The organism is Acetonema longum DSM 6540 (genome assembly GCF_000219125.1).
Lineage (GTDB): Bacteria > Bacillota > Negativicutes > Sporomusales > Acetonemataceae > Acetonema > Acetonema longum.
The window spans coordinates 57,672-115,342 of record NZ_AFGF01000234.1 but is presented as its reverse complement, the minus strand read 5'-3'; the positions used below and the strand labels follow the sequence as shown (position 1 = coordinate 115,342).

Below are 57,671 nucleotides of genomic sequence, written 5' to 3'. Positions count from 1 at the left end.
ACCTTGCGGCCCCGTTCCAGGGCAATATTCACCGGCTTGGTAAGAGGTTCGTCATAGCCCAGCACCAGATCCTTGGCTTCCACCACAAACCGGCCCGGTGTCCTGGCTTCCCGGAACTGGAATACCGGTTTGGGCTTTTCCCGCGGTTTTTCCAGCATCTCCATCTTATCCAGCCGTTTCTGCCGGCTGTTGGCCATGCCCCGGGTGGCCACCCGGGCCTTGTTGCGGGCAATAAAGTCTTCCATTTTCTCGACTTCCTGCTGTTGGCGCTCATAGGCCCGCTGCTCCTGACTCTTTTTCACGGCGTACATTTGCTGGAACTGTTCGTAGTCGCCGGTATAACGGGTCAGTACGGTGTTTTCCACATGGTAGATAACATTGACCACCGCATTGAGGAAAGGAATATCATGAGAAACCAGAATGAAGCTGTTTTCATAGTCCCTAAGATATCGTGTGAGCCATTCGATATGCTCCACATCCAGATAGTTGGTAGGCTCGTCCAGGATTAATATCGTGGGATTCTGCAGCAGCAGCTTGGTCAGCAACACTTTGGTCCTCTGGCCGCCGCTCAGGTCGGTTACATCCCGGTCCAGGCCGACTTCCCCCAGGCCCAGGCCGTTGGCTATTTCTTCAATCTTGGCATCAATCATATAAAAGCCGCCATGCTCCAGCATTTCCTGGATCTCGCCCACGTCCTGCATTTGTCGGTCCAGTTCCTCCGGTGAGACGTCTCCCATTTTGTCATAAATAGACAGCATTTCGGCCTCCAGGTCATACATCTGCTGAAAAGCTTCCCGCAGAACATCCCGGATGGTTTTGCCCTTGGCCAGGACGGCATGCTGGTCCAGATAGCCCACCGTAACCCGGTTTGACCATTCCACCTTGCCTGCGTCCGGCATAAGCTGTCCGGTGACAATGTTAAGAAAGGTGGATTTTCCTTCCCCGTTAGCTCCCACCAGTCCCACATGCTCTCCCTTTAACAACCGGAAAGAGGCATTCTCTAAAATCTGACGGCCGCCAAAGCCGTGAGTGACATTTTCTACAGTTAATACGCTCATCGTTGCTCCCGCTCCTGCGTGATATTTTTACAAATGCCCCTTTATTGTAGCTTAAAAGGTATAGTTCTGTAAAGAATACTGCCCCAAAGTCATCTTCAGCCTCGAAACAGGGATCGTTCAAAAGGGTTCAGATGCTAGGTAAAAGCAACGCCTGCGTTGCCATACTGAAGAATTTAGGTGACTTTTCGGCTTATGAGAAGACATCTGCTACTACCTCTCTTCCGAAAAGTCACAATTCTGATAGTGTGACGAGGACGCGCGCGCAGACAGTACGTTCGCAAGGGTACGGCAAGCGCGCGCCCGCAGGAGCAAACGACGCAGATGGGCCCTTCTCAACGATCCCCCCGAGGGCGAGTCCGGTGGGTTGGTACCGCCTTCCACGGATCTTCCGGCCAATAGTGTTTTGGGTAGCGCCCCATCAGATCTTTTTTGACGGCAAAATACGTCTCCCGCCAAAAGCTAGCCAAGTCTCGGGTCACCTGGACCGGCCGCTGGGCCGGCGATAACAGGTGCAGGGTCAGAGGGACTTTGCCCCCGCCCAGATGGGGCGTTTCGGCCAAGCCGAACAGTTCCTGCAGCTTTACAGCCATCACCGGGCAGGCCGGATCGGAGTAATCCACCGCAATCTTCTGGCCGCTGGGGACTTCCATCCGGGCCGGAGCAGCCTCCTCCAGCTCACGGCGTTGTTCCCAGGTCAGAAGATTTTCCAAAATAGCCGTCAGATTCAGGCGCTGCAGGTCAGAGGCTTTGCTCATGCCGTATACATAAGGGCCCAGCCAGTCGGCCAGCGCCGACTCCAGGGCGGCGTCGGAAACGTCTGGCCAGGAAGGGTCCTGGTAATGCATGAACTGCAGCCGCTGCCGGTACTGGCAAGCTGTCTTGGTCCAGGGCAAAATCGCCAGCCCTTCCTGGGAGATTCCCTGCAGCAAGGCTGTCTGAACCGCCGCCGGTTCCGGACGGTCCGGCAGGATATCCTTCAGGACCAAAGCTCCCAGTCTCACTTCCTGGCGCGCCCGCACCGCCTGAACTGTCCGGTCCCAAACAATCGACGTGACCTCCCGGATGACCCCGGCGAAATAACGGTGCAAATCCACCAACTCCACGGGCGCCGCCAGCAAGATCCGGCTTTCCGGCCCCTGATCGTCCAGTTCGGCTGCTACTAGCCAGGCCGCCTGGGAAAGAGGCTGAATCGAGGCAAAATAAGCGCCTCGTCCATTGCTTAAGAGAAAACGGTCATTCTCCCGCTTCTGGCCAATCCGATCAGGATAAGCCATGGCCAATACCGCCCCGCAGGCGCTGATATCCGCCTGTTCCGCCGCCGGAATGGCAAATTTTCTGCGCCAATAGCGGATTTCAGCCAGCACCCGCCGCTGGCCGGCCTCCATCTCGCCGGAATCCCTTCCTGCCCCTTCCTTTCCCTTAAAACGGCGGACTGCTTCCAGCCGCAGCCGCAGGTCGGCATCCGGCTGGCCGGTCCTGCCGAATACATCCCGGCCATTCAGGAGAGCCGCCAATTCACAGGCCAGACTCCCCAGCCCGTGAGGGATGGCAGTCAGAATCATATGCGCCAGCCGGGGATGCAGGCCGTGTTCGGCTATGCTCTGTCCGTGGGAAGTGATGGCTCCCTGGGCATCTAAAACTCCCAGCCGCCTCAATAACTGCCGGGCCTGGCTGAAGGCTCCGGCCGGCGGTGTATCCAGCCAGCGCAGAATTTCAGGCTCCGCTGCGCCCCAGGCCGCCAATTCCAAAGCCAGAGGCGCCAGATCGGCCTCCAGTATTTCCGGCTTGGCGCTGGACTCCAGGCGGGCATCCGCCTCCTTCGTCCACAGCCGGTAGCACACCCCCGGTCCCAATCGGCCGGCCCGGCCCCGCCGTTGGTCCGCCGCAGCCCGGGAAACTCCTATGGTCTCCAGCCGGGTCATGCCGGTCCGGGGTGAAAACCGGGGCACCCGCATCAGTCCGCTGTCGACCACCACCTGCACTCCTTCTACCGTCAAGCTGGTCTCGGCAATGGCCGTGGCCAGCACAACCTTTCTCTCACCGGCCGGACAGGGCAGTAAGGCCAGGTCCTGAGCCGCCGATGGGAGATTGCCGTACAGGGGCGCAAGCCGGACATCAGGGCCAAGCCCTATCTCCCGAAGCCGGGCCTGCACTCGTCTGATTTCCGCCTCTCCGGGCAAAAACACCAGCACATCGCCGCTGTGCCGGCTCAGCGCCTCAATCACTGTATGGGCCACTGCCGGTTCAATGCGTCCTTCTATCTTATCTTTGCAATAAATCGTCTCTGTCGGAAAACTCCGGCCCTGGCTCGCCAGAACGGCTGCGCCGCCCATGAGAGCCGCCACCGGTTGGGCGTCCAGGGTAGCCGACATCACCAACAGTCTGAGATCCGGCCTTAATACTTCCTGAGCCTGCAGACAAAGGGCCAGTCCCAGATCGGCCTGCAGGCTGCGCTCATGAAACTCATCAAAAATAACGATGCCTGTATCGGTCAGAGCCGGATCAGCCTGCAGCAGCCGGGTCAAAACCCCCTCGGTCACCACTTCAATCCGGGTACGGGAACTCACCCGGGTCTCTAATCTGACCCGGTAGCCCACAGTCTCGCCTACCGGCTCCCCCAGGCAAGCCGCCATGTACCGGGCCGCTGCCCGGGCCGCCAGACGCCGGGGCTCCAGCATCAGGATACGGCGTCCCGCCAGCCAGGGTGTCTCCAAGAGAGCCAAAGGAACACGGGTAGTCTTGCCGGCTCCGGGCGGTGCAGTCAATACAAGATTGGAGGCGGACGCCAGCGCTGTTTTTATAGACGGCAGTGTGGATTCGATTGGCAGGTTCACGGTCAAGTCACCTCATCGTCTTTTAAGCGGCCGGTCCGGAACTGCCGCCGGCAGCCAGCGGAGCTTGTCCGCCTGTATGATATTATACCGCAAGGGGAAAATTCCTGACTATAGAAAAAGTTTCGGCATTTTTAGCGGCAAAAAAATAAACCGCAGTACCTGCCTCCTGGCATTTACCGTGGCCTATGCATGCAGACTCAGAAAGTATCACTTTTCGGATTCCTACTATTTCAAAGCTCCCTCTGGTTATCCGAAAAGTGACTTACTTTCCTCTTAACCCCAAGATGCAAGCATCTTTTTATGTAACGGTAAAGAGCCCGCAATGATCTACGCTACAGCCTATACCGATCATTACATACCTATACGCAATCTTTCGACTACCCACAAGCATTACACAACCGGCACAAACCTTTGCTCGACTGCCGCGGATACCTGCCGAACCTGCTGCAATCTCCCGACTGCAACAGACCCTTCCTAAACGGTTTTCCGGAATAAACCTCTCCGGAACCCACGACAGTCTTAGCTCGACCGCCAGCCATCCCTTTCGACCACACGACAACAGTTGGGCTGCCGTACAGCCTTACAAGACAGATAACGATCTGCCCGCCGACTCACGCCGAACCCTTTCAGACCCGACGCCAATCTTTGGCCGAATGACACCGAGCCTTTCAACCCGATATCACTCTTGGCTCAACCATTACGAACCCCTTACACTATTTAGTATGGTAATTTAATAGCCGGCTATGCGCTGGTTCTTCTGGCAAAATCCGTGAACTCTGCCGGCAAAATAAACAAACGGCCTCTCCCGTATCGTGGAAAAGACCGCCTGTCAAGTGCTCTGCTGTTCAGAGCCCTTACGTAAAGAGCCCGCAATGATCTACGCTACAGCCCATGCCGATCATTACATACCTATACGCAAACTTTCGCCTACGCACAAGCATTACACAACCGACATGAACCTTTGCTCGACTGCCCAAGACCCCTAACGAACCTGCTGCAATCTCCCGACTGCAACAGACCCGTAATCATAAGCTTCCGGAAACTTCCGGCGCCCCTGACAGTCTTAGCTCGACCGCCACTCATCCCTTTTGACCACACGACAACAGTTGGGCTGCCGTACAGCCTTACAAGACAAATAACGATCTGCCCGCCGACTGACGCCGAACCCTTTCAGACCCAACGCCAATCTTTGGCCGAATGATACCGAGCCTCACGACCCGATACCACTCTTGGCTCAACCATTACAGACCCTTTACATAGTTAGTATTGCAATATTTTGCCGATCTATGCATAAAAAAGTCAATAGTTCTTATTCCCCGGGTTTCCGCCGAAAAAAGGCATGCACCGCCTCCGCCGCCGGCTGGGTCATGCCGGGGGCGGAGGCCAAATCTTCCACTGTGGCGGCTTTGATCTTAGCCAGGCTGCCGAAATGATCCCATAGGGCTTTGCGTCGCTTGGGACCGATGCCTTCCACATGGTCCAGCACCGAGACCATGTTCCGTTTGGACCGCAGCTTACGGTGATAGGTGATGGCGAAACGGTGGGCCTCGTCACGGATCCGCTGCACCAAATACAACGCCTGGGAGTGACGCGGCAGAATCAGAGGATCGCTGATGCCCTCCCGGAAAATATACTCAAATTCCTTGGCCAGCCCCACTACCGGCATGGTCAACCCTTGGCCCCGGATGATTTCCAGCGCCGAAGACAACTGGCCCTTGCCGCCGTCGATAATGACCAGCCCTGGCAGGACACCCTCCGTGTCCCGGAAACGGCGGCTCAGAACCTCCCGCATGGAACGGAAATCATCCGGCTTTCCTTCCACGGTTCGCAGTTTGTAGCGCCGGTATTCGTTCTTGCTGGGCAGACCCCCCTCAAATACCACCATGGAAGCCACAGTTTCAGCCCCCTGGATGTGGGAGATATCGTAGCACTCAATCCGCTCCGGCGCCGGTATGGACAGATACTCAGCCAGTTCGGTCACAGCCCCCTGAGTATGGGCGACTTCACTGGCCAGTCTGGCGGCCTGCTCCTCCAGCACAATAGCGGCATTGCCGGCCGCCATGTTCACGATGTCCTTCTTGGTGCCCCGTTTGGGAATCTCCAGGGCAACCCGGCCGCCTTTGAGCCCGGTCAGCCACTCCGCCAGGAGTTCCTGTTCCGCCAGTTCCAGGGGCAGCAGCACTTCCCGGGGGATGAAGCCTGCCTGGTTGTAATATTGCTGGATAAAGGCCGTCAGCAGAGCATCGTCCTCTTCGTGCTCGCTATTAGCCAGGAAAAAGTATTCCCGCCCGATGAGCTTGCCGCTGCGAATGGAAAAAACCTGGACGCAGCTGCCGAAGGCTGAGCGGGCCAGGCCGATGGCATCCTGATCGCCGGCGCCGGTGATCACATTTTGTTTCTCGGTTACCTGTTCAATGGCCATAAGTTGATCCCGCAGCTTAGCCGCCCGCTCAAATTCAAGGTTCCCGGAGGCAGTCTGCATCTGACGCCGCAGCTCTTTGACCACAGTGTCGCTGCGTCCCTCCAGCAAGAGACACACTGACTGAATCATTTCCCGGTAGGTTTTGCTGTCCACCTTGCCAGTACAGGGGGCCAGGCAGCGCCTGATATGAAACTGCAGACAAGGCCGGTTGGCATCCAGTTTCTTACAGCTGCGCAGGGGAAACAGTTTTTTGATCAGCCCCAGGGTTTCATGGACAGCGCCCACATTGGTATAGGGGCCAAAATAGCGGGAGCCGTCCTTAGCCACTTTGCGGGTGATGTACAGGCGGGGATAGTCCTCCCCCAGGGTGACTTTGATATAGGGGTAGGTTTTATCATCCCGCAGGCTGATATTGTACTTGGGCCGGTGCTGCTTGATCAGGTTGCATTCCAGGATCAGGGCTTCCAGCTCGGAGGCGGTAATGATATATTCCAGGTCAGCGATGCGGCTGACCATGGACAAAACTTTCGGGGAATGATTGCGGCTGGATTGAAAGTAGGAGCGGACCCGGTTTTTTAGGTTGACGGCCTTGCCTACATAGATGATTTTCCCCTGGCTGTTTTTCATCAGGTATACGCCTGGCTTGTCAGGCAGGTGAACCAGCTTTTCCGCCACAGGGACCGCGGTTTCGATCATGAAGGCACCCCTCCGGCGGCCTTGGTTTCAGTCGAGGCTGATTTGGTTTTGCGGTTTTTGGTCTTGCCGGTGGCTTGCGGCAGCAGAGGCCGCAAAAACTGCCCGGTATAGGAGTCCTCGCAGGCTGCGATTGCTTCCGGTGTGCCTTTGGCGATCACCGTGCCGCCCCGGTTGCCCCCTTCCGGCCCTAGGTCGATCACATAGTCAGCGGTTTTTATGACATCCAGGTTATGCTCGATGACCAGCACGGTATCGCCGGCGTCTACCAGCCGCTGCAAGACTTCCAGCAGGCGGTGGACATCGGCCATGTGCAGGCCGGTGGTGGGCTCATCCAGGATGTAGAGGGTTTTGCCGGTGGCCCGCCGGGCCAGTTCGGTAGCCAGCTTGACCCGCTGGGCCTCGCCCCCTGACAGAGTGGTGGCCGGCTGGCCCAGTTTCATGTAGCCCAGGCCCACATCCTGCAAAACCTGCAGTTTGCGGCTGAGTTTGGAGAAGTTGGCGAAGAATTCTACCGCCTCGTCCACCACCATATCCAGCACCTGGGCAACGCTTTTGCCTTTGTATTTCACTTCCAGTGTTTCCCGGTTATAGCGGGCCCCTTTGCAGACCTCGCAAGGCACGTATACGTCCGGCAGGAAATGCATTTCGATCTTGATGATGCCGTCGCCGCGGCAGGCTTCGCAGCGCCCGCCCTTGACGTTGAAGCTAAACCGGCCCGGCTTGTAACCGCGCATCTTGGCTTCCGGCGTCTGGCTGAACACTTCCCTGATCAGGTCAAACAGGCCGGTATAAGTGGCCGGATTGGAGCGGGGAGTGCGGCCGATAGGGGACTGGTCAATATCGATGATTTTATCGATGTGCTCCATGCCCCGGATCTGGTCGTGATCGCCGGGCCGTGCCTTGCTGCCGTTCAAACGGTGGGCGAGTCCCTTGTACAGGATCTCGTTGACCAGGGTGCTTTTGCCTGAACCGGATACGCCGGTGACGGCGGTAAACACGCCCAAAGGGAATTTCACATTCAGACCCTTCAGGTTATTCTCCCGGGCGCCCAGTACTTCCAGCCACTTGCCGTTGGGCTTGCGCCGGACCTGGGGCAGCGGTATCCGCAGTTTGCCGGACAGGTATTGGCCGGTGATGGATTCCGGCGTTGCCATGATATCCTCCAGGGTACCCTGAGCGATCAGGCGGCCGCCGCCAGCTCCGGCCACAGGACCGATATCGATAATATGATCGGCCATCCGCATGGTGTCTTCATCATGTTCTACCACCAGCAGGGTGTTGCCTACATCCCGCAGCTTTTTGAGAGTATCCAGCAGACGGTTGTTATCCCGCTGATGCAGGCCGATACTGGGCTCGTCCAGGATGTACAGCACTCCCACCAGGCCGGAGCCGATTTGGGTGGCCAGCCGGATCCGCTGAGCCTCTCCCCCTGACAGGGTACCGGCAGCCCGGTCCAATGTCAGGTAATCCAGTCCTACATTGATGAGAAAGCCCAGGCGGGCCCGGATTTCTTTTAAAATCTGATAGGCAATGGTCTGCTCCCGCTGGGTCAGTTCCAGGGAAGTGAAGAAGGCCTGACACTCGCTGACGGTGAGACAGGTAACCTGATAAATATTTTTGCCCCCCACCAGCACCGACAGGACTTCCGGCTTGAGCCGGGCTCCCCGGCAGGTGGGGCAGGGTTTGGAACTCATGTATTCTTCGATTTCATCCCGGCTCCAGTCGGAGCTGCTTTCCCGGTGGCGCCGGTTTAACAGGGGGATAACCCCTTCAAAGGTGCTGTGATAGGTTTTTTCCTCGCCGTACATGTTTTCATAGGTAAAGGTATACTTCCGGGTTTCATCCCCCCAGAGGATCAGATGCCGCATGTCCTCCGGCAGGCCGTTCCAGGCGTCATTCAGAGAATGACCGTGTTGAGCCACGAAAGCGTCCAGCTGGCACATAAACCAGGAATTCAAATTTTTCCCCAGAGGTTCAATCGCCCCGTCAATCAGGGCTTTGTTGCCGTCAGGGATCACCAGGGCCAGGTCCAGCTCCAGGTTATTGCCCAGGCCGGTGCAGTCCGGACAGGCGCCGTAGGGATTATTAAAGGAAAACATGCGGGGGGTGATCTCCGGCAGGCTGATGCCGCAATCCACGCAGGCAAAGTTCTGGCTGAACATCAGCTCTTTCGATTCTTCCCCTTCTTTGCCGCCGCCGGTTACGACACTGACAATCCCCTTACTCAAATTAAGAGCGGTTTCCAGTGAATCAGCCAGACGACGATTGATGCCTTCCCGGATCACAATCCGGTCCACCACTACTTCAATGGTGTGCTTTTTATTCTTTTCCAGCTGGATTTCTTCGCTCAGTTCACGGATGACGCCATCCACCCTTACCCGAACATAGCCGTCCTTGCGGGCTTCTTCCAGCAGCTTCACATGCTCGCCCTTCTTGCCCCGCACCAAAGGCGCCAGAATGGTCAGGCGGGCGCCTTCCCCCAAAGTAATGAGCTGGTCCACTATCTGCTCTACAGTCTGCTGGCTGATAGGCTTGCCGCACTGGGGGCAGTGGGGCCGGCCAGCCCGGGCAAACAACAGCCGCAGGTAGTCATAGATCTCAGTGACCGTACCCACGGTGGAACGGGGGTTGCGGCTGGTGGTTTTCTGGTCGATAGAAATGGCCGGGGACAGGCCCTCGATATAGTCTACATCCGGCTTGTCCATCTGGCCGAGAAACTGGCGGGCATAAGCTGACAGAGACTCCACATAGCGCCGCTGCCCTTCGGCATAGATGGTATCAAAGGCCAATGAGGATTTGCCGGAGCCGCTCAGGCCGGTAATGACCACCAATTGGTCCCGTGGTATCTCTATGTCAATATTTTTCAGGTTATGTTGTCTGGCGCCTTTAACGATAATCTTATCTTTCACGCTGCAATCCTCACTATCATTAAAAAATTATTATTTAATGAATCTTATTTATTATACCATAGAATATCTGATTCCTCCATGAATATCGAACAATTGTACGGGGTAATTTGCAGCCTTTTTTGCGCAGTGCAGTCAACCAGCCAATACCGGCGGCCTTGTCAATGAAAGTAAATATCAGAATATCAGACCGTTGGCCGCCGGGGACGAATAAACGGCAAACTGCCGGGACAAAAACAGCGCCTGCCAAACACTCTCTGGTCAGGCAGGCGTTCTTCCCACGGAGGAGACAGTTGCATTATAAACAAACTAGACCAGACCCAAAAAGTAAATTCTGCGCATGGATTAGTTGTAGCGGCCGTATTTGTCCACAGCATCAAAAAAAGCTTTCACGTTTTCGTGTCTGGCGTTCATAGGCAGGTTGCAGCCTGAGGAGTATATTAACCCTTCACCGTTTTTGAATGTACTGATTAATTTTTTGGCGTAGTCATCCAGCTCACCGGGCGAGGCAACAGTAAACAGCGCCGCCGGCACATCCCCCTTGATGGCGCAGTGGCCCTTCAAAATTTCATAGGCTTTAAATATGTCGGTAGCGCCGTCCAGTTCGAGGACAAACTTGGCCTTTGGCAGTTGAAGGAAAAATTCCAGGTTTTTTGTCCAGTCGGCGTCGCAGTGCAGGATCGGTACGATGTTTTTCTCCCCCAGCTTTTCGACCATGACTTTCATGTATGGGCCGACAAACCGGTCAAAGTGTCTTGCGGAGATAAACTGGCCGGCCCCGCGGACTGCGCCGACAAATACCCGGTTGCTGCCGGTCAGCCTGGCGGCCGCTTCGCAGCCTGCAATAACCGCGTCGTTTACAATCCACAGCAGTTCTTCCAGTTGATCCCCTATTTGGAACATATCCTTGTAGAACTTATCCATCGAACGCATCATGGAAAAACCGTCAAAGGGAATGACACCCATGATGGCGCCCCAAGTCAGGCTCTGACCACGCCGAAGGGTATGGTCGATCTCATCCTGCCGCAGCCTGGCCATTTCTTTCTGGGCAGCCGCTATTTCCTCCCGGCTGACTTGGTGGACCCGCTCCAGAAAGGTCAGCCGGTATTCCATGAACCCTTTCTCTTTGACCAGGGCATAATCCTCACGCAACATGGCTTCAAACTCCACAATTTGATACTGGGCGTTGTCGCCCAGCTCCCTGCCCGGCATTTTCAGCCGTCCGGGCCCGCATTTTTGACCGACCGGCGCATAGCGGCCGTGCAGCATATACGCGTTGCTGTCCCAAACAGGGAAGGCCTGCCAAACCTTCTCCGTAGCCGCCATCGCCTTTTCCCAGTCCCACATATACTCTTTATTGGTAATACCGGCAAACTGTCCGGCGTATTGTTCGATAATCGGCGCGCAAACAACCCGGTCTACCGGCTGAAGATTGACGGCAGCAACAAGCCTCGCTTCTGCTGTCATGGTGTCTTTCGTTACTTCTCCCATATTATTGCCTCCTGTTATATGTAATAGATTTATTATTTACACGTCCACTTCCAATGCTGTATTTACCTATTCCGGTACATTGCTGAGCTTGCTCCTAAAAATGAAGCCTTTTTTCCGCGAGCAGCAGGAAATCTCAATATTTTGCCTAAATATTCTGCATATATTGTGTAATTTGTAGATTAGCAGTCAGACCTATGTATACACAGGTACGTCTTTGTATATACCGGAGCGAAAAGAGGTGAAACAATTGACCGGAATATCAGGAAAAAAACCTCCTTTCCCAATGAATAAAGAAGCTTTGTCCCAAATTTTTGACAAGTTCCCGGATCCGATTTTTGTCACCGACAGGCAGGGAAACGTCCTGCTGTCCAACTCCACTGCGGCAATGACTATCGGCATGTCATTAGACCAATTCTTAAAGTCCAATATAAACGATATGATCCAAAAAAGTTATTATAATAAATCCTATGCCATGGAAGCAGTAGAAAAAAAATGCGTTGTCAGCGGCCTGCTCACAACCAAATTGAATTTCACAATGATGTCGGTCAGCACCCCAGTGCTTGACGAAAACGGCGATGTCAGCCTGGTTTTGACGACAGGCAGACCAAAAGATTTATTGAAAACCTGTTCCAGCCAGGAAGAAAAGGAGATAATAAACCGGCGTAAGCGGGAAATAGACTACCTGCGCAACTATGTGCTGGAAAGTACAACGGTTGTCGCAGAAAGCCCGGCAATGCGCCAATTGCTGCTTTTAGCGCACCGGGTTGCCCAGGCTGACAGTACTGTTCTGTTATATGGAGAATCAGGGGTAGGCAAAGAGGTTTTGGCCAAATATATCCACCGCCATAGTAAAAGAGCGCAAGACGCATTCATCGCGGTGAATTGCGCATCCTTTCCGGAAAGTCTGGTGGAATCCGAGTTATTTGGCTACGAAAAAGGCGCGTTTACCGGAGCTGATATCAACGGTAAAGTCGGTCTGTTCGAGGCTGCCCACCAGGGCACCTTGTTCCTGGACGAAATTGCGGAACTTCCGCTGGCGCCGCAATCGAAACTGCTCCGGGTTCTGGAAACCAATGGAATCCGCAGGGTGGGAAGCAATGCTGACAGAAAGATCGATTTCAGATTAATTGCCGCGACCAACAGAGACTTGCTCCAGATGACCGAGCAGGGCTTGTTCCGCAAAGATCTTTACTACCGCTTGCATGTTATTCCCATTCGCATTCCGCCGCTAAAGGAAAGACCGGAAGATATTGAAGCGCTGGCGATGAAATTTCTGGCCGATTTCAATAAACAGTATGATTCCAATATTAAACTGAACCCGGATACACTGGATGCCTTTAAAAAGCATAATTGGCCGGGAAATGTGAGAGAACTCCGCAATTTGATCGAAAGAACGGTGATTTGCAGTTTGCCAGACTACCCCGCGGAGCTCCTTGCTTTAGCGGCGCCTATCGCATCCAGGCGTCCTGGCCAGAATGATTGTTTGAACTTAATGGGATGGAGCGGCACTCTAAAAGAAGTCGTAGGTAAGTTTGAGGAACAATACATTAATCAGGTCCTGGAGGAATGCAACGGACGGATCGGAGAAACGGCCAAAAGGCTGGGCATCTACCGCACAGTGCTTTACCGGAAACGCAAGGCGTTTGAACAAAGAAACAGTGAATGACTCGTTTCAGCTATGCTGAAACATGGAGAAACTCGCCCCGACAATGCAGACGGAGCTTTTTCAACGGTCTTCTAGGCGTTAAGCGAGGTGTCCTTACCGGCGCTCGCTTTCGGCATGGTCGTGAAAATCAGCAGGATAATGCCAACCAGACAAATAGCGGCATTCAGCTGAAAGGCAGGAGTATAACTTTGGAACATATCGAACAGTATGCCGCCGACCATGCCGGAGGCCGAGACAACAACGGCTGAAACCGCTTGCAATGTCCCGTTGATTTTTGGGAAAGCCGCCGGGCCAAAGAAATGGCCGAGCATGGTGTTTTGCGCCACAAACGACCAGCCAAAGCCGGCGCCGTAGCAAATGGCCGCGATATAGGCCGCGATCAACATGTTTGGGCTGACCTGAACGGCAAGATAGGATCCCATGAAGTAGCAGCAAATCCCCAGCATCATGACATAGCGGGCTGCCATTTTGTCCATTAGCCAGCCTGCGGCCAGCCGTCCGGCAATACCGCCCATGGTAAACAGGCCCATGGCAAAGGCTGCATCGGCAGGAATAATACCGGCCCCTCTCAGATGCATAATCCAATGGGCGGTAAAGAAGAAAAACGGCCATTGACTGGCGGCCGCCGCCAGCACAGCCAGCCAGTATGTATAGTTTTTATATACTTCCGCCGGCGTCCAGGCATAGTCGGTAACTAAAGCATTAACCCGGGAAACCGCTTTGGCCGCTGCATCCGGTTCTTTTCCGTCGGGGATTTGTCCTAAGTCCAGCGGATGCTCTTTTACGAACAGGAATGCAAACACTCCGCTGATAACAGCGATACCGGCAACAACCATCCAAGCCAGACGCCAATTGCCGCCAGTGGATGAAATCAGCGCATTCATTGCCGGTGCGCCGATAAATCCGGCGAAGCCTGAAGCCGTCATGGCTGCAGCCATCGCTCTGCCCCGAAACTGGACAAACCAGCGCGTAATCGCTGTTGACAGAGCGACAATCGTGCTCATGCCGATACCGGACCCAACCAGGATGCCGAAGCCGACTAGATAGTGCCAGGGTTGAGATGCCACCTGCGAGAGCCATAAGGTAGCGATAACCAAGACCGCCGATCCCAGCATGAAGGTCTTTCTAACCCCCCACCAGGTGATTGTCATACCAACCAGAATGGCCGACAGACCGACACAAAGATTCAGCAGCGAAAAGCCTAATCCGAAAGTCGCCCGGTCCATGGGGATTTCTTTCAGCATGAAGGAGTTAATCACCGTGCCGCCATAGAGCGGGAATCCCATATTCAATAAATATAATGTCCATAAGACCCCTACCAGCTTCCAGCCGTAGAACTTTTGTCCATTACCCATTGAATCAGCCTCCTAACTCCATTTTCACAGGGGAATTTCTTTACATATGTTGCAAGATACGTGCCAACATTCTGCAATTGCGTTAATGCTACACTCATTCTCGGCGTTTATAGCCCATTACTCACAATCGATTTTTAATCTAAGGTACTGATAAGATGACATCCTAATCCCCTAATAAAAAGTGATTGTACCGTTTCCGGTACAATCACTGAGAAAGAGTTCTGAATAATGATCCGAGTTATTGTTGATAACTCCCCTAATTAATTTCGAATATGCTTTCCTTTCAGATCCATCTCCAGGCCTAAAAGAGGGTGTACCTGCTATGGTACACCCTCTCCCCTATTTTGAGTGTTTTTCGTTAGCGTTCTTTGCCACTGCTCCGTTTGGCTTTATCTCCCCCGCTTTTCTTGCGAGTTGCCGGGGATTTTTTATCGCCTGCCGTCAGCTTGAATTTCTCCCGCAGTTCGATGATCATATCCCGCAGTTCGGCGGCCCGCTCAAAGGCCAGTTCTTTGGATGCCCGGCGCATTTCCTGTTCCAGGCTGGCCACTAGGTCCGAGGCGTCGGCATGGGTCATGCCGTCCAGGCGGTCGGTGCGGTAAAGGGCGGGAGATTCGGCGACACGGGTGGTTTCGATCAGTTCTTTGACCCGTTTGTGGATGGTCTGTGGGGTGATGCCGTGCTGTTTGTTGTATTCCTGCTGGATAGCGCGGCGGCGGTCGGTTTCGTCAATGGCCCGGCGCATGGAATCGGTGATGGTATCAGCGTACATGATGACTCTGCCTGAGGCATTGCGAGCCGCCCGGCCGATGGTCTGGATCAGGGAGGTTTCAGAACGCAGAAAGCCTTCCTTATCGGCGTCCAGGATGGCCACCAGGGAGACTTCCGGCAGATCCAGGCCTTCCCGCAGCAGGTTGATTCCGACCAGCACGTCGAACACTCCTGCCCGCAGGTCCCGAAGGATCTCCACCCGCTCAATAGTCACGATCTCAGAGTGCAGGTAACGGACCTTGATGCCCATTTCCTTGAAATATTCGGTCAGGTCTTCGGCCATTTTCTTAGTGAGGGTGGTAACCAGGACCCTCTCCTGATTGGCTGCTCTGAGTTTAATTTCGCCTAACAGGTCATCCATCTGGCCTTTGATAGGCCGGACTTCAATTTCCGGGTCCACCAGGCCGGTGGGGCGGATGACCTGTTCAGCCACCTGGGTGCTGGCCTTCATTTCGTATGCCGACGGCGTGGCCGAGACATAGACGATCTGATTGATCCGCTCCACAAACTCGTCAAAGGTCAGAGGCCGGTTGTCAAAAGCCGACGGCAGGCGAAAACCGTGTTCCACCAGGCTCTCCTTGCGGGAACGGTCGCCAGCGTACATTCCCCGAAGCTGAGGCAGGGTCACATGGGATTCGTCAACCACGATCAAAAAATCATCGGGAAAATAGTCTACCAGTGTATACGGCGACTCGCCGGGCTTGCGTCCGGTCAAGTGGCGGGAGTAGTTCTCGATGCCGCTGCAGTAACCCATTTCATTCATCATTTCCAGGTCGTAGCGGGTGCGCTGCTCCAAGCGCTGGGCTTCTAACAGTTTGTTATTGGCCCGCAGCCAGGCCAGGCGCTCGGTGAGTTCGACTTCGACATCGGCCATGGCCCGCTCCAGGTTTTCCCGGGAGGTGACATAGTGGGAGGCCGGATAAATGGCGGCGTGCTTACGTTCGCACAGTATCTCGCCGGTTAGGGTGTCGATCTCCATGATGCGCTCGATTTCATCGCCGAACATTTCCACCCGGACCGCCCGTTCTCCGTAGCCGGCCGGGAAGATCTCGACGACTTCACCCTTCACCCGGAATTTACCCCGGGTAAAGTTCACATCATTGCGTTCATATTGAATATCCACCAGCTTGCGCAGGATCTCGTCCCGGTCCTTGATCTGGCCCTGACGCAGGGACAAGACCAGATTATAGTAGTCTTCCGGCGAGCCCAGGCCGTAGATGCAGGACACGCTGGCCACGATGATGGTGTCCCGCCGTTCAAACAGGGAACTGGTGGCCGAATGGCGCAGTTTGTCGATTTCATCGTTGATAGAGGCGTCTTTTTCAATATAGGTATCGGTATGGGCAATATAGGCCTCAGGCTGGTAGTAGTCGTAATAACTGACAAAGTATTCCACGGCGTTGTTGGGAAAAAACTCTTTGAACTCGCTGGCTAATTGAGCCGCCAGGGTTTTATTGTGGGCGATTACCAGAGTTGGCTTCTGCACCGCCTCAATAACTTTGGCGATAGTAAAGGTCTTGCCGGTGCCGGTGGCGCCCAGAAGCGCCTGAGCCCATTCCCCCGCCCTGATCCCGGCTGCCAGTTTTTCCACCGCCCGGGGCTGATCGCCGGTAGCTTCAAACGGAGCCTCCACCTTAAATGGAACACCGCCTTCATGGTACAGTGTCTGGAGTTTTGGAACCATTGCCACGTATATCACCTCATTGTCTTCCTGTCCGGAATTCTATAGTACCCGGTGAATCCTCCTGTCCTCTGGCGACATTCCTCTTTGACAAGAGGGCATAAGGGGAGGAAGTGCTTCTTACCGGCGAAACAGGCGCTTCAGCCAGTGAAACAACCCAAAAGATCCCTGGACCACTTCTATATAGTTTTCCTCATGGCCAAAGGGGGCCAGGATAATTCCCAGGCGGCGCTCGCCGGCGAACCTGGCCCGCTGCCGCAGCAGCGCTTCGCCCCGGCGCCATTCCAGGGTAAAATCAAGGGTGGACCAGGCAATGGCGTTTTCCAGATCATAAGGACCCTGCAGCGGAATTTCGCCAAACCGCAGCAAAATATCCCCCGGCTGCAGTCCCATGCGCCGGGCAACGCTGCCTTCCACCGTATCCAGTACCGTCAGTCCGCCTCCCTGTTGGACAAAACGCGGCCTTCCCTGAAGTTCCTGTCGGTTGTCCAGGCGAATGAGGGCCTCGTGGCCCAGAGGGGACAACAGGGCCGCCACTAGTTGCAACCAGGAGTAGCGGACAGACAAAAGGGAAACCGCCAATAAAGTCGCGCTGTAGAAAAACAGATGCAGCGCCGACCGTCGCCGCCTGATCCCCGGCATGCTGGACACCGCCATATCACTGTAGCCCAGAGCCGCTACCACCGGTGCCAGCTTGTGGAACCATGCCGTGTCGGGAGGCAGCTGTTCTCCTACCGGCAGCAGCGGCCACCAGTCAGGGGTAGCAATGACGCCGGTCATGGCCATGATATCCGGGACCGGAACCGCATAGGCATAGGCCAGGATGATGGGTAACGGCCAAAAATTCTGCAGGGTAAAGGCGCCGACGATACGACCTTCATGGCGCAGGATAACCGGTACGGCGCTGTAGCGAGTGCTGATGGCGATCAGGATGCTTTCGGTAATATGCAAAATAGCCACTAAAGCCAATACCTGCGGTACATTGACCTCCGGCCAGCCAAACAACACGTTGGAAAGGGCCACCAATCCACCGGCATAGGCAAAACAAAGAAACCGTATGTGAATCAGCATCAGACCAATGGCCAGGGGCCAAATATAGTTAAACCCCAGCTGATTAATGGTAACCCCGACAAAAATCAGGATCAAACTGCCGATCAGGCCACCCACCGTGCCATAAGCCGCCGCCAGCAGCGTCTGCCGCCACCAGGGCCTTCCGATCACTCCGAACATATACAGCTGATTTTGCTGCATGCGGTAATACTGGGAAGCCACAAGCATTACCATCAGCCAGAACATCGGCTGCAGCCATAACACAACCACTCCCAGCAAAATCGACAGGAAAATATCGTAAAACGGAAACATTGCGTCACCTCGTGCGTTTATCCTTTCGCAAGCGAATTGTATATCATCTATATTATCCTACCATAGACAGAGAAAAAATCCTAGAAGACCGTTGAAAAAGGCCCTGTTTCGAGACTATAGATGAGTTTTTGCAACAATGCCGGATATAATGCAAAAGCGGCGGTATGCCGCCGCTTCCACATCATTATGACACAAGATATTTTATCATTTTCCGCTGAGTTTACTTTTTAAGACCTCCACTGCCTTCTCCATCTGAGGATCTTTAACGTCCGGCGCGGGCTCCTGCCATTCGAGCGCAATGTCCGGTTCAATGCCGGTGCCGTGAATGGAGCGGCCGTTGGGGGTATAGTATTTGGCAATGGTCAGCTTGACAGCCGTACTGGAATCCAGGCGCATGATGGTCTGGACCGATCCTTTGCCATAGGTCTTTGTGCCGATCAGAGTGCCGGCTCCTGTGTCCTGGACCGCTCCGGCCACAATTTCCGAGGCGCTGGCGCTGCCGCCGTTGACCAAGACGGCCAGAGGATATTTCACTGTCTCCAGGTCAGAGGAATGAGTTTCTTTTTGTCCGTCACGGGTAATAACCGACACTACCGGTCCTTTGGGCACTATCAGACCGGAAACTTTGACGCTTTGGTCCAAAAGCCCCCCCGGATTGTCCCTGAGGTCCAGAATCATGGCTTTCATGCCTTTCTTCTCCAGGTCCCGATATTGAGAAATAAAGTCCGGTGAGGTGTTTTCATTGAACATGGAGATGCGGATATAGCCGATATCGTCCGGCAGCATTTTGGAAGCCACTGTTTTGATCTGGATATTGGAACGGGTCAGAACATAATCTTTCACTTCCTGCGCCGGCAGGCGGCGAATGCTCAGGACTACGTTTGTGCCTTCCGGGCCGCGGATCTTGCTGACCGCCTCATCCAGCTGCAGGTCTTTGGTATCTTTGCCGTCGATCTGGATGATCTGATCGCCGCTTTTAATGCCGGCTTTATCGCCGGGAGTTCCCTCAATGGGAGAGACCACCGTTAAAATTTTGTCTTTGACGCCGACGACAATGCCTACGCCGCCAAAAGAGCCTTCAGTCTCAACCATAAACTCTTTGAACATCTTGGCGTCCAGATAGATGGAATGGGGGTCTTCCAGGGACTGGACCATGCCTTTAATGGCCCCGCTGACCAACTTCTCCACCGGCACTTCTTCAATATAACGAGCCTGGATGACATTGACCGCCCGGATCAATCGCAGCATATTGGCTGCATCCAGCGACCCCGACTGGAACAGGAATAAGAAAGCGCCGGACGTTAGAAGAAAAGTAATCAGCACTAACGCGACAGCGCCCAAAAAAAGTTTACGCCGGTTAGACAAGATATATACACCACCTATTATGTATTCGGCATATCTGCCGACTCATATAAAGCAAATCATACAATTTATAGTATGCACTAATTTTTGCCGCTATGCAAGCAGAATGCAAAAAGGGCCGTCAAGGTGGATTTTGCGGAATATCGCTTGTCAGCGCGGCCATAACCTTCCCGTGGCCTGCACTGCCTGACCGCTGCTTATAACCAGAGCCTGCCGCTGAAGTCCCGTGCCGGGATTTCAGCGGCAGGCTCTTCCGACTGTTGCCGCTAATGCCGTGAATCTGAGCTGCGTATCTTTTCCAGAATTTCTCTCGCATCTTCCGATCTTAAATAACGATACGTTACAGCCGGAACCAGAGATCGTATGACCTCCCAGTCATCCTGCCGGATTCTGTCCCGCACTTTGGAGGCGCTGACAATCTCGCCCTGTATTTGGGTCCGCTCGAGCACCCTTACTTCAATGCCATGAGCGGGCAGGATGTCCAGCATGGCCGTATTGTAGGCGTTTGTGACGGGGCAATATGGTTCCCGGCCGATGTAGCGGGCCCGAATCCCCAGATTAGGCGCAATTTTTCCGGCAAACAGATTGATATCCAGCCGGGTTTGAGCCACCACTTTATCTTCCTCATGGGTAAAATAGGTGGGAAAGGTAGCGGCGGAAATGATGTATTTGCCGCCGGGCACAACCGCCACATTCGCCAGGTGGGCTACCCCTTCCCGTACCAGCCTGAAGCGTACGTCAAACGGGAACAGTGACCGGTCTTCGCTGACCACGAATACAATCACCGCGGCGTTTTCTCCGGCTGCTTTCTCGATCAGCGCCAAGTGGCCCAGGGTAAAAGGATTGCAGTTTACGACCACCGCAGCGCGAGGCCCTTGGATATGGGCTATGTGGGCCGCCTTTTGGGCAATTTCGGCGCAATAGGCGCCGACAGACCCCAGTCCTGTTTCCAGCAAAGCTGCATAGGGTTCAGCCCGGCAGATTTCCACAAAGCCCAGATTGCCGAATAAATGCGCTTTAGCCGGCTTTGTGAAAATAAAATAATGCATCCGGCCCCGCCGGGCTTGCTCCTGCATCAGTTCCGAGACGATAGTCGCAGTGAATCCCGCGCCCTGAACGGATTCGTCGACGGCAATATTGCGCAGGATTTCCCCCTTGAAAGAACCGGTGCCTGCCAGGTTTCCGTGCAGCCGCAGATTGATTGTATATTCAACGTCCTCATCATAAGACAGCCCAAACCGGGCCAGGAACGTGCGCACTGCGGCAACCTGCCCGGCATTCTTCAGGTCCACTCTCTCAATTTCACAGCTGCCGAACATAGTTTCACCCTTTTCCCGTTGCTGTCTGCGAACAACTATAAAACCGGCCGCCGGATGACATCAATCACCGTTCCGTCCCGGTATTCCACGACGCCGACAATTTCATCGCTCAGCTTGATCGGCGCCGGTGCGCCGCCCATTTCATAACCGATCTTCTTGAGATCGTGAATGGACATCAGCGGCAGTCCCGCATGCTTTAAATTTTCCAGCAGATCGGCCCGTTTGGGATTGACGGCCACGCCCCGTTCGGTTACGATCACATCCACCGAGTCTCCCGGCGTTACAATGGTCTGCACATTGTCAATCACCATGGGCAAACGACCGCGCAGCAGAGGCGCAACCACGATGGTGCAGTTGGCGCCGGCCGAAGCATCCGAGTGTCCGCCGGAAGCGCCCATGATCACCCCGTTGGAGTCGGTAATGACATTGACATTGAAATTCACGTCCACTTCCGTTGCGGCCAGAATGACAAAATCCAGCTGATTGGCGATACTGCCGCGGTTATGGGGATTGGCGTAAAAGCTGCAGCTCATCTCATGGTGGCTGGGGTTGTCCCGCAGCGACTCGATGGCCCGGATATCAAAGTCCTGAACATCAAACATGTTTTTGACCAGGCCCTCTTCCAGCAGCTCCACAAAGGGCGCCAGGATGCCGCCGATGGCAAAATCAGCCTTAATATTCTGCTTAATCATTTTTTCCCGCAGAAACCGCCCTGCCGCGGCCGAAGCGGCGCCGGCCCCCAGCTGCATGCCGAAGCCCGACTTGAAGTAGCCGGAGTATTCCATCACCCTGGCCGCCATATCAGCGATGAGCAATTCCCGGGGATTGCTCGTATAGCGCAGCGAGCCGGAGGCGATTCCCTTGGGATCACCGATGCAGTCGACCTGGACGATATAATCCACCTGAGTCATGGGAATACTGACAGGAGCCAGCATCCCTTCCACCAGATTGTCGGTAATGGCCACCACCGTGTCCGCGTAGGCGGCATCCACCATGGCGTAGCCCATGGAACCGCAGGCGGCAGGCCCCTGTACGCCGTTGATGTTGCCGTACCGGTCACAGGCCGGGGCAGCGATAAAGGCTACGTCAATATGCAGCTCACCGGCTTCGATAGCCCTGGCTCTGCCGCCGTGAGAACGGATAATCGTCGGTTTGCCCGGCGTCTGCATGGTGAGATATTTACCGAGTTTCCCCCGGGCGCCGCTGGTTTCCACGGCGGTAATCACGCCCTGTTCAATAAAGGGAATGATCTTGTCGTTATTATCCAAAAAAGAGCTGGGCGCCAGGGTCAGACCTTTAATCCCCCGGCGTGCGATCGCTTCCACCATCATATTGATGACATAATCTCCGTTGCGCAGTGAATGGTGGAAAGAAATTGTCATGCCGTCTTTCAGCCCGGACGCTTCGATGGCTTCCTCCAGGGATGCCAGAACTTTCTGCCGGCCGGGAGCAAAGGCGGCCAGCTTCTTGCCCGCCATGCGGCCGTCCGGCTGGGTGGCGAAGGGCCCCCTATAAGGTTTTACCGTATGATATCCGGGAATGCTTGCCGGAATGTCTCTGCCTGCTGCGTTAATCACAATGCTTCCTCCTTCCGGTATGCTCCGACTGCCGCTGCATATGCCAATACGCGCTCGGCCCGGGTGATCATCGGCGCATCAATCATTTTTCCGTTCAAGGAGATTACGCCGGACTTCCGCTCCAGGGCTTCACGATAAGCCGCCAGCACTTTCTGAGCATACTCAATTTCTTTGTCCGTAGGCGTATATACCTGATAAACCAGGTTGATCTGGCGCGGATTGACCACCGACTTGCCGTCAAATCCCAGTTCTTTGATCAGTTTCACTTCTTCAATAAACGTCTCTTCATCACGGATATCGGAAAATACCGAATCGATGACGTCGACGCCGGCCTCACGGGCCGCAAACACCAGCATGCTGCGGGCAGTAAACAGTTCCCGGCCGCCTTTGGTTTTTGTCGTTTTCAGGGAGGTGACAAAATCTTCGCCCCCAATGGCCAGAGCCATCATCCGGGGACTGGCAGTGGCCATTTCATAAGCATTACGCAATCCCTTAGGCGACTCGACAGCCGTCATCATCTGGATAGACCCGGCTGCAAAACCGTGTTTTTCTTCCGCTTCACTGATAATCTCATCAATCAATTTGATTTCATCCGCCGTTTCCCCCTTCGGCAGACGAATGAAATCCGGCTTGGAAGCCAGCACACATTCTAAATCATCCCGGCCCCATGGGGTACTGATGTGATTGATCCGGACGCCCACTTCGCAGGGATACTTAAAATGTTTTAACGCGCTGGCCACAAGGTGTCGCGCGGCATCCTTCTCCGGAATGGAAACAGCGTCTTCCAGATCAAAAATAATGCTGTCGGCGCCGTAAATGCCGGCATTCTGCAGCATGGCAGGATTATTCCCCGGCGCAAACATCATCGCCCGGCGTAACTTTTCTTTTCCCACGATCTCTTCCTCCTTAGCTCAAGGCCCGCATCACTGCGGTTCTGATCCGGGCTTCGATGGTATAATCCAGTGCGCCCTTTTCATTGGCGTGAACAACCGCATCCTGCACTCCGTAGGATGCCAGTGTCTTGATAATGAGATTTTTGATATGCTCTCCGTACTGCTGCATCGTAGGGCTAATCAGTTCCACTGTGATGCCTGCTCCCGGATCCGCTGGCGCCAGCATGATCAAAATATCGGTTGATTCTACCGTGCCGGCTTGCGCTGATTTCAACAGCCTGCTCATAAATAACTCCCTCCCCGCTTCGGATAAACTATCGATAGTCGAACGAACTCTGCTATTGCAGCGACTATAACAATTATAGATACTATTCAGAAATAAAAGTAATAGTTTTCTGCGATCGGCATCAATCAAAAATTTAAATAATCAAAACAAGGAAAATCGGGATGATATTCCGAACCGATACCTTTTGAAGCTAAATAATGTTTACCATCCAAAATATTTTAGGAGGACCTCACGTGGACGATCGGGACTGGCGTATTTTACAAGTTCTGTTTGAACAAAAAAACATCACTAAAACAGCGCAGGCCTTGTTTATTTCCCAACCGGCGCTAACGGCGCGCCTGCGGCAAATAGAAGCGGAATTCGGGGTCAAAATCGCCTACCGTACGAGCAAGGGCGTCCAGTTTACTCCCCAGGGAGAATATTTGGCGAAGTGTGCGGCGCAAACCCTTTTCAACCTCCGCCAAATTAAGGAGCAAGTCATGAATTTGGAGAACAAGGTCGCCGGCACCTTACGGCTGGGAGCATCCAGCTATTTCACAATGTTCATGCTCCCCCCTCTCCTTAAACTCTTCCAGCGGCAATATCCGGATGTTGAGTTCAAGGTAACCACTACCTGGAGTAAAGATATCCACACCCTTGTATATAATCAGGAGGTTCACGTAGGCTTCGTAAGTTCGGATTATGACTGGCAGGGCCAGAAGCTCCTGCTGTTTGAAGAACCGATCTGCATCGCCTCGATGAACAAAATCGACGTCAGAAACCTCCCGAATCTGCCCCGCATTAACTATCAGACTGATGCTCTCATTAAAAACCTCATCGATAAATGGTGGCGGGAACGCTTCTCGCAGCCTCCGACCATCAACATGGAAGTCGACAGGCTGGTCACCTGCAAGGAAATGGTTAAAAACGGGCTAGGCTATGGGATCATGCCTCATCTGATATTAAACGGCATAGAAAACCTGCACAAAATTTATCTGACGGATAAACAGGGAAAATCCGTTCAGCGTAAAACCTGGATGATTTATCATCAGGAATTTCTGGAGATGAATTTGTTTAAAGTATTTGTAAATTTCGTCAAAAAAATGAATTTTACTGATATTTTGCAAATCGTGTGCCTTACGTTTGTTATACAGTGAAACCCTTGCATTTCCGGCGGAGAGGCAGGGGTTTCGGCACAATATAGTTAAATTTGATAGCCGGCGATCAATAGTTTGAATTTTACATGGACCCTTGACACATTTTATACTTATAATTACGCGAACTGCAGGGTTGGGTATAATGGCTGCGTCCGCGATATGCGATCCGGATCAAATTGTTTGAAAATTTAATATTCACTAAATTACCGTTTTCATTCAAATCTTCCATCTTAAAAATCAAGGAGGAATTTCAATGCCAACCTTAGCGATTCTGGGTTTTACAATGATTGTCGTATTTATGTACCTGATTATGTCCAAGCGCATGTCAGCCATGACTGCCTTAATGCTGATCCCCATACTCTTTGCCCTTTTTATAACGGGATTTGACGCCAAGCTTGGCAAGATGATGTGGGACGGGGTGAAACAAGTGGCTCCCACCGGAATTATGATCTGTTTTGCCATACTGTATTTCGGGGTGATGATCGACGCCGGCCTGTTTGACCCTCTTATCAAGAGAATCCTGCAGGCTGTGAAGGGCGATCCGGTAAAAGTCTCCGTAGGGACAGCGCTGCTGGCCATGTTTGTCTCCCTGGACGGCGACGGTTCTACCACTTACATGGTAACCTGTTCGGCCATGCTGGCCGTACACCGGCGGCTGGGCCTCCGCCCGCTTATTCTGCCTGCCATTGTGCTGATGATGAACAGCGTCATGAACATCATCCCCTGGGGCGGACCGACCGGACGGGTATTGGCAGCAATGAGGCTGGAAGCCGGGGATGTCTTTACGCCGCTGGTTCCGGGAATGTTCTTCGGCGCTCTCTGGGTCATCTTTATGGCCTATCGCTGGGGCCTGCAAGAAAGAAAACGCCTTGGCGTAAACACCGGTACGGTTTCTGAGACGGCTACCCCCGTTTCGGTGTCCGTCGATCCGGAAGCGGAGCAATTAAAACGGCCGCGGATGTTTTGGGTGAATCTTGCCTTAACCGTACTGCTCATAGTATGCCTGATCATGGAAGTACTGCCGCTGGGCATCCTGTTTATGCTTGGCACAGGCATCGCCTTAATGCTCAATTATCCCAGCCTGAAAGACCAGACGGCGCGGCTGGCAGCCAATGGCGCCAATGCTATTCCGGTGGTGGCGATGATCTTTGCCGCCGGCATTTTCATGGGGATCATGTCCGGCACCAAAATGGTCGAGGCCATGGCCCAGTCGCTGATTGGGGCTATTCCGCCTTCCATGGGCCCGCATTTTAGTTTAATTTCCGCTTTGCTCAGCCTGCCGGGCACTTTCTTTCTCACCAATGACGCCTACTATTTCGGCGTTCTGCCGGTTCTAGCGCAGGCTGCCGCCACTTACGGCATCAGCGCCGCGGAAATGGGGCGCGCCGCCCTTATCGGGCAGGGCGCTCACATGCTGAGCCCGCTGGTGCCTGCCACCTATCTGCTGGTAGGCTTGAATAAAGTCGAATTCGGCGACTTGCAAAAATTTGCTTTGCTTCCTGTTATCGGGATCTCTATCGTTTGGCTGATTACTGCAGTGGCGCTTGGCCACATTCAGCTCTAAGCCACTCCACATCCCCGTCTTGACGGCAATCAATGCGGCAGAAACCCCGAGGGTTCCTGCCGCATTGCCATTTTCACAAAACTCAGGGGTCAGTTGCTTCATCCTTTTTGCAACTGACCCTTTTTCCTTTTCCTGTATTTTATTACGGCAAATAATCTATCGGGCTGACCGGCGAACCGCTCTTACGCACTTCAAAATGCAGATGCGGCCCGGTGGAATTTCCGGTGCTTCCTACTTTGGAAACAACCGATCCCTTTTGCACGATCTGGCCTTCACTGACCACCAGCTGGGAGTTGTGGGCATAGAGAGTAGATAGTCCGCCGCCGTGATTAATGATGACCGTCTTACCATAGCCACCCATCCAGTCGGCGTAAATCACGATACCGCTGTCTACGGCTATCACTGGCGTACCGTAGCCAACGCCGATGTCAATACCGGTATGCAGGCGGCGGGTACCAAAAATAGGATGGGTCCGCCAGCCAAAAGGCGAGGTGATCGGCCCTACTGCCGGCCACAACATGCTTCCGCTGGACTGAATGTCAGCCGACTGACCATCTGACTGGACCCGGCGGATCAGGGATTCAATTTCCCGGGAAGTCTCCAGCAGCTCCAGATAAGCCCGCTCGGAAACTTCCTTCTCGTTGACCGCCGCGTTCAGTACAACCTGATGTTCATCCCGCCGCATCTGAATGACGGATTTTTTTTCGGAAGCTTTTTGCCCCAGCACCAGGAGTTCCGCCTGGTCTTGCTCCATTTGCGCCTGCTTGCTGTTAATCTGCTCTCTCTGGGTCTTGATCTGAGTGATCAAGGCTACGTCCTGGTCCAGAACCCGCCGCAAAAGATCATAGCGGGTGGTAAAGTCCCGAAAATCGGAAGCCCCTAACAGGACATCCACATAACTGACTTGTCCGTTTTTATAGATATCCCGGATTCGACGGCTGAGGATTTTGGTCCGTTCAGCCAGTTCCACTTCAGCTTTTTCCAGGAATTCGGCGTCGGCCCTGGTCTGTTCTTCCAAGGTTCGCAACCGGTGGTTGATATATCCGTACTCCTGTCGCGCTTGATCAAGTTCTGTCTGTACTGCCCGGAGCTTTTCCGAGACACTGTTGACTTTTCGCTGGGCCTGCAGGGCACGGGACTGCTGCTCCTGAAGCTGCATTTGAATCTGGCGCAATTCCTGTTGTTTTTGCTCAACGTCGTTAGCAAAGGCCGGACCATACACTAACGGCAAATTGAGCAAAAGCAGCGCGAAAGCCGCCGCCTTCTGATGGCGAGATATTTCCCACATGCTTTTTCCCCCCTACATTTCATCTATGTATCATAATGCAGACAGCCACGCTGCAGGGAGAAAAGCCGATTTCCCGATCCGTGCAACCGCTATCCATACATTCTCTAAATAATCATACATCATTCGACAAAGCATCTATCGGCTCTACGCCTTATTTTTCAGCCCGCAGGAATCTTTTAAGGGAGATTGTGCTGCCGGCGGCTCCGATCAGAGCACCGACAAGCAATAACACAGATGTAAGAATATGTAAAAATGGATATTTCGGGATAATGGGCAGAAATGCTACGGTTTCATATATTTTATCAGCAAAAGCCTGGTAGGCCTGATTCAACAGAAAAACTGAGAGCAGCGCCCCGAAAAATCCCAAAATCACACCCTCAATCACAAACGGCCAGCGAATAAACGAGTCAGTGGCGCCCACATACCGCATAATGTTGATTTCCCGGCGGCGGGCGAACACAGTGATCCGAATGGTATTCGAGATGATGAACATCGCAGCCAGAGCCAAAAACAAGATCAAAATAATACCGGAAAGCCGCAGCATATGGGTCAGGCCAAAGAGCTGCTCCACGAACTCCTGATTGTATTTGGCGGTTTCAACCCCTTCGATCTCGCCGGCAGCCCTGGCCACCGCCTGAACCCGGTCAGGAACATCGACTTTTACCTCAAAGGCGTTGGGCAGGGGATTGGTATTGCCCAACGCCGTCAACAGGCTCTTTTGCTCTCCCAGTCTTTCGCTAAACCGGGCCAGGGCCTCATCTTTATTGACGTAGGATGCTTCCAAAACTCCCGGCAGGCTGCGGATCTGATTCCCAATATTTTTGGTTTGATCTTCCGTCAGGTCATCCTGCAAAAAGATTGACACCTGCACCTGGGATTCCAATGCCGAAGCCATATGATTCAGGTTCAGAACCATAATCAAAAACAGTCCCAGAATCAACAGTGACAAAGACACAGTGCTCACTGAGGCAATGCTCATTAACCCGTTGTGCCGCAAAGAAGACACAGCGGAACGGACAAAATACACAAAGGTCCTAATTTTCATACCCGTAGACTCCTCTCACCTGATCACGCACCAGGCGGCCTTTTTCAAAGGCAAGAACCCGTCTGCGCAGCTTGTCCACTACGGATTTATCATGAGATGCCATAATGATCGTAGTGCCGGAACGGTTGATATCTTCCAGTATCCTGGCGATCTCCCAGGATGTATCCGGGTCCAGATTGCCGGTAGGCTCGTCTGCCACCAGCACTACCGGATCATTGACGATGGCCCGGGCGATAGCCACCCGCTGTTGCTCACCGCCGCTTAATTCCTGGGGATAACGGTTCATTTTCTGCCGCAGGCCCACCAAATCCACCACATGAATCACCCGGTGCATGATTTCCGAGCGGGTGGCTTCGATGACCTCCATGGCAAAGGCCACATTTTCAAAGACGGTTTTATTCGGCAACAGGCGATAATCCTGGAAGACAATGCCCAGCTGCCGGCGGTAATACGGTACCTGCGCAGGGTTCAGACTGAGCAGATTGTGGCCGCCGATGGCGATCTGGCCGTTAGTAGGCAGTTCTTCCCGGGTGATTAGTTTGATAAAAGTGGATTTTCCTGCCCCGCTGGGACCCACCACAAATACAAACTCCCCGCTTTTGATCTCTACTGAAATATTGGATAAAGCCACTGCCCCAGTTTCATAAATCTTCGAAACATTCCCCATATATATCAACTGCTACCACTCCTTGTCCATGAAATCAGAATTCATAACTCAAATTCATATCTGCATTTATAACTATATTTAAACTTGCGACTTTTTGGGACGGCGTTTGACATATCCAACTGTGTTTTTCGACGCAAAACCTGAAAAACCTTCTCAATTCGCGCAAAAATCACCTGTTAATTATCGTAAAGATATAGAGTGTACAAATCCCCAGCACCGTCAATAAGCCAAAATACTGCCAGGCCACATCCAGCCTCTGTCTGAGGGTAAGCCGGTAATAGCTTTGGCCCATATCGTCGGACTGCCACCAGTACCACAAAGAAAATAAAAGAATGGCAAAAATCACCGGATTTTTGGTGTAAAAAAACAGCGCCAGCAGCACACCGCTGCCAAGACGCCAGGTTCCCGGAACGATTGCCGCGCCGATTTTGCCGCCATCGAACAAGGCGGCAGGAATCAGGTTAAAGAGATTTAAAAGGCAGGCACAATAGGACAAGGCCAACATGAGAGAACTGTCCGTCCAGAAATAAACTGCCAGGCACCCCATTGCGCTTAAGCAGCCTAATGCCGGCCCGCCCAGAGCGATATTGGCCTCCATCTTGGCGTTTACCGGCGGCCTGGCCAGACTGATCACCGCACCGATAAAGGGGATAAACAGCACCATGGAAGTGCGGATGCCCACCAGCCGGCTGGCTAAAAGATGCCCTACCTCATGAATTAAAAGCAAAAAAACAAAACCCAAAGCAAACTTCCAGCCGAAGGCCAGAGCGTAAATTACCACTGACAGGATCATGGATAAGGCCATGGACAGGGTCGACCCCAGTTCCAGCATGGTCAATAGCCCAAACAAGCAGCAGAAAGCCCGTCTGACCGCCGCCCCCCCAATATGTATAAACTGAATCCATCGCACCGCCATCCCCCCTCCGGCAGGGAAAGCATTGAAAAGGCCCCATCTGCGTTGTCACTCCTGCGATCCTTCGCTCCAACGTACCTCCAGTACGCCTACGCTCCGGTTCTCGTCGTTCCTAGCATCTGGAGCCTTTTCAATGCTTTCCTGGTTTTGCAGCCCATGAAAGCTTTCGTTATATATATGCAGGAACGAGGCCGGAAAGTATTATTTATATCCGAGTGAATCCTTCACCCAACACCTCATGCGCATCCGCCACGATGACAAAGGCCTTGTCGTCAGTCTTGGAGATCAGGTCCTTCATGGCTTGCACCTCCTTTTTGCTGACCACGCAGACCAGCATTTCCCGCTCTTTGCCGGAATAACCGCCCCGTCCAAAAAGAAAAGTCACTCCCCGACCGAGCTCCGCCATAATGGCCTGGGCAATCTCGGCAGTGCGATCGCTCATAATGAGAAACGCCTTGGCCGAATTGGGGCCTTCCTGGATGAGATCAATGATCTGGGTAGTGACAAAAAGAGAAATCAGGGCATAAAGAGAAAGCTCCGCGCTGCCGAAAGCAAAGCCGGCAATGGCAATGACGAAACAATCAATGCCTAATAAGGCCCGGCCCAGACTGACGCCAAACAACTTATTCACTACGGCCGCGGCCATGTCGGTACCGGCGGTGGTGCCCCTGAAACGGAATACCAGTCCCATACCCACGCCGCTTAATACGCCGCCGTAAAGGGTGCTTAAAAGAATGTCATGGGTCAGCACCGGGGTATAGGGTGCCAAAAGATCGATGGACAGAGAAAGGACAACCGATCCGAATAAGGTGTTGATGCCGAACCCGGCCCCCAGCACCTTGACGCTGCCGATAAACAGAGGAAAATCCATGCCCAGCATGGCCACCCCCACCGGCCACCCCCAAAGATGATGGAAGACGGTTGCCAGGCCGCTGGTGCCGCCGGCGGCAATCTTATTGGGGATTAAAAACATATTCAGGGCAGTGGCGGTTACCACTGTTCCCAGAGTAATACCGGCATAATTTTTCAGCCAGGTGGACACTTGTTTTCACTCCCGTCCTTGCCGGCGCGCCAGCTGCATAGCCAGTTGTGCGTTGCGGAACGCCTTGGATCGCAACTCCGCCATGCAGCTTTCCCGAGCGCGGTTTATTTCTTTGCGTACAGACCACATTTTCCCGATGCGAGCCAACAGGTTCTCTGCCGATACAGTATGCAGATCAGGCGGAGACGGTTCCCCCAGACTCTCGAGAAAACGTGAAATTTTAGGATCATAGGATACTCCCAGCAGCGGAACATGCATTACCGCCGCAAAGATCAGGGCATGGAGCCTGATGCCAATTAGCATATCCAAATTGCCCACTAATGATAACATCTGGGAAACGGGGCAGGATTGCCCCATCACTACTGCCGGCTGCTGCATAAGGACGGCCACTTTCTCCGCCGCCGCCACATCCTGCTGCTGCATCGGCACAAACAGAATCCGGACGCCGTATTCAGTCACCAGTCTGTCAGCCACAACGGCCAGCACCTGTTTATAATAGTCAAGGTCCTGCCATTCCCTGACAAAAAAACCCACTACCGGCGAACCCGGCATCAGACCGTTCTCCTCGAGAATGGTCCGGCCAGCCGCTTTATCCGCCGGCTCCATGGATAAAACCGGGTCAGCGGTCAGCTCAATCGCCGGCCTGATAACCCCCAGAGCCTCCAGTTCATCCAGTGAACCCTTATCGCGGACGGTAATGAGATCCGTCAGATTGAGGATATGCCGGGTAACCCTGCGGGCCAGATCCCCCGCCAGGGGACCGATCCCCTGGCCATAGAGCATGACTCGCTTGCCCAGAGTTTTGGCCAGCAGTATAATACTCAGGTAGTAATACAGACTGCGATCACTGGTCACATCCTGCAGCAGGCTGCCACCGCCGCTGATCAGGAGGTCTGAGCGGGAAATCGCCCGGACGATCTCGATCATGTCCAACCGGTATATGGCTTTCACCTTGTGACGGTCTTCGGTATCAGCGGGATGGCCGGAAATGACCGTCACGGCCACCGCTGGGTCAATGACCCGCAAATCATGGATGATGGCGGCCAGCATGGCCTCATCCCCGCTGTTGGTGAAGCCGTAATAACCGGAAAGGACGACCTTAGTCATGGGCGGCGAATCTCCTTTCCAGTGCAAAGGAAAGATAGGCCAGAACCTGCATGACAACAACCGCCGCTACCGCCAGAGCCGCCCCCAGAACAATGCCGTCAGCCCCCCGGTATAAGCTCATTAAAACCGGCGTGCGCAAATGGGCGAAGGTCTGCACCATTGAGGCCTGTCCGATAGTGGCCCCTATGACCAGGCAGAAATGCAATAACTGAGGCCAGCGATGATATAAGGCAAACACGGACAACAAAAACGCGGGATGGCCGATGAGAAATTCCTTTTCCCGGGGCCTGGCGTACATGACCCGTTCCAAAAAGGCCCGGATCTTCAGCTCAATGGCCGGAACCGTCACCCCGGCCGTATGGCCCGATCGCCCGATAAATATGTACCCGGCCAGCGCCCCCATAGCGAATAACAGCAAAAGTTTCAATGATATGGGATAATCCAGCATTTTTCTGACCTGCCCCCATACACCCTGTAAGTCTGGCCGGGAGGACTCGCCGAACAGGTTGAACCGGGTGAGATAGGCCACTGCCACCAAGACCAGCGGGGCGATAAAGGTCAGTTTGACGCCGCGGTAAATCTCGATTTCCAGTAAAAACCGCACATCCGCCAGAATGGCAGCCAAAAAGAAGGCGCCAACGAGAGACAGGCAAAAAGTCAGCAAAAGCCCCCCCAGGCCGTCCGTTAAAATCTTCTTTAAGCAGGGGCCCCTCAGAGGCTCTGTATTGCGCCAACGGTCCATCTGGTACACCATGGCCAGGGCGGGAAACAGCACGGCGCTGCCCAAAGCCGCTACCTGCCGCGCCAGCGTACCGCCGCCCAGAAGCAGCGGCCCGGCCAGAATCAGGGACCCAATGACCAAGAGCCAATATTGCACCCTCGCCGGCAGGGGTGCGACCTGAGTCAGATACAAAACCCCAGCGGCAACTACGCCGATCACGGTTAGGACCAGGAGCCACTTTTCCGGGAAATAGGGGGCAAATACGCCGGCCCGGCCAACGGCAAAGCCTTTTTGCTCCAAGGCGGCTTTCGTCCCCCGCACATATTCCAGGTTAGTCTCTAACAGGGTCATGTCTGGCCAGGGCTTCTCGTAGGGCCGCATCAGGTTGAGCCGGAGATTGCGTTCCTGATCGCTTACAGACCAGCGATGGGTGACATCCTCCAGTTTCATGCGGGGCTGTTCGTCCTTGGGGATGGAATATAGGCGGGCTGCCCGGTAATCCACCTGCCTTGCGAGATCCATAAGACCTTTTTGCGGATAAAACTGCAGCTGCACCGCATGTTCGATGAGTCCCAGCGTCATATGTCGCTGGTTCAGCGCTTCCGCCGTCGCCTCTAATTGCTCAGGGAAACCCAGAACCTCTTCGCCGGAAAAAATCATGGCCGATAGCTTGTCCTGGCCTGCCTGATCCAAACGGCGGAAAACCGCTGCCACATCGTCAGCCTGGACGGCTTGATAGTTCGTGGGACGGGGCGCTGCCAGGAAACCGGCTCCGGTCACGGCCTTCAGTTCTTCACCGGAAAAGCCGAGATCGACCTTGGACAGATGTTCATAGTCCCCTTTCACCGCCAGCACCGGCTGCGGCCCCACCGCCAATTCGACCACCCGCCCCGGGCCCAGACGGCGGATCAGGTCTTCCCGCATTTCACGGAAGGCGGCGGAGACCGGTCCGGTGATATAAACTTTATCGATAGCGACCTGGCCGGTCTCTATCCGGCTGCGCCAGTCCGGATCGGGCAGGGAGCCGCTGCGTTGCCGATGCATGAGTTCGGCGCCGGACAGAACCGTCACTGTCCCGCTGTTATGTAGTTTTTCCAAGGTGGTTTCATAAACCGCCAGGGTGGTTAGACCGGCTTGTCTGAACTGACGAAGCACATCCCCGGTTTCCATTCCTTCCGACCGGGCCAATGCTCCCAAGTCTTCATAGTCCATCACCAGTTCAACGGTGGAATTGGCGACTTCCACCTGATGACGCTGCCAGGAGATAACCAGAGACGCCATCAGGCCGACCAAAACAGCGGCTAACAAGACACGGTTATAAGATTTGCTGTAAGACAATCGTCTCTCCACCTTACTTTGCTTCGTTATCGGCATAGACAAGAACCCTGCCCTCTTCCATTACGACTTCACGTACCGTAACGCCAAAAGGAAAGGCTTTGCTGTTCATGATCGGAATCTCAGTCAGCACCGAACCGCCGATGTTGCCGAGACTGGCATTATTCAGCAGGAATTTCTCGGTGACAAATTTGATGGTATCGCGGTCAGCCACGACTTTACCCTCCAGAGCCACAGTCATACGGGCCAAACTCCCCAGGCTGAAAGAGCCGGCTACTTCCACCTTGCCCTTGCTCACTTTCACGGTGGCGCCCCGGACCCCTTTCACCGCCTGGTTTAAATGGCGGGCCAGCTCGGCTTCTGACAGGGCAGCGGTAATACTGGCCTTACTCAGGGAGCGGATGACAACGGCCCGGCGTTTTAAGAGATCGCCCACATCCAGCTGGAGGCCTTCCAGCCTGGCCTGAATCTCGCTGAAAGCCACTTTGTCCATCCGGGCGTCCCGGGCTTGAATCTGCACCGAATCAAACTGGCCCTTGAGCATGAGAAAGGCCGGCTCCTTGGTCACCTGAGCCGCCGCCTGCTCACTGTGTAATATCCCTTTCATGCCCTGAGCCACCGTCTGGGACACCACAGCGGGCAGCCACAGAGTCATTGTCCCCAGGAACAAAGCGATCAAAAGCAATCCCGCCAGTAAGCGTTTTCCCATTGCTGAGCCTCCCCAAAACATCTAAGAGTTTAGAGTAACCCACCCACAGCCTCGAATCCGGGCCTTTTTCAACGGTCCCGCTATTCGCGGGCGCCGGTTTTTAGCCCTTTCAAATACGCCTCAATGAAGGCCTCCAGTTCCCCGTCCATAACCGCCTGGATATTGCCGGTCTCGCAATTGGTACGGTGGTCTTTCGCCAAGCTGTAGGGATGGAACACATAGGAACGGATCTGGCTGCCCCACTCAATGGCCTGGTATTCTCCGCCGATTTCTGCTTTCTTCTCGGCCTGCTTCCGCTGTTCCAGTTCAAATAATCTGGCCCGCAGCAGCTTCATGCACTGTTCCCTGTTTTGGATCTGGGAGCGTTCATTTTGGCACTGGACGATGATCCCGGTAGGAATGTGGGTCATGCGCACCGCTGAATCGGTCTTATTGATATGCTGTCCGCCGGCGCCGCTGGCCCGGTAGGTATCTACCTTCAGGTCCGCCGGATTGATGGCGATCTCCACATTCTCGTCGATTTCCGGCATGATGTCCACGGCGGCGAAGGAAGTATGCCGCCGCCCGGAAGCGTCAAAAGGAGAGATCCGCACCAGCCGGTGCACGCCCTTTTCCGAGCGCAGGTAGCCATAGGCGTTGCGACCGGAAATCAAGAGAGTGGCGCTTTTGACGCCAGCCTCGTCTCCCGCCAGAAAATCCAGTGTATCCACGGTGAAACCCTGTTTTTCCGCCCAGCGGACATACATCCTGAGCAGCATCTGAGCCCAGTCCTGGGCCTCAGTGCCGCCGGCCCCGGCATGAAGGGTCACAATGGCGTTGTTGGCGTCATATTCCCCCGACAGCATCAGGGTCAGTTCCAGATGCTCAATCTCAGCCTGCAGCTGCTGCATGGCTTCGGTCACATCCGAATAGACACTCTCATCTTTTTCATCCATACCCAGCCGCCAGAGGGTCTCCATATCCTCGTAGCGCCGGCGCATGGCGTAGTAATCGGCTGCCGTGTCTTTCAGGCCAGTCAGTTCCTGCATAACTTTCTGGGCCCCAACCGGCTCATCCCAAAAACCCGGCGCCTGAATCTTATTTTCCAAATAGGCGATTTGCTCCTCTTTGCCAGTCAGGTCAAAGAGAAGCCCTCACTTCGTCTAACTTTTCGCCCAAACTTACGATCTCCCGATGCAAATCTTCCAATAACAAGTTATTCACTCCGTTTTACTATTATTACCGTTTTATTATGAAAACTCTGCTCCCGCAGCCTCGCACCCGGGCCCGTTCAAAAAGGTCCAGACGCTAGGAAGGACGAGGAAGCGCGCGCAGACAGTACGTTCAGAGGGTACGGCAATGCTGGAAAGATGCGCAGCATCGTGAAAGCTGGAAGAAAGCAGGTTTCTTTTCGGGTAATCAGAGTACGCAATTAGCACAAATCCGAAAAGGAACACTTTCTGAACAGCGCGCTCCCGCAGCCCTGACAACGCAGATGGGCCTTTTTCAACGGGCCCCGCAGCATTTCTTGTACTTTTTGCCGGACCCGCAAGGGCACAACTCATTGCGGCCGGTCTGATCCTTATTGACAACGCTCTGATTGGCCTGACCGTCTTCTTCGCCGTGGCTGGCATGGGCGTCGGACAGGCGGTCGTCAGCCTGAGTCAGCAGGTTGACCCGGAAAATATAGCGGACAATGTCCTGCTGAATATTTTCGATCATCTGCTGGAACATGTCATAGGCCTCGATCTTATACTCGATGAGAGGATTCTTCTGGCCGTAAGCCCTAAGACCGATGCCCTGGCGCAGCATATCCATGGCGTCCAGATGGTCCATCCACTTGCCGTCTACCACCTTGAGCATGACCACTTTTTCCAGTTCCCGCATATTTTCCGAACCGAATACTTTCTCCCGGTTATCATAGGCTGTCTCAGCCACTGCCAGCAGGTGTTCGTACACTTCAATGCGGCTGAATTCCGTCAAGTCTTCCCGGACCAAAGACCCTTCCGGGGCATAGAAATCCTCGCAGTATTCAATAAGAGAATCATAATCCCAGTCCTCAGGATAGACTTTTTCCTCGCAATAGAGGTCCATACCCTGATGAATGATAGTTTCTATCATCGGGAAGATGTGCTCCCGCATGTTTTCGCCCATCAGCACCTTGCGGCGCTGGCTGTAGATAACCTCCCGCTGCTGATTCATCACATCGTCATATTCCAGCACTTGTTTCCGGATGTCAAAGTTACGGGCCTCAACCTTTTTCTGGGCCTGCTCGATGGAGCGGGTGATCAGGGAATGCTCGATTGGCTCATCTTCCTCCATGCCCAGCCTATCCATGATCGAGGCGATATTATCCGAGCCGAACAGACGCATCAGATCATCTTCCAACGACAGATAAAAACGGGTGGAACCAGGGTCTCCCTGACGGCCGCTGCGGCCCCGCAGCTGGTTGTCAATCCGCCGGCTCTCATGGCGCTCGGTGCCGACGATATGCAGGCCGCCCAGTGCGGGCACGCCTTCTCCCAGCACGATATCTGTACCCCGGCCGGCCATGTTTGTGGCGATGGTCACGGCGCCTTTCTGCCCGGCCTGGGCCACGATCTGGGCTTCCATCTCATGGTATTTAGCATTCAGCACGTTATGAGACACACCGTTTCGTTTCAGCGCCGCGCTGAGTTCCTCCGACTGGGCGATAGAAGTGGTCCCCACCAGCACCGGCTGGCCTTTGGCATAACGCTCGGCGATTTCCCTCACCGCCGCCCGGTATTTTGCCCGTTTGGTTTTATAGATCACATCCGGCAAATCTTCCCGGATCACATTTTGATTAGTTGGGATCACGACGACATCCAGGCCGTAGATCTTGCGGAATTCCTCTTCCTCGGTCTTGGCCGTGCCGGTCATGCCGGCCAGTTTGCTATACATGCGGAAATAGTTCTGGAAGGTAATGGATGCCAGAGTCTGGCTTTCCCGTTCAATTTTCACACCTTCCTTAGCTTCAATAGCCTGATGCAAACCGTCGGAGTAACGGCGGCCAAACATCAGACGGCCGGTAAACTCATCCACAATAATGACCTGGTCGTCTTTCACCACATAGTCCTTATCCCGGTGCATCAGGGCGTGAGCCCGCAATGCCTGGTTAAAATGATGGGACAGTTCTATGTTCTCGTCCTCATATAAATTGCGGACATTCAAGTGCTTTTCCGCCTTGGCGATGCCGCTTTCGGTGGGGGCCACGGTATTGGCCTTCTCGTCAATGGTATAATCTTCGCCGGCCTTTAATTTGGGCACAACTTTGGCCAGCACATAGTAAAGATCGGTGGATTTTTCCCCGGGTCCGGAAATGATCAGAGGCGTACGGGCCTCGTCCACCAAGATGCTGTCCACTTCGTCTACGATGGCGTAGTTCAGTTCCCGCTGCACCATCTGTTCAGGATGAATCACCATGTTATCCCGCAGATAATCAAAGCCGAATTCGTTGTTAGTGCCATAGGTCACATCGGCGCTGTAGGCCATCTTCCTCTCGGCGAAATCCAGCCCGTGCACGATCAGCCCCACGGATAAGCCCAGAAAGCGATATACTTTGCCCATCCACTCGCTGTCACGGCGGGCCAGGTAATCGTTGACCGTGACCACATGCACGCCTTGGCCGTTTAAAGCGTTCAGATACACCGGCAGGGTAGCTGCCAGGGTCTTGCCTTCACCGGTGCGCATTTCGGCGATATTGCCTTCATGCAGGGTAATGCCGCCTAAGAGCTGTACGTCGAAATGACGCATCCCCAGGGTCCGGCGGGAAGCCTCTCTCACCACGGCAAAGGCCTCCGGCAGCAGATCCTGCAGGGTCTGCCCCTGGGCAAGTCTCTGTTTAAACTCCAGGGTCTTGCCAGCCAAGGTGGCGTCGCTCATTTTCTCCAAGTCCGATTCCAAGGCATTGATTTCTTCCACATATTTGGTCATGCGCTTAATATCTCGCGCATTATCGTCCCCGAAGATCGTTTTCAAAAAACCGAACACCGGCATCATCTCCCGAACTGTATTGTCAGACGGACCGTTGAAAAAGGCCCATCTGCGTCGTTGCTCCTGCGATCCTTCGCTCCAACGTACCTCAGTACGCCTCCGCTATGGTTCTCGTTCCGCTGTATCACAATTCGTGACTTTTCTGGAGAGTGGCGATAGAGGCCGGTCTCTTATAAGCCGAAAAGTCACCTGAATTCTTCAGTACGGAAACGCAAGCGTTTCTCTTACCTACCAGCAGGACTTTTTTGAACGGTCCTGACTTCGAGGCAACTGCTAAGCAGAATACACCTATTTAATCATTTTAGCAGAGTGAATATAAAAAGTCAAAAATCGGTATTTATTCACTAAAAAAGCAACAGGGACAAGCCCTGCTGCTTTTTGCTCTATTTTACTTATAACAGCTCCGGCTCAATCAGGCCGTAATGTCCGTCCTTACGCCGGTAGATCACGTTCACATCTTCGGTGTCGGCGTTCATGAATACGTAGAAGTCGTGGTTAATCAGGTTCATCTGCATGATAGCCTCTTCCACATCCATGGGCTTGATGGCAAAACGCTTGGTTTTGACCACTTTAAAGTCGTCATTTCCCCCGGAGTTATCGGGAATCAGGTCAACTTTCAGCATCCCATCCCGCAGACGGCGGGATAATTTAGTTTTATATTTTCCAATCTGCTTTTCCAGTTTTTCAATGACCAGATCAATGGAGGCGTACATATCCGTGGTGCTTTCTTCGCCTCGCAGCAAGATACCATTTACCGGCACAGTCACTTCAACGATGTGGCGGCCTTTTTCCACGGCCAGGACGACGGCAATCTCCCCGATATTGTCAAAATACTTGGTGATTTTGCCAATACGCTTTTCCACGTGATCTTTTAAAGCTGGTGTAACGTCGATATTTTTCCCTCGTACTGTGATTGCCATACTACCATCTCCTTTCCAGTATCCTATTAATAAGTATTCCCCATCCTCTATAAAAATCCTGTCATAAAATTCTTATATTTTACATAATTCGCGCAAAAAAGCAAAAAGCCCGGTCTGTACGGCCGGGCGCGCTCCCTGTCTTGTTAAATTTTCACGACGTTGGAAGCCTGCGGTCCGCGGGCGCCGTCGACAATTTCAAACTCCACGCTTTGTCCTCGGTCAGAGTTTTGAATCCTTCGTCCGTAATTGCGGAAAAATGCACGAATACATCGCCACCGTCTTCTCTCTCTATGAAGCCATATCCTTTTTCTGAACTAAACCATTTTACTTTACCGATCATCTGAATTCCCCCTATGATGTACTACCCGGCCTCACTATCAAAGCCACGATTAGTATTGTAACACGGCTGAATGGGTTTTTCAACAAACTATTAGGAATCTATTTACAAAATTTTCGACAGAAATGCCTGAGTGCGCTCTTCCCGGGCATGGCTGAAAATCTCCTCCGGGGTGCCCTGCTCCAGAATGCGGCCTTCGTCCATAAAGATCACCCGGTCGCCTACCTCGCGGGCAAAGGCCATTTCATGGGTCACCACCACCATGGTCATTCCCTCGTTAGCCAAAGTTTTCATAACATCCAGCACTTCCTTGATCATTTCCGGGTCAAGGGCTGAGGTGGGTTCGTCAAACAGCATGACTTTAGGTCTCATGGCCAGAGCCCTGGCAATGGCCACCCGCTGCTGCTGACCGCCGGAAAGTTGTTCCGGGTAAGCGTTAGCCTTGTCAGCCAGGCCGACCTTCTTCAAAAGATCCAGAGCCGCCTGCCCGGCCTCAGTCTGGCCAATTTTGCGCACCTGCCGGGGCGCCAGGGTAATATTCTCCATAACGGTCATGTGTGGAAACAGGTTGAAGCGCTGGAAGACCATGCCGACCTCGGCCCGGACCGTGTTGATGTTAGCTTCGCTGTTCAGCGGAATGCCGTCCACCACGATCGCGCCGTCGGAGGGCTCCTCCAGGTAGTTGATGCAGCGGAGCAGGGTGCTTTTACCCGAACCGCTGGGTCCGATGATAACCACCACTTCCTGCTCCCGGACCTCCAGGTCAATGCCCTTGAGGACATGCAGCCGGCCAAAGGTTTTATGCACTGCTTTAATGCTTATCATCGGTCTTGTACCTCCGCTCCAGATAATCTACCAGGCGGGAAATCGTAAAGGTCATAATGAGATAGATGAAAGCGACGCTCAGCCAAATTTCAAAGGAACCATACGTGCGGGCGATGATCAGCTGACCCCGGCGAGTCAACTCCTCAAAGCCGATAGCCGACACCAGGGAAGAGTCCTTCAACATAGCAATAAATTCGTTGCCCAGGGGCGGCAGGATTCGCTTTAAGGCCTGGGGCAGGATAATATAGCGCATGGTCTGGACCCAATTCATCCCCAGGGAGCGCCCGGCTTCCATCTGCCCCTTGTCAATGGACTGGATGCCGGCCCGAAAGATCTCGGCCACATAGGCGCCGCTATTGATGCTGCAGGCGGTAACCGCCGCCACAAAAGGATCTACGCGAGTCCCCATGACAATCGGTATGGCGAAATAAATCAAAAAGATCTGCACCAGCAAAGGGGTGCCGCGAAGAAAATGCACATAGATAGATGCCGGTATTCTGACCACCGCCGATTTCGCCAACCTGGCCATGCCGACAAACATGCCGATCAGCAGGCCGAAGCCCACACTCAGCGCAGTGATCTTAAGGGTTATCCCCGCCCCCAGCAATAGCAGGGGAAAGGAACGCACCACCAAGTCAAAGTCAAAATTCATTGCCTGTCCCACCTTCAATCATCCTCAGCATCTCCAAAGAGATGTCTTGGGTCCGTCATTTTGCACAATACGATTATATGCGCGTCACCGCTGCCTGTCAACCAAAACGGCGCGAATTGCTCCGCGCCGTCGCCCTTTGCCCCAGGCGTCCGCCGTTATTGGGGCTTGCTGCCAAACCATTTCACGTAGATTTTTTCATACTCGCCGTTTTTCTTAAGTTCGGCCAAAGCCTTGTCGATTTGACCGGCCAGTTCGGTATTTTTTTTAGCGGTAGCAATGCCGTAATCTTCCGAGGTCAGGGCTTTTCCCACAATCTTGGCGTCCTGACCGCCGCCTTGGGTGATATAGTATTCGTTCACCGGCAGGTCATTAACTACTGCGTCCACACCGCCGGCTTTCAGTTCCAGGAAGGCTTCGGGGGCACTGTTAAAGGTGCTGATTTTAGCATCCTTAATCTTTGCGGCTTCATCCGCACCGGTGGTGCCAATCTGCACGGCGATTTTCTTGCCGGTCAGGTCGTCAAATTCCTTGATATCTGTGTTGTCTTGCCGGACCATAATCGCCAGGCCGGATTTATAGTAGGGTTGAGAAAAAGTAACCTTTTTCGCCCGCTCTGCGGTAATGGTCATAGCTGAAATGAGAGCATCGATGTTGCCGGCTTCCAGGGCCGGAATCAACCCGTCGAAGGCCATGCTCTGAATTTGGATTTCATAGCCCATCTGGTTGCCCACAGCCCGTATTAAGTCCAGATCAAAGCCTACATACTCTTTGCTTTTTTCATCCTGAAACTCAAAAGGCGGATACGTGGTTTCAGAGCCTACCCGCAGCACCTTTTTAGCCTGTTCCTTAGCCGGCTCAGAACCGCCGCAGCCTGCCAGAAAAAGCGTCAGGAGAAATATTCCCAATAATAATGCCGTTGTCCACTTTTTCATCATAATTCCCCCCGGTGTTATTTTGGTTGATTGGAACCGTGTAAATAATTATACATCTCGATGCATAATTACGCAAATACTTTTGTTATGAAAATGTAAAGCGGAGCGGCGTATTATCATTGCTCATTGCAGTTATCCCCGTTTTCCACATTTCTTATCACAACAACCTGTGGATAATGTGGATAAACCTGTTCATAACCTCTGTTTTAAACGGTTATTCTTGTGGAAAACTCCTGAGTTGTTTTGAATACCCATTTATTTACTTACATAGCTTTTTATTGAAGAAATTCCACATTCGACAAAAAATTTGTAAAATCATACACGACAAGAACAGCCAACCTGCCTTATAGGGCTTGTTTCTGTCTAAAAAAACATAAAGCCCGGATTGCTCCGGGCTGATATCGCTTAACGATCACGATTTGCGCTAAAACACTCGCGGCAGTAAATCGGACGGTCATTACGCGGTTTAAAAGGCACTTGAGTGGTTACGCCGCAGTTGGCGCACACAGCATCATACATTTCACGGGTTGCCGAGCCGCCGTCACGGCTCCGCTTTCTGGCTTCACGGCATTCACGGCAGCGTACCGGGTCGTTTTCAAAACCTTTTTCGGCATAAAACTCTTGCTCCCCTGCAGTGAACACAAAGTCCGCCCCACAGTCTTTACACTTCAACGTTCTGTCCTGGAAAGCCATTAAAGATATCCCCTCACCTTTTGAAAATAAGGACCATTGCTTAGCCGACCTGGTCTTTGCCCCCACACTCGCCTGCCGGAAGGTTCGCTACTAGGAATTCAACCCCTCACTACTACTCCTCTCGAATGATTACAATGGATCAGTGCAAGAAACTCGTTGGCGGAACTTTCCCGCCTCCCACTTCCCAATTCGGCAGGGCTTATATCTAAGCCGCACCATGCTCAAAGCCTCTTTGGACTTCTTACGTGGATCGTTTCGCCTGCGACTGGCATCGATTTTCAACCACAGACCTAAGCAAAAGGTTCTCTTAGGTAAATTATATGTTTCCCCGCCAAAAAATGCAAGTTAAAAAAGTTATACGACTAAGTCTACATGCTGGACCGTTCCGGCTGTGCCGTTTTCCCGCAAAAAGACACCGGTGCTGCGGACTTGCCCGTTATGATTGTTGCTGCTGTCCTTGAGGGCAAATTCGGTCGAAATATGACCCAGATAGATGGCTCCGACGCCGGCAACGCCCAAGGCCAGCAACTGATCATTCCCGGCAGAGTCTCTGGTCCAGATCTGCAGTTGAGAGAAGATCGGGTCATTCTCGTCGATCCACTGGTTGCCGTCCACATCATACAGAGCCAGATCGGCAAAACCGTCACCCGACTGGGGCCCGAACAATTCCCGCCCGTCATTGATCACCCCGTCTCCGTTTTGGTCCAAGGCCAAAAAGCCGCTGCCCGGACGGACAAAGGAAATGTTGTCCAGCACGCCGTCGGCATCCAGATCAAATTGGATCTTAGTCTCCGTCAGACCGGCGGACGGACCGTCATAGTTGATCACAAGCGGGTCAACCGCGGCACCAGCGCCAGCCTGTATCTGGACACTCTGCCGCGAATAGAACTCCCGGCTCATGGTCATGTTCAGGGAAAAGGAGATTTCTTTTCCATCGGCGGTCTTGACTATGCCATGCGACTGAAAGCTGGTCGTCTCAGCTTCATAATGTGACTGAACCGACTCATAGGATAAGCCCCAGCCGGTTCCGGCCGACTGGGCATTGCCGCCGGACATGTTCCAGGCCGGCACGGCAAACCGGATTTTCTTGCCGGTCAGCTCGCTCAGCAGCATCTCCAGCAGGCTGATCTTCTGTTTGTCTTCGTCACTGAGCAAGGATACCTGTTCCCGTCCCGCCAGATTTTCGGTCTGGCGCAGCTTTTGGCGCATGAGACTGACCGCCTGACGGGAAACCGCAACACTGTCCTGGCGCTTTTGCTCCAGAATCTGCGCCGCACCGTTCAACCGCCGGCCCCGGCCCCAAATCTGAATAGATTCCCGGCTTTCATCTTTCTCTACCAGCGAATGCCGGCCGCTGAGACAGACTGCCGAATTTGCTATTTTCATCTGAGTTCCTCCCTGATCAGATATTCCAGGCATTCCTTTGCCTGAAGCGTATCTATTCTAAAGGATCACGCAGAGCTAACCTTCCCGGTTAAAACGCCGCCCGGCGGCAGAAGACTGGATCTCACCGCTGTAAGCATTCGATACCGCCCGCTGCTGCTGCCTTTTGTTGAGCGCAGCCCGGAGCAAAAACTGCATGGACCGGTTCTCCTGCTGAATTTTTTCCAGGAAAGCCCTGCCTTCCGGGCTCTGTCCGACAGAGCGGTCGCCGGACTCTTCCAGCATAGCCTGAAACTGTTCCCGCTGAGCCATGAGATCATAAAACAGATCCATCTCCTGCCGAGCCAGAAACTTGGACATTTCCCGGGTCAGAAACCAATAATCCTGCCACAGGTCCTCAACGGAACGGGGCTGCAAGTGATCGTTCATCTTATTTCCCCACTGCCGCGCCAACGCGGTCCTGCCTGGCCCGCTTCATAGCTTCCGCCCAGGCGTCGCGCAATTCCCGCAGCAGATCACGGATTTCCTTCAGTTTTGCGGCGTCCTTTTTTAAATTGGCCTCAATCAGCGAGCGATGCATATAGTCGTAAATCTCATAGAGATTATGGGATAATTCATACTGCATATCCAGCGTAGTCATAAATTCCCGGATGATATTTTGGGAACGGATATTGGTCTCGTGGGCTTTTTCATACTTTTTCTCTTCAATGGCCTGAACACTTTCGGTCATAAATTTCAGAGCGCCGTTATAGAGCATCAGGGTCAATTCTTCCGGCGATGCCGTCATGATCTGCTGATTTTTGTAGGCATTCGCTGTACTAGCCAAATTCATATAATTTAACTCCTCCCTTAACGCTTCAGGGTTGGAAATATCCTATTGCCGCGATAGGGGACGCAGAATGACTACGTCCCCCATGATGCCTGGCTGCAGATTCCCGTATTAGTTTCCGCTGCTGGAGTATTGGCTGAGCCAGGAACTCTGCTGATTCAGTTTGCTGATGGCGACCTCCATCGCGGAAAATTGCTTGTAATACCGTTCTTCTTCCTGTTCCAGCCGTTTCAGCATGGCGTCCAGCTGCTCATTATACCTTGTAATCTGTTTACCGAGATTACTGTTATCCATGGACAGCGTGCTGCCGCCGCTTACCTCCTGCAGGCTTTTCACCGTATCGTCCAGGACCAGGTTCAGCTTCACGGAAAATCCGTTGTTTCCCGTGGTATCTGATTTGGTTGCAAACAGTTTTTGTGCAATGTCAGGATCTTTTTCCAGGGCTTTCTTCAATTCTGTCTCGTCAACGGACAGCAAACCGCCTTCTTTAAGAGAAAGACTGTTGACTCCCCCATCCGAGGTGACATAAGATGTGGCGGTAATGCCAATGGAAGAAAGGGTACGGTAGTCGCCGCTCACGCCGCCAATGGTGCTGGAGAAAACAGAACGCATTTTTTCGACCAGACCCCGCAAGGTAGAATCACGGCTTAACATGCCGCTTTTCGCTTTTTCCTCCCATTGCTTGATCTCGCTTTCCGACATCTCCGATTTCTGTGCGTCGGTCAGAGGAAGAAAATCGGAATATTTCTTTTCATTGATCTCGCCGTAAAGTTTGGCCAGCAATTCGTTGTATTTGTTGACATATTCCTTTACATTGGCCACGGTCTGGTCGATGTCCGGCGTTACCGTGACGCTGACGGGGGACGTGGTCTCTGTCTTGGCGGTGTAGGTTATGCCGGCTACAGTAAAAGTATTAGAAGAAAATTCCATGTTTATGCCGTCCAGTTTAACCTTGGCATTCTGGCCGGCCGATCCTGTGGCTGAGGTACCATCCATGGTCCCGAGTTTCAACAAATCCCCCAGCAACGTCTTGGTGCCGGCAGTATCAACCGTATCCTCGGTGACCTTGATCGCCGCATCGGCGCCGGTCTTCGTGGTAGACAAGAAGAACATATCCAGCGAGGTATCATAGCTCGCTTTGATATTCAGACCGGCATTGTTGATCTGGCTGACCATTTCAGTGATGCTTTTAGTCAGGTCCACTTCGATTGTCTTTTCGTTAGTCCCGTCGCTGATGGTAATCGAAACGGGGTCAGGAACTCCGTCCCCGTCGGTATCCTTTAAATCAGCTGCCGTCAGGCCCAATTGAGTAATGAGAGTATTCTTGTTTACAGTAGAACCGATGGCTGAAGCAGTACCAGCCCCATCAGTGCTCGATTTGGTGACTCCTGTGGCCAATTGAATAACTTCAATGCTGTGATTAATGTTGGCGGAATCAGCCAGAGCCGTAACTGCGACTTGGCTATCATTGCTGGATACTACTTTTTTCGGGGTCAATTTGCTCTGAAGCTGGAAATCGGAGTTGATATTGTCAAAATCTTTAATCGCCGTGTACATGGTGGTGTAGTCGGTTTTTTTCCATTCCAGCTGCACTCGTTTCTGATACATCGCGTCATATCGGGTCCGGCGGGCCTTCATCAGGTCCTTGACCATCTGGTCAACATCCATGCCGGAGCCACTTAAGCCAAATATACGGTTTGCCATAGTAAATCTGCACCTTCCTCTCGCAATAAACGGTTATATTGTCTAAAAACTTGCAACATCAGCCTATTTAGGCGTCTCAAACTTTTTCGTCCAAAAGAAGACCCACATATTCCCGGATGGCCGCTATGGTATCCAGTAATTTTTGCGGCGGGTATTCCTTAAGCACTTTATTTTCTTTGGTATCCACCACTTGAACGATCCACCGGCCGGAGCCCTCATGGAGCTCGAACTTGATGTCGGTGTTCAGCAGCTTCATGATCCCGGTCATTTCTTCCACTACCTGATCCAACTGCTCCCGGCTCGGTTCGACAGCCTCAGCCGCAACGGCCTTATTCTCCACAGCAGGTTCCGGACCGGAAAGGATATCTACTTTTACCCCTGCTACGGCGGTGGAACCGGGACGGGTAGAGCCGGAGCCGGTATTTATTTTCGCCGAACTATAGGACAAGGCGGCGTCAGTCATTTTCGCAGCTAACATTTCCATACTTTCACCTCAATCATCATACAAATCTTTCATCATTAATATCGAAAATATGGAAAAAAACTTTAGCGTTTTTACTTATAAACAATGAATCTGCCGCCATAAAAATTCTATACCGGCCCGTTGCATTGCCGCAACAGGGAAAGACGGTTAAAGATACTCACATTTTCATTCCTTACTTTGATTGGCAGCAGCAATCTGAAGCAAGTACTGTCCATAGCCGTTTTTTCTCATTTCATCAGCCAACTCTATAAGCTGATCCCGGTTGATATAACCCATATGAAAGGCTATTTCCTCCGGACAGGCAATCATAAGGCCCTGGCGCTCCTGGATCATTGCTATATAATCCGAAGCCTGTATCAATGATTCAAAAGTTCCGGTATCCAACCAGGCATACCCCCGCCCCATCGTTTCCACATGGAGTGAGCCGTCTGCCAGATATCGACGGTTCAGATCGGTAATCTCCAATTCTCCCCGTGACGACGGTTTCAAGGATTTGACATACTCCACAACCCGCTGGTCGTAAAAATACAACCCGGTAACGGCAAAGTTTGATTTTGGCTGCAACGGTTTTTCTTCCAGACTAACGGCCTTTCCCCCGCTGTCAAATTCAACCACGCCATACCGTCCCGGATCCTTCACCCAGTATGCGAACACAGTAGCGCCGGTATCGCGGCCGGCAGCCCGTTGCACGAGGCTGCGAAACCCATTGCCATAAAAGATATTATCGCCCAGGATCATAGCACAACTCTGGCCGCCAATAAATTCTTCGCCCAGAATAAACGCTTGGGCCAAGCCGTCCGGACTGGGCTGAACAATATAGGAAAGGCGGATCCCCCACTGGCTGCCATCGCCTAACAGCTGTTGAAAAGCGGTATTGTCCCGAGGAGTGGTAATGATCAATATATCGCGGATGCCGGCCAGCATTAAAGAACTTAAAGGATAGTAGATCATCGGTTTATCATAAATAGGCATCAATTGTTTGCTGACCACCCGGGTAATGGGATACAGTCTGGTCCCCGATCCACCGGCCAGAATAATCCCTTTTGCAATGCTCATAGACTCCCCTCCCCGTCGATCAGTCCCAGCCGCTCACGGCGATACCGCCCGTTTGTAATCTGCCGGCACCATTCCCTATGCTCCAGATACCAATCTACGGTTTTACGGATTCCTGTCGCAAAGGTTTCCTGCGGCTTCCATCCAAGTTCCCGCTCCAGTTTAGAGGCGTCAATAGCATAACGTAAATCATGCCCTGGCCTGTCCGAGACAAAGGCGACCTGGCTACAATAGGATTTGCCGTCCAATCGTGGCCGCTTCTCATCCAATAGGGCGCACAGGGTTTCAACGATACTAAGATTCGTTTTCTCGTTATTTCCGCCAATGTTGTACGTTTCTCCCGGCTTGCCCTTGGTTAATACGGTCCAGAGCGCCCGACAGTGATCCCCGACATAAAGCCAGTCCCGTACGTTCCGGCCGGTGCCGTACACCGGCAGCTGCTTTCCTTCAAGAGCATTGAGGATCATCAGCGGAATCAGCTTTTCAGGAAACTGATAGGGCCCGTAATTATTCGAACAATTGGTCGTCAGTGTGGGCAAGCCATACGTGTGATGATAGGCTCTCACCAAATGATCGGAAGCAGCTTTGGAGGCAGAGTAGGGCGAGTTGGGGGCATAAGGCGTTTCTTCTGTAAACAGACCCGTTTCGCCTAGGGTCCCATAGACCTCATCTGTGGAAACATGATGAAAACGGAAAAGCGCCTTGCGGTTTGCCGGCAATTTATCCCACCATTGCCGGACTTCTTCCAGGAGAGTGAATGTCCCCTTGATATTAGTCTCAATAAATGCGGCCGGACCATCAATGGAGCGGTCTACATGAGATTCGGCGGCAAGATGGACCAGCGCGTCAGGCTGATACCGTTCCAGAATGTCAGCGACTGTTCTGCTATCGCCAATGTCGCCCTGGATAAAGGTATATTCCGGGTGCTGCTCTACATCGGATAAGGAATCCGGATTGCCGGCATACGTAAGTTTGTCCAGATTGATGGCCTGTGTGTCTTGGGCTAAGGCGTAACGGATAAAATTACTGCCGATAAACCCGGCGCCGCCTGTAACAAGGACTACCATTCTCTCTGCCCCCCATCTGTGCAAGCATGTTGAATAGCGGCTAGATCAATCACTGTCAAATTAGCGTCCGTAAACAGTTCATCCTTTTTAACTTTTAACATATATTCTACTATTACTCAGTACGGGTAAAGGGAGCTCAATGTTTGCTCTTTTTAAACCAAATTTGCTCATTAACTCATCTTCTTTGCCAGAGTACCTAATATTCTTTTTCAGATGCGATGGTTCCGGGTATAAACCGAATGATGCGGAAAAATAAAGAATACCGCCTTTTTTCAATAGCTTAGCTACAGTTTCTGCTGTTTCTTCTACATAATAAACATGCTCTAAAACTTCTGTACATATTCCAAAATCATACTTACCCTGGTGTTCTCTTATATTAGCAGATATTTCGCTTTCTTTTTTATAGCTCATATTAGGAATGCCAAAAAGTTCATCCCGCCATTTGGCAAACTTTAACGCTGCTTCATTTTCTTCAATCAAACAGCACTCACGTACATTACATCTACTAGCTATTGTCATAAGGGTTTCCCCGCTATTTCCGCCGAAATCAAATACGTGCTTACATTCATTCGCGTTGAGTAATAATATAGGCAAGGCCCGGAAAGCTAAACCTAAATCTTGTTCAACAATCGCAGGGAATAAAGACCCCACTGGAAATTGAAATGAATTATAAAATCTATATAACTGTTCGGGAGTCACATTATCTTCATCTTGAACTATATGACTCCAATTATCCGCATATATTTTATTGCCATTATCAATTAGCTTCCTAATGTCTTCTTCTCTCTTATCAAAAAATTTACTGGCCAGATCTATAAAAATATCTAACAAACTCTTTTTATCCTTTAAAAACTCCACATTGCTGCTATGTTTAAAAAAAGTCTCTTTATATAAGTTTGCTAATTCTTGAATAATAATGGCTATCTTTATTTGTCCCAATATCTCATTTGCTTTTTCAAAGTTTGAGTTCTTTATATGATAGTCATAATAGATGCTCGCTTTATATAATTGTTTGGAAGGATAGCCGAATAAATCAGATCCCCTGGAATTCTTAAATTTTCGGGGCTCTATTATGCATTCTTCTATTCCTCCCAGTTCATTAAATTTTACTGTGTCCATGAGGATATCAAGAATATCTTTCATAGCGCGTCTCCTTTAATTGGATTTTTTCATAGCAGCTCCAGTATAGCTTTTACCCGTTTGACCATGCTGACACGCATCAATACATATATTTTTTTACGTAATAGTTTAGGTCTGATATCAAAAGTCTTTAGTTTTGAGTACAAATCGTATAGGAGCATTTGATAATACGCCATTGCTTATGTCAATGATCAAAAAAAGCCCGCACCTCATCAGTAATATATTGGATTTCAGCGTTGGTCAGTTCAACCCACAAAGGCAAGCGGACCAGACAATCCGCCAAATGTTCCGTTTGTTTCAGTTCGCCCTGTTGTTTTCCATACTGTAATCCCGCCGGTGAGTTATGCAGAGGCACATAATGAAAAACTGCGTAAATTTCTTTACTTTGCAGGTGATCGATTAACCTGGTGCGAACATCTAAATTCTGCACCAGCAAATAATACATGTGCGCATTGTGAGCGCATCCGTCCGGGATGACCGGGCGCCTAATATGCCCCGCTCGCTCCAGAGACTGCAATCTCTCATGATATTCATGCCAGACATTCAGCCGGGCCTGGGTGATCTTGGAGGCACACTCCAACTGCGCCCACAAATAGGCGGCGTTCAGCTCACTGGGCAGAAAAGACGAGCCGATATCCACCCAGGTGTATTTATCCACCTGCCCCCGGAAAAAGCGGCTGCGGTTTGTGCCCTTCTCCCAGATTATCTCCGCCCGGTCAATAAAGTGGCTGTCATTGATCAGTAGTGCCCCGCCTTCGCCGGATGTAATATTTTTGGTATCGTGAAAGCTCAGGGCGGCAAGATGCCCTACGGACCCGAGTGGTCTCCCCTTATAGCCGGACATAATTCCCTGGGCCGCATCTTCAATGACGATTAAACTATACTTTGCAGCCAGGGCCATGATAGGGTCCATATCGCAGGCAACGCCTGCATAATGCACCACAACGATGGCTTTTGTCCTGTCCGTAATCGCTGCTTCCATTTTTGCCTCGTCAATATTGAGAGTATCAGGCCGAATGTCCACGAACACGGGAATCCCGCCGCGCATCACAAAAGCATTAGCGGTCGACACGAATGTGTAAGACGGCATGATGACTTCATCACCCGGCCGGATATCTGCCAGCATAGCCGCCATTTCAAGGGCAGCCGTACAAGAATGAGTTAACAGAGCTTTCCGGCATTGGAGATGCTGCTCCAGCCAACGGCAGCATTTTTTCGTAAAATCCCCGTCACCGGACAATTTATGATTTTGCATGGCAAGAGTCATGTATTGGTGTTCATTTCCAGTGGAATATGGCTTATTAAATCGGATGAGCATTATCAGCACTCCTTTAAGCAATCTTTTCCCATTGCTATTGGTTGGAATTATCCCTGCTGTTCCGCTAAATATTTCCGTTCGAGCTCCAATAATTTTTGACTGCGTTGTTTAATTGGCTTTGCCGGAACGCCGGCGTAAATCATCCACGGCTCAGTACTCCTGGTCACCACGCTTAGACTGCCAACAGAGCATCCTTCCGCCACTGTAACTCCCGGAAAGATGGCACTTCCCGTACCCACAATCACATGACGACCAATCCGAACAGCGGCTTTTTTTACATTCTTATACTTTGCCGGAACTGTTGGGTTGGTCATGGTTTCCCCGGAATAGTCATCCGATCTGGTGAAAACATTACAATGATAGGCTAACCCTGAAAAATCCTCGAAAGTAATCCCTTCATCCGCACCGGCCACATTGCAATAAGCGGCAATATGAACATTCCTGCCGATCGCAATTCTCCCCGAAAGCAAACAAAAATCATCTACCCGGCAATTATCATACAAATCCATACTTTCCGGTTGATAAATAGAGGCCTTGGCACTAATTCTCACGTTCGCGCCAAGATAATGAAAGCCCATCGCTTTCAGCTCCGATTCCGAATAAAAGGCCATTTTCTGATCCTCCTCATGTCTCGGGTATATTAAACGGTATAGTCGAAAATTTCTCTCCGTTGCATTCTATTGCCGCTTTGGCGGCAGCATAGCTTTTCCCCGTAGTTTTTCTATGAAATCCGCCATAGCCGCTTTTGAATCCAGCAGTGCTTCTGCTCTTCGCTCTGCCCGGCTTTGCTGTTCCTTATAAAACTCCCGGTCTATAATGCATCGCCGGACATATTGCTCAATCTCGCTAAAACCGGCGAACTGAAAAGCCTCTCCCACCGCAAACGCCACATCGCCTGCAGGCAGGGTCATCACCGGCAGTCCGGCGACCAGCGCCTCTACCGCAGAGGTGCCGCCACCGCTGCGTGGAATATTCAGGTAGGCGTCGCACATTCCATAAACAGCCATCAACTCCTGCTGGTATCCAATGCAAACGGACCGGGCGGCAAACGTCCTAAACCGGCTGCACAACTCGCCATGTTTCGTCAGTGAGCCAATGAATACCAAAAAGACTTCCGGATCATTCTGCAACAGTCTGTCGAGCTCCTCAACGCAAGGTGCATCTATTTCCTGGTCAAGGCGATTGCCGACGATAGCCACGGCAAAGGCCGACTCAGGCACGTCGAAAGCAGACCGCTCGAATTTTTTTTCTTGCCGCGTAACGCGATATGTTGGCGTAGCTTCCACGACATCCCCGGCCTCTAAATTATCATGCAACAGTATCTCGCCATCAGACTCACATAACCTTCTAAAAATTACCGGGATACTCCCTGCCATCACAGGAAACTCAAAGGAACACGGCAATACAGCCACGGTAGTAAACTGGCTGCAAAGATCGCCCAATAAGTTGGAGTCGCCAACACAATAAACCAATTCTGGATTCACCTGATATATGAAGTCTAATACCGATTCCAGTTCAACCCGCGATGTCAGGATTTCTTTGCACTGACGAAACGGCAGTTTATACCTGATATTATCCGCCTCATCTTCTATGTAGGAAACATGATCCAGCTTCGGAATATGGTTTGCCACAAAAGGCTTATACAAGTAAAGAGAAAGACTATCATGAGGCATAGAGGCCACGTTAATAATGGAAACATCCCATCCCAGTTTTTTCAAACTAATGCAGTGATCCATAGCCATTCTGGTAGGAGCGTGCATAAGGCCAAGAAATTGAGACGTTAAAATTATAACTGATTTTTTTTTACGGTTCATATAAGGCAGCCAATCGCGATGCTTGACAACCTGCCTTTTCCATTCTTGAAACAAGGACTGATAGCATGCCCTCATAGAACATGAATTCCTGGCCTGGCGAATTTTCGGAACCGCAAAGGATTTATGCAAAAGGAACCAGTAAAGCTCGTTCTTTGCGGCAACAGTAATCTCGCCGTTTTGGATATAGTCGGTCAGCAATGCAAAGTACCTGGGGTCAAAAGTAACTTGCAGTAGAAAAGAATATAGAAGGATTTGCGTATGCCGGTCTTCCGGCATGATCGTCTCGACAAAACTGCCGACAGCCTCCGAACTTATATCCCGCGTCTCCGCAAAACGTGCTTCCGCCTGCTGCAATATGGAATCGCAATAGGATAAAAGCGAAGGCTTTTGCTGCGTCTGTGACAAAATCATGGGCAATTGAGCCAGTTTGAGAATATACCGCGGCGTTGAGAATATGTGTTCGACGTCAATCGTACCCACTGTTGCTCCGCAGTTTTGCAAACAAGGAAACAACTGCTCGGAAAAGCAGTAGTGGTTTACCAATGCCCGAAAAGCGCCGGAGGTTTGATACTCACGCCGCCGGTCCTGCAGCGCTTGGCTCAGGCCGTTAAGCTCCAACTGTATAAGAGCGCCGAGCAGAGAGAAAAATTGCATTTCCTGTTTGGTGGCTATGACGTCAACATGCCGTAAAATCGCAGAATAGGCGGCAGCGGTATCAGCCGCAATATCTTTCACACTGGCTAACTCGCCGTCAACGGCTTTATTATAGATATAATGGATTGCACTCTCGCACGTCTCGTGCAAAGCAGCAATTTGTGCTGCTATACCCTGCCGTTCATCTGTATCCATATTGCACCATCCTTAACATATTGCCGCGACGCTATTTTATAAAATATCCCAATGTAACGGCGTACCTTTTTTGATAAAATGGCTTGCTTTTTTCCCAAGAATTACATCATAAAATTTAGGCGGCAAGCCCGACCCAGGCCTAATCGCCCGGATGTTTTGCGCGGTAAATATTTCCCCCGGTTGAATATCAACGACGGCATACAGTGACCGGCGATATTGTAACGATGCTTTCTCCTTCTCGGTTGGCCCATACTGGACGCGTCCTAACGCTTGCCAAGCTTGCTCGGTTTCCACGACAAGCTGTCTCATTTCCGCAGGTTCCAGCGAGAATGCCGCGTCTACCCCGCCGTCTGACCGGGCCAGTGTAAAGTGTTTTTCAATGACCGTAGCGCCCAATGCAACACTGGCCACTGCTACACCCACACCCATCGTATGATCGGACAATCCTGCCTGGCAGTCAAACAGCTGGCTCATATGCGGGATAGTACGCAGGTTGGAATTCTCCGGTGAGGCCGGATAGGTACTGGTACACTTTAATAATACGATATCCTGGCAGCCTGCCTCCCGGGCAGTTCTGACCGACTCATCCAATTCGGCGGCAGTGGCCATACCGGTAGAAATGATCATCGGCTTGCCAGTTGCCGTGATGCGACGAATCAGGGGCAAATCGGTATTTTCAAAGGATGCTACTTTATAGCATGGTACAGCCAGAGACTCTAAAAAATCAACCGCTGTCTCGTCAAAGGGCGTGCTAAAGCCAACCATACCCAGTTCACGGCAGCGGTCAAATATTGGCTTGTGCCATTCCCACGGAGTATAGGCTTCCTGATACAGCTTGTATAAAGAAGCCCCCTTCCACAGACTTTGAGGATCGTCAATGTGAAATTCTCCGCTATCAATGTTTAAAGTCATGGTATCAGCCGTATAGGTTTGAATTTTCAAGGCATGGGCGCCGGCTTGAGCCGCCGCTTCCACGATGGCCAGCGCCCGGTCAAGGGAATGGTTGTGATTGCCGGACATTTCCGCGATAATGAACGGCTGATGCTCTAATCCGATTCTTCTATTGGCTATTACAATCTCTTTCAAATTCACTCACCACCAAAACAGCGTTGTGCAATATCTCTTTTGACTTTCTCCCAATCACTCCGGAAACAGGCCAGGCGTATAACATCCGCATAAATCCCGTCTTTCTTTACATGCTCCCGGAACTGGCCTTCCTCATAAAATCCCAGGCGATGATGATACCGTAAACTTGTCGTGTTAGAGACAATCACTTCACTGCACAATTTACGGATACCCAGTTCTCCGAAAGCATAATTTAACGCGAAATACCCCATCGCTAAACCTGTGCCGGACGGTGCCGGCTCTATGCCGATATAAAAACCCCAAAAGCAATGGTTGTGACGGAAATCAATATCCGTAATATTGACGACACCGACCGCAATGTCCTCCAATAGAAAAATCAGAAGTTTGCTCCCCTCAGAATTTTGCACCTTTTGAAACCAAGCCCGGTGTTCTTCAATAGTGATTATGTGATCACTAAACATGGCAGCCCGTATCCGCGGCGAATTTCTCCAGGCAAGGACCTGATCCAGATCGGTCGGGGACATTGGTCTCAAGGAACAGTTTTCCTGTCTAAGCATGCTTTTCCTCCAATATTTGTCGCACCAACGGATGCTGTTCCGGGGGGGCGTAAGTACCCATGATCTTCATGGCATTAGCCGACATCCGGCACATCCGGCCAGGATCGTCCAGTGCCCCTTGCAGCGCCTGCGCAATATTTTTCGCGGTGACATGGCTGCTTAGACCCAAATTCACCGTAACACCAGCCTTAGCCGCCATTTCTGTGACTTCCCGCTGATTATCCGCTACAATGACGGTCAAAGACGGCAATCCCAGGAAGCACCGTTCCCAGGTAGTGGTCCCGCCAGCCCCAATCGCTACATCAGCCGCTGCCATCAATTCCGCCATATTGTTAGTTTGGCAATGCAGGGTTGTTTTCGGCATGGCTGAGCATATATCCCGGATACGGTCAATATAGCGATTGTTCCTACCGACAACCACATCTATTCTAATTCCTCCCAAATTCAACATTTGCAAGGCTGTCAAGGTTTTTTCGGTTTCATTGGTCAAATCGCTGCCGCCAAAGAAAATTAAAACAGAACGGATCTGACCGGTACGGGGAGGTAAAGCTGCCCGCACTGGATAAAACTCATTGCGCAGCAATGCGTATTGAGGGCCCAAAAACAGGCGGCATGCTGGAGGCACTAGATTTATATACCGCTTTTGCGTTTGGTCGTATAAATTTTGGTCAAGTAATATATCGCAGTCATGGGGACGATTAGCCAAGTCGTCAATTACCGCTATCCTGTCCGCATAATGTCGCATGTGCTTTTCCCATCGTTCATCCAGCAAATAATGATCGACAACCAGCCAATCGATTGTCCCGACCCTTTCGAGAACATGAGCTGT

45 protein-coding genes and 1 pseudogene (2 of these 46 cut by a window edge) are annotated in these 57,671 nt (G+C 52.3%); 3 read left to right on the top strand and 43 right to left on the bottom strand.

Annotated elements, in window-relative coordinates; translation table 11 throughout:
* The 5 genes from ALO_RS18115 to ALO_RS18090 all read right to left on the bottom strand — a co-directional run.
* Positions 1–1,058, bottom strand: part of the annotated coding region (locus tag ALO_RS18115; RefSeq protein ID WP_004099014.1) for an ABC-F family ATP-binding cassette domain-containing protein (this coding region is incomplete at its 3' end). 481 nt of the annotated region lie to the left of the window's left edge; 1,058 of its 1,539 annotated nt are in view.
* A gap of 332 nt (positions 1,059–1,390) precedes the next feature.
* Positions 1,391–3,892 carry an ATP-dependent helicase HrpB gene (hrpB, locus tag ALO_RS18110; RefSeq protein ID WP_040293812.1) on the bottom strand — a complete coding sequence of 834 codons (2,502 nt, stop codon included), beginning with the start codon at positions 3,890–3,892 and terminating at the stop codon, positions 1,391–1,393.
* A gap of 1,309 nt (positions 3,893–5,201) precedes the next feature.
* Positions 5,202–7,010, bottom strand: coding sequence for an excinuclease ABC subunit UvrC (uvrC, locus tag ALO_RS18100; protein WP_004099011.1), 1,809 nt, complete (start codon positions 7,008–7,010; stop codon positions 5,202–5,204).
* On the bottom strand, positions 7,007–9,919 hold the full coding sequence (gene uvrA, locus ALO_RS18095; RefSeq protein WP_004099010.1) for an excinuclease ABC subunit UvrA: 2,913 nt from the start codon (positions 9,917–9,919) through the stop codon (positions 7,007–7,009). The genes uvrC and uvrA overlap by 4 nt, the downstream gene beginning before the upstream one ends.
* A 342-nt stretch (positions 9,920–10,261) precedes the next feature.
* Positions 10,262–11,407: a uroporphyrinogen decarboxylase family protein gene (locus ALO_RS18090; RefSeq protein ID WP_004099007.1), complete on the bottom strand. Its 1,146-nt coding sequence runs from the start codon at positions 11,405–11,407 to the stop codon at positions 10,262–10,264.
* A gap of 238 nt (positions 11,408–11,645) precedes the next feature.
* Between ALO_RS18090 and ALO_RS18085 the strand changes: the two genes are divergently transcribed.
* Positions 11,646–13,073 (top strand): sigma-54 interaction domain-containing protein, encoded by a 1,428-nt coding sequence (locus ALO_RS18085; RefSeq protein ID WP_238528312.1) that lies wholly within the window; start codon positions 11,646–11,648, stop codon positions 13,071–13,073.
* 71 nt (positions 13,074–13,144) lie between these two features.
* On the opposite strand, the gene ALO_RS18080 is transcribed toward ALO_RS18085, so the two are convergent.
* The 8 genes from ALO_RS18080 to citD all read right to left on the bottom strand — a co-directional run bounded on the left by ALO_RS18080 (position 13,145) and on the right by citD (position 23,679).
* On the bottom strand, positions 13,145–14,428 hold the full coding sequence (locus ALO_RS18080; protein ID WP_004099003.1) for an MFS transporter: 1,284 nt from the start codon (positions 14,426–14,428) through the stop codon (positions 13,145–13,147).
* Positions 14,429–14,786: 358 nt separating this feature from the next.
* Entirely contained in the window at positions 14,787–16,883 is a 2,097-nt protein-coding gene (gene uvrB / locus ALO_RS18075) for an excinuclease ABC subunit UvrB (protein ID WP_040293848.1), read from the bottom strand.
* 117 nt (positions 16,884–17,000) lie between these two features.
* A complete protein-coding gene (locus ALO_RS18070; RefSeq protein WP_004099000.1) occupies positions 17,001–18,242 on the bottom strand; it encodes a PDZ domain-containing protein in 1,242 nt (413 codons plus the stop codon).
* Between the two features lie 204 nt (positions 18,243–18,446).
* Positions 18,447–19,607: a S41 family peptidase gene (locus ALO_RS18065; RefSeq protein WP_004098999.1), complete on the bottom strand. Its 1,161-nt coding sequence runs from the start codon at positions 19,605–19,607 to the stop codon at positions 18,447–18,449.
* Between the two features lie 263 nt (positions 19,608–19,870).
* Positions 19,871–20,923: a [citrate (pro-3S)-lyase] ligase gene (citC, locus tag ALO_RS18060; RefSeq protein WP_004098998.1), complete on the bottom strand. Its 1,053-nt coding sequence runs from the start codon at positions 20,921–20,923 to the stop codon at positions 19,871–19,873.
* Positions 20,924–20,958: 35 nt separating this feature from the next.
* A complete protein-coding gene (gene citF / locus ALO_RS18055) occupies positions 20,959–22,500 on the bottom strand; it encodes a citrate lyase subunit alpha (protein WP_004098997.1) in 1,542 nt (513 codons plus the stop codon).
* Positions 22,497–23,366: an aldolase/citrate lyase family protein gene (locus ALO_RS18050; protein WP_040293847.1), complete on the bottom strand. Its 870-nt coding sequence runs from the start codon at positions 23,364–23,366 to the stop codon at positions 22,497–22,499. The genes citF and ALO_RS18050 overlap by 4 nt, the downstream gene beginning before the upstream one ends.
* Before the next feature lie 40 nt (positions 23,367–23,406).
* Positions 23,407–23,679, bottom strand: coding sequence for a citrate lyase acyl carrier protein (gene citD / locus ALO_RS18045; RefSeq protein WP_004098995.1), 273 nt, complete (start codon positions 23,677–23,679; stop codon positions 23,407–23,409).
* Positions 23,680–23,912: 233 nt separating this feature from the next.
* On the opposite strand from citD, the gene ALO_RS18040 reads away from it, so the two are divergent.
* Together ALO_RS18040 and ALO_RS18035 are read left to right on the top strand one after the other, a co-directional pair.
* Positions 23,913–24,815 carry a LysR family transcriptional regulator gene (locus ALO_RS18040; RefSeq protein WP_004098994.1) on the top strand — a complete coding sequence of 301 codons (903 nt, stop codon included), beginning with the start codon at positions 23,913–23,915 and terminating at the stop codon, positions 24,813–24,815.
* 253 nt (positions 24,816–25,068) lie between these two features.
* Positions 25,069–26,379: a CitMHS family transporter gene (locus ALO_RS18035; protein ID WP_004098993.1), complete on the top strand. Its 1,311-nt coding sequence runs from the start codon at positions 25,069–25,071 to the stop codon at positions 26,377–26,379.
* Between the two features lie 142 nt (positions 26,380–26,521).
* On the opposite strand, the gene ALO_RS18030 is transcribed toward ALO_RS18035, so the two are convergent.
* The 30 genes and pseudogenes from ALO_RS18030 to pseG form a co-directional block, all read right to left on the bottom strand.
* On the bottom strand, positions 26,522–27,667 hold the full coding sequence (locus ALO_RS18030; RefSeq protein ID WP_004098992.1) for a murein hydrolase activator EnvC family protein: 1,146 nt from the start codon (positions 27,665–27,667) through the stop codon (positions 26,522–26,524).
* 151 nt (positions 27,668–27,818) lie between these two features.
* Entirely contained in the window at positions 27,819–28,712 is an 894-nt protein-coding gene (ftsX, locus tag ALO_RS18025) for a permease-like cell division protein FtsX (protein WP_004098988.1), read from the bottom strand.
* Positions 28,702–29,388: a cell division ATP-binding protein FtsE gene (ftsE, locus tag ALO_RS18020; protein WP_004098986.1), complete on the bottom strand. Its 687-nt coding sequence runs from the start codon at positions 29,386–29,388 to the stop codon at positions 28,702–28,704. Before ftsE ends, ftsX begins: the two co-directional genes overlap by 11 nt.
* Before the next feature lie 160 nt (positions 29,389–29,548).
* Positions 29,549–30,295, bottom strand: coding sequence for a zinc metalloprotease (locus ALO_RS18015; protein WP_004098985.1), 747 nt, complete (start codon positions 30,293–30,295; stop codon positions 29,549–29,551).
* Positions 30,296–30,497: 202 nt separating this feature from the next.
* The gene (locus tag ALO_RS18010; RefSeq protein WP_004098983.1) at positions 30,498–31,334 is read right to left on the bottom strand and encodes a YitT family protein; all 837 of its coding nucleotides are present in this window, start codon (positions 31,332–31,334) and stop codon (positions 30,498–30,500) included.
* Between the two features lie 6 nt (positions 31,335–31,340).
* A complete protein-coding gene (csaB, locus tag ALO_RS18005; RefSeq protein WP_004098981.1) occupies positions 31,341–32,441 on the bottom strand; it encodes a polysaccharide pyruvyl transferase CsaB in 1,101 nt (366 codons plus the stop codon).
* Positions 32,434–34,536, bottom strand: coding sequence for a DUF5693 family protein (locus tag ALO_RS18000; protein WP_050807049.1), 2,103 nt, complete (start codon positions 34,534–34,536; stop codon positions 32,434–32,436). The genes csaB and ALO_RS18000 overlap by 8 nt, the downstream gene beginning before the upstream one ends.
* Positions 34,514–35,206 (bottom strand): LmeA family phospholipid-binding protein, encoded by a 693-nt coding sequence (locus ALO_RS17995; protein ID WP_004098979.1) that lies wholly within the window; start codon positions 35,204–35,206, stop codon positions 34,514–34,516. Before ALO_RS17995 ends, ALO_RS18000 begins: the two co-directional genes overlap by 23 nt.
* Before the next feature lie 80 nt (positions 35,207–35,286).
* Positions 35,287–36,400 (bottom strand): peptide chain release factor 2 gene (gene prfB / locus ALO_RS17990; RefSeq protein ID WP_139025443.1). Its coding sequence is split into 2 segments (ribosomal slippage): positions 35,287–36,327 and positions 36,329–36,400, totalling 1,113 coding nucleotides; the frame shifts between segments, so codons are not numbered across the junction.
* Positions 36,401–36,691: 291 nt separating this feature from the next.
* Complete coding sequence (gene secA / locus ALO_RS17985) at positions 36,692–39,196, bottom strand: preprotein translocase subunit SecA (protein WP_040293809.1); 2,505 nt, start codon at positions 39,194–39,196, stop codon at positions 36,692–36,694.
* 395 nt (positions 39,197–39,591) lie between these two features.
* Positions 39,592–40,119, bottom strand: a complete 528-nt coding sequence (gene hpf, locus ALO_RS17980) for a ribosome hibernation-promoting factor, HPF/YfiA family (protein ID WP_004098974.1) — start codon at positions 40,117–40,119, stop codon at positions 39,592–39,594.
* Positions 40,120–40,262: 143 nt separating this feature from the next.
* Positions 40,263–40,459: pseudogene (locus ALO_RS17975) on the bottom strand (cold shock domain-containing protein).
* Between the two features lie 102 nt (positions 40,460–40,561).
* Complete coding sequence (locus ALO_RS17970) at positions 40,562–41,281, bottom strand: amino acid ABC transporter ATP-binding protein (protein WP_004098970.1); 720 nt, start codon at positions 41,279–41,281, stop codon at positions 40,562–40,564.
* Positions 41,268–41,933: an amino acid ABC transporter permease gene (locus ALO_RS17965; RefSeq protein ID WP_004098967.1), complete on the bottom strand. Its 666-nt coding sequence runs from the start codon at positions 41,931–41,933 to the stop codon at positions 41,268–41,270. Before ALO_RS17965 ends, ALO_RS17970 begins: the two co-directional genes overlap by 14 nt.
* Positions 41,934–42,088: 155 nt before the next feature.
* Positions 42,089–42,868, bottom strand: coding sequence for a basic amino acid ABC transporter substrate-binding protein (locus tag ALO_RS17960; protein ID WP_040293808.1), 780 nt, complete (start codon positions 42,866–42,868; stop codon positions 42,089–42,091).
* Positions 42,869–43,270: 402 nt separating this feature from the next.
* The gene (locus ALO_RS17955) at positions 43,271–43,558 is read right to left on the bottom strand and encodes a zinc-ribbon domain containing protein (RefSeq protein ID WP_004098965.1); all 288 of its coding nucleotides are present in this window, start codon (positions 43,556–43,558) and stop codon (positions 43,271–43,273) included.
* Between the two features lie 354 nt (positions 43,559–43,912).
* Positions 43,913–44,944, bottom strand: a complete 1,032-nt coding sequence (locus ALO_RS17950) for a hypothetical protein (RefSeq protein ID WP_004098964.1) — start codon at positions 44,942–44,944, stop codon at positions 43,913–43,915.
* A 75-nt stretch (positions 44,945–45,019) separates the two neighbouring features.
* The gene (locus ALO_RS17945) at positions 45,020–45,370 is read right to left on the bottom strand and encodes a hypothetical protein (protein ID WP_004098963.1); all 351 of its coding nucleotides are present in this window, start codon (positions 45,368–45,370) and stop codon (positions 45,020–45,022) included.
* Between the two features lies 1 nt (position 45,371).
* Positions 45,372–45,773 (bottom strand): flagellar export chaperone FliS, encoded by a 402-nt coding sequence (gene fliS / locus ALO_RS17940; protein WP_004098960.1) that lies wholly within the window; start codon positions 45,771–45,773, stop codon positions 45,372–45,374.
* Positions 45,774–45,881: 108 nt separating this feature from the next.
* Positions 45,882–47,474, bottom strand: coding sequence for a flagellar filament capping protein FliD (gene fliD, locus ALO_RS17935; RefSeq protein ID WP_004098957.1), 1,593 nt, complete (start codon positions 47,472–47,474; stop codon positions 45,882–45,884).
* A 76-nt stretch (positions 47,475–47,550) separates the two neighbouring features.
* A complete protein-coding gene (locus tag ALO_RS17930; protein ID WP_004098956.1) occupies positions 47,551–47,958 on the bottom strand; it encodes a flagellar protein FlaG in 408 nt (135 codons plus the stop codon).
* Positions 47,959–48,123: 165 nt separating this feature from the next.
* Positions 48,124–49,014: a glucose-1-phosphate thymidylyltransferase RfbA gene (gene rfbA / locus ALO_RS17925; RefSeq protein WP_004098954.1), complete on the bottom strand. Its 891-nt coding sequence runs from the start codon at positions 49,012–49,014 to the stop codon at positions 48,124–48,126.
* Positions 49,011–50,078, bottom strand: coding sequence for a dTDP-glucose 4,6-dehydratase (rfbB, locus tag ALO_RS17920; RefSeq protein ID WP_004098953.1), 1,068 nt, complete (start codon positions 50,076–50,078; stop codon positions 49,011–49,013). Before rfbB ends, rfbA begins: the two co-directional genes overlap by 4 nt.
* Before the next feature lie 87 nt (positions 50,079–50,165).
* Positions 50,166–51,221, bottom strand: a complete 1,056-nt coding sequence (locus ALO_RS17915; RefSeq protein ID WP_004098952.1) for a class I SAM-dependent methyltransferase — start codon at positions 51,219–51,221, stop codon at positions 50,166–50,168.
* 181 nt (positions 51,222–51,402) lie between these two features.
* Positions 51,403–52,536, bottom strand: coding sequence for a dTDP-4-amino-4,6-dideoxygalactose transaminase (gene rffA, locus ALO_RS17910; protein ID WP_004098951.1), 1,134 nt, complete (start codon positions 52,534–52,536; stop codon positions 51,403–51,405).
* A 47-nt stretch (positions 52,537–52,583) separates the two neighbouring features.
* Complete coding sequence (locus ALO_RS17905; RefSeq protein ID WP_004098950.1) at positions 52,584–53,147, bottom strand: acyltransferase; 564 nt, start codon at positions 53,145–53,147, stop codon at positions 52,584–52,586.
* Between the two features lie 66 nt (positions 53,148–53,213).
* Positions 53,214–55,199, bottom strand: coding sequence for a glycosyltransferase (locus tag ALO_RS17900; RefSeq protein ID WP_004098949.1), 1,986 nt, complete (start codon positions 55,197–55,199; stop codon positions 53,214–53,216).
* Between the two features lie 36 nt (positions 55,200–55,235).
* Positions 55,236–56,285: a pseudaminic acid synthase gene (gene pseI / locus ALO_RS17895; protein WP_004098948.1), complete on the bottom strand. Its 1,050-nt coding sequence runs from the start codon at positions 56,283–56,285 to the stop codon at positions 55,236–55,238.
* 2 nt (positions 56,286–56,287) lie between these two features.
* On the bottom strand, positions 56,288–56,842 hold the full coding sequence (gene pseH / locus ALO_RS17890) for a UDP-4-amino-4,6-dideoxy-N-acetyl-beta-L-altrosamine N-acetyltransferase (RefSeq protein ID WP_040293806.1): 555 nt from the start codon (positions 56,840–56,842) through the stop codon (positions 56,288–56,290).
* A protein-coding gene (gene pseG, locus ALO_RS17885) for a UDP-2,4-diacetamido-2,4,6-trideoxy-beta-L-altropyranose hydrolase (protein ID WP_238528323.1) crosses the window boundary here: on the bottom strand, positions 56,835–57,671 show its 3' portion. 210 nt of this gene lie beyond the right edge of the window; only the last 837 of its 1,047 coding nucleotides appear in the window; its start codon lies off the right edge, out of view; its stop codon occupies positions 56,835–56,837. The genes pseH and pseG overlap by 8 nt, the downstream gene beginning before the upstream one ends.

Excerpts from the sequence above, each read along its gene's own strand:
- uvrC (WP_004099011.1), bottom strand. The coding sequence starts at position 7,010 with ATGATCGAAACCGCGGTCCCTGTGGCGGAAAAGCTGGTTCACCTGCCT.
- ALO_RS18090 (WP_004099007.1), bottom strand. The coding sequence starts at position 11,407 with ATGGGAGAAGTAACGAAAGACACCATGACAGCAGAAGCGAGGCTTGTT.
- ALO_RS18080 (WP_004099003.1), bottom strand. The coding sequence starts at position 14,428 with ATGGGTAATGGACAAAAGTTCTACGGCTGGAAGCTGGTAGGGGTCTTA.
- uvrB (WP_040293848.1), bottom strand. The coding sequence starts at position 16,883 with ATGGTTCCAAAACTCCAGACACTGTACCATGAAGGCGGTGTTCCATTT.
- ALO_RS18070 (WP_004099000.1), bottom strand. The coding sequence starts at position 18,242 with ATGTTTCCGTTTTACGATATTTTCCTGTCGATTTTGCTGGGAGTGGTT.
- citC (WP_004098998.1), bottom strand. The coding sequence starts at position 20,923 with ATGTTCGGCAGCTGTGAAATTGAGAGAGTGGACCTGAAGAATGCCGGG.
- ALO_RS18050 (WP_040293847.1), bottom strand. The coding sequence starts at position 23,366 with ATGATGTTTGCGCCGGGGAATAATCCTGCCATGCTGCAGAATGCCGGC.
- citD (WP_004098995.1), bottom strand. The coding sequence starts at position 23,679 with ATGAGCAGGCTGTTGAAATCAGCGCAAGCCGGCACGGTAGAATCAACC.
- ALO_RS18035 (WP_004098993.1), top strand. The coding sequence starts at position 25,069 with ATGCCAACCTTAGCGATTCTGGGTTTTACAATGATTGTCGTATTTATG.
- ALO_RS18030 (WP_004098992.1), bottom strand. The coding sequence starts at position 27,667 with ATGTGGGAAATATCTCGCCATCAGAAGGCGGCGGCTTTCGCGCTGCTT.
- ftsX (WP_004098988.1), bottom strand. The coding sequence starts at position 28,712 with ATGAAAATTAGGACCTTTGTGTATTTTGTCCGTTCCGCTGTGTCTTCT.
- ALO_RS18015 (WP_004098985.1), bottom strand. The coding sequence starts at position 30,295 with ATGGCGGTGCGATGGATTCAGTTTATACATATTGGGGGGGCGGCGGTC.
- csaB (WP_004098981.1), bottom strand. The coding sequence starts at position 32,441 with ATGACTAAGGTCGTCCTTTCCGGTTATTACGGCTTCACCAACAGCGGG.
- ALO_RS18000 (WP_050807049.1), bottom strand. The coding sequence starts at position 34,536 with ATGCCGATAACGAAGCAAAGTAAGGTGGAGAGACGATTGTCTTACAGC.
- ALO_RS17995 (WP_004098979.1), bottom strand. The coding sequence starts at position 35,206 with ATGGGAAAACGCTTACTGGCGGGATTGCTTTTGATCGCTTTGTTCCTG.
- hpf (WP_004098974.1), bottom strand. The coding sequence starts at position 40,119 with ATGGCAATCACAGTACGAGGGAAAAATATCGACGTTACACCAGCTTTA.
- ALO_RS17970 (WP_004098970.1), bottom strand. The coding sequence starts at position 41,281 with ATGATAAGCATTAAAGCAGTGCATAAAACCTTTGGCCGGCTGCATGTC.
- ALO_RS17965 (WP_004098967.1), bottom strand. The coding sequence starts at position 41,933 with ATGAATTTTGACTTTGACTTGGTGGTGCGTTCCTTTCCCCTGCTATTG.
- ALO_RS17960 (WP_040293808.1), bottom strand. The coding sequence starts at position 42,868 with ATGATGAAAAAGTGGACAACGGCATTATTATTGGGAATATTTCTCCTG.
- ALO_RS17955 (WP_004098965.1), bottom strand. The coding sequence starts at position 43,558 with ATGGCTTTCCAGGACAGAACGTTGAAGTGTAAAGACTGTGGGGCGGAC.
- ALO_RS17950 (WP_004098964.1), bottom strand. The coding sequence starts at position 44,944 with ATGAAAATAGCAAATTCGGCAGTCTGTCTCAGCGGCCGGCATTCGCTG.
- ALO_RS17945 (WP_004098963.1), bottom strand. The coding sequence starts at position 45,370 with ATGAACGATCACTTGCAGCCCCGTTCCGTTGAGGACCTGTGGCAGGAT.
- fliS (WP_004098960.1), bottom strand. The coding sequence starts at position 45,773 with ATGAATTTGGCTAGTACAGCGAATGCCTACAAAAATCAGCAGATCATG.
- fliD (WP_004098957.1), bottom strand. The coding sequence starts at position 47,474 with ATGGCAAACCGTATATTTGGCTTAAGTGGCTCCGGCATGGATGTTGAC.
- ALO_RS17930 (WP_004098956.1), bottom strand. The coding sequence starts at position 47,958 with ATGGAAATGTTAGCTGCGAAAATGACTGACGCCGCCTTGTCCTATAGT.
- rfbA (WP_004098954.1), bottom strand. The coding sequence starts at position 49,014 with ATGAGCATTGCAAAAGGGATTATTCTGGCCGGTGGATCGGGGACCAGA.
- rfbB (WP_004098953.1), bottom strand. The coding sequence starts at position 50,078 with ATGGTAGTCCTTGTTACAGGCGGCGCCGGGTTTATCGGCAGTAATTTT.
- ALO_RS17915 (WP_004098952.1), bottom strand. The coding sequence starts at position 51,221 with ATGAAAGATATTCTTGATATCCTCATGGACACAGTAAAATTTAATGAA.
- rffA (WP_004098951.1), bottom strand. The coding sequence starts at position 52,536 with ATGCTCATCCGATTTAATAAGCCATATTCCACTGGAAATGAACACCAA.
- ALO_RS17905 (WP_004098950.1), bottom strand. The coding sequence starts at position 53,147 with ATGGCCTTTTATTCGGAATCGGAGCTGAAAGCGATGGGCTTTCATTAT.
- ALO_RS17900 (WP_004098949.1), bottom strand. The coding sequence starts at position 55,199 with ATGGATACAGATGAACGGCAGGGTATAGCAGCACAAATTGCTGCTTTG.
- pseH (WP_040293806.1), bottom strand. The coding sequence starts at position 56,842 with ATGCTTAGACAGGAAAACTGTTCCTTGAGACCAATGTCCCCGACCGAT.